At 69.3% G+C, this 57,671-nt stretch carries 46 protein-coding genes (1 of these 46 running past the window's edge); 25 read left to right on the top strand and 21 right to left on the bottom strand.

Annotation, left to right across the window (positions count from 1 at the left end; all coding sequences use genetic code 11):
• Positions 1–30, bottom strand: partial view of a 2-hydroxyacid dehydrogenase gene (locus tag SLNSH_RS16625; protein WP_106338129.1) — the 5' portion only. The gene continues 966 nt to the left of window position 1, outside the view; 30 of the gene's 996 nt are visible here — the first part of the coding sequence; its start codon is at positions 28–30; its stop codon lies off the left edge, out of view.
• Between the two features lie 191 nt (positions 31–221).
• Between SLNSH_RS16625 and SLNSH_RS16620 the strand changes: the two genes are divergently transcribed.
• Positions 222–755 carry an SH3 domain-containing protein gene (locus SLNSH_RS16620; protein WP_106338128.1) on the top strand — a complete coding sequence of 178 codons (534 nt, stop codon included), beginning with the start codon at positions 222–224 and terminating at the stop codon, positions 753–755.
• Between the two features lie 67 nt (positions 756–822).
• On the opposite strand, the gene irrA is transcribed toward SLNSH_RS16620, so the two are convergent.
• A complete protein-coding gene (irrA, locus tag SLNSH_RS16615) occupies positions 823–1,353 on the bottom strand; it encodes an iron response transcriptional regulator IrrA (RefSeq protein ID WP_106338127.1) in 531 nt (176 codons plus the stop codon).
• Between the two features lie 223 nt (positions 1,354–1,576).
• On the opposite strand from irrA, the gene fabA reads away from it, so the two are divergent.
• From fabA to SLNSH_RS16595, 4 genes are all read left to right on the top strand, one after another.
• Entirely contained in the window at positions 1,577–2,089 is a 513-nt protein-coding gene (fabA, locus tag SLNSH_RS16610; protein ID WP_106338126.1) for a 3-hydroxyacyl-[acyl-carrier-protein] dehydratase FabA, read from the top strand.
• A gap of 82 nt (positions 2,090–2,171) precedes the next feature.
• Positions 2,172–3,395, top strand: a complete 1,224-nt coding sequence (fabB, locus tag SLNSH_RS16605) for a beta-ketoacyl-ACP synthase I (protein ID WP_106338168.1) — start codon at positions 2,172–2,174, stop codon at positions 3,393–3,395.
• Between the two features lie 28 nt (positions 3,396–3,423).
• Positions 3,424–4,278 (top strand): enoyl-ACP reductase FabI, encoded by an 855-nt coding sequence (gene fabI / locus SLNSH_RS16600; RefSeq protein ID WP_106338125.1) that lies wholly within the window; start codon positions 3,424–3,426, stop codon positions 4,276–4,278.
• A 109-nt stretch (positions 4,279–4,387) separates the two neighbouring features.
• Positions 4,388–6,751, top strand: coding sequence for a xanthine dehydrogenase family protein molybdopterin-binding subunit (locus tag SLNSH_RS16595; RefSeq protein WP_106338124.1), 2,364 nt, complete (start codon positions 4,388–4,390; stop codon positions 6,749–6,751).
• Between the two features lie 213 nt (positions 6,752–6,964).
• Here the strand turns inward: SLNSH_RS16595 and cysK are convergent, their stop codons facing one another.
• From cysK to ubiE, 6 genes are all read right to left on the bottom strand, one after another.
• Complete coding sequence (gene cysK / locus SLNSH_RS16590) at positions 6,965–7,954, bottom strand: cysteine synthase A (protein WP_106338123.1); 990 nt, start codon at positions 7,952–7,954, stop codon at positions 6,965–6,967.
• A 75-nt stretch (positions 7,955–8,029) separates the two neighbouring features.
• On the bottom strand, positions 8,030–8,476 hold the full coding sequence (locus tag SLNSH_RS16585) for an RrF2 family transcriptional regulator (protein WP_106338122.1): 447 nt from the start codon (positions 8,474–8,476) through the stop codon (positions 8,030–8,032).
• Between the two features lie 24 nt (positions 8,477–8,500).
• A complete protein-coding gene (gene dut / locus SLNSH_RS16580) occupies positions 8,501–8,971 on the bottom strand; it encodes a dUTP diphosphatase (protein WP_106338121.1) in 471 nt (156 codons plus the stop codon).
• On the bottom strand, positions 8,962–10,194 hold the full coding sequence (gene coaBC, locus SLNSH_RS16575) for a bifunctional phosphopantothenoylcysteine decarboxylase/phosphopantothenate--cysteine ligase CoaBC (protein WP_106338120.1): 1,233 nt from the start codon (positions 10,192–10,194) through the stop codon (positions 8,962–8,964). Before coaBC ends, dut begins: the two co-directional genes overlap by 10 nt.
• Before the next feature lie 25 nt (positions 10,195–10,219).
• Positions 10,220–11,797, bottom strand: coding sequence for a 2-polyprenylphenol 6-hydroxylase (gene ubiB, locus SLNSH_RS16570; protein ID WP_106338119.1), 1,578 nt, complete (start codon positions 11,795–11,797; stop codon positions 10,220–10,222).
• A 7-nt stretch (positions 11,798–11,804) separates the two neighbouring features.
• Entirely contained in the window at positions 11,805–12,581 is a 777-nt protein-coding gene (gene ubiE / locus SLNSH_RS16565) for a bifunctional demethylmenaquinone methyltransferase/2-methoxy-6-polyprenyl-1,4-benzoquinol methylase UbiE (protein WP_106338118.1), read from the bottom strand.
• A gap of 88 nt (positions 12,582–12,669) precedes the next feature.
• Here ubiE and mutM point away from each other — a divergent pair, with 88 nt between their 5' ends.
• From mutM to SLNSH_RS16515, 9 genes are all read left to right on the top strand, one after another.
• Positions 12,670–13,554 (top strand): bifunctional DNA-formamidopyrimidine glycosylase/DNA-(apurinic or apyrimidinic site) lyase, encoded by an 885-nt coding sequence (mutM, locus tag SLNSH_RS16560; protein ID WP_106338117.1) that lies wholly within the window; start codon positions 12,670–12,672, stop codon positions 13,552–13,554.
• Between the two features lie 102 nt (positions 13,555–13,656).
• Entirely contained in the window at positions 13,657–14,430 is a 774-nt protein-coding gene (locus tag SLNSH_RS16555) for an enoyl-CoA hydratase (RefSeq protein WP_106338167.1), read from the top strand.
• An 85-nt stretch (positions 14,431–14,515) separates the two neighbouring features.
• On the top strand, positions 14,516–15,313 hold the full coding sequence (locus SLNSH_RS16550) for a TSUP family transporter (RefSeq protein ID WP_106338116.1): 798 nt from the start codon (positions 14,516–14,518) through the stop codon (positions 15,311–15,313).
• Between the two features lie 151 nt (positions 15,314–15,464).
• Positions 15,465–15,731 carry a 30S ribosomal protein S20 gene (rpsT, locus tag SLNSH_RS16545; protein ID WP_106338115.1) on the top strand — a complete coding sequence of 89 codons (267 nt, stop codon included), beginning with the start codon at positions 15,465–15,467 and terminating at the stop codon, positions 15,729–15,731.
• A gap of 964 nt (positions 15,732–16,695) precedes the next feature.
• A complete protein-coding gene (gene dnaA / locus SLNSH_RS16540) occupies positions 16,696–18,168 on the top strand; it encodes a chromosomal replication initiator protein DnaA (RefSeq protein ID WP_106338166.1) in 1,473 nt (490 codons plus the stop codon).
• A 158-nt stretch (positions 18,169–18,326) separates the two neighbouring features.
• Complete coding sequence (gene dnaN / locus SLNSH_RS16535) at positions 18,327–19,445, top strand: DNA polymerase III subunit beta (RefSeq protein ID WP_106338114.1); 1,119 nt, start codon at positions 18,327–18,329, stop codon at positions 19,443–19,445.
• Entirely contained in the window at positions 19,442–20,632 is a 1,191-nt protein-coding gene (recF, locus tag SLNSH_RS16530) for a DNA replication/repair protein RecF (RefSeq protein WP_245422387.1), read from the top strand. The genes dnaN and recF overlap by 4 nt, the downstream gene beginning before the upstream one ends.
• 180 nt (positions 20,633–20,812) lie before the next feature.
• On the top strand, positions 20,813–23,233 hold the full coding sequence (gyrB, locus tag SLNSH_RS16525) for a DNA topoisomerase (ATP-hydrolyzing) subunit B (RefSeq protein ID WP_106338113.1): 2,421 nt from the start codon (positions 20,813–20,815) through the stop codon (positions 23,231–23,233).
• A gap of 1,096 nt (positions 23,234–24,329) precedes the next feature.
• On the top strand, positions 24,330–25,775 hold the full coding sequence (locus SLNSH_RS16515) for an Ig-like domain-containing protein (protein ID WP_146140289.1): 1,446 nt from the start codon (positions 24,330–24,332) through the stop codon (positions 25,773–25,775).
• Between the two features lie 80 nt (positions 25,776–25,855).
• Here the strand turns inward: SLNSH_RS16515 and SLNSH_RS16510 are convergent, their stop codons facing one another.
• The 3 genes from SLNSH_RS16510 to SLNSH_RS16500 form a co-directional block, all read right to left on the bottom strand.
• Complete coding sequence (locus SLNSH_RS16510) at positions 25,856–27,154, bottom strand: HlyD family type I secretion periplasmic adaptor subunit (RefSeq protein ID WP_106338164.1); 1,299 nt, start codon at positions 27,152–27,154, stop codon at positions 25,856–25,858.
• A gap of 147 nt (positions 27,155–27,301) precedes the next feature.
• On the bottom strand, positions 27,302–29,023 hold the full coding sequence (locus SLNSH_RS16505; protein WP_245422386.1) for a type I secretion system permease/ATPase: 1,722 nt from the start codon (positions 29,021–29,023) through the stop codon (positions 27,302–27,304).
• A gap of 127 nt (positions 29,024–29,150) precedes the next feature.
• The gene (locus SLNSH_RS16500; RefSeq protein ID WP_106338109.1) at positions 29,151–29,543 is read right to left on the bottom strand and encodes a hypothetical protein; all 393 of its coding nucleotides are present in this window, start codon (positions 29,541–29,543) and stop codon (positions 29,151–29,153) included.
• Between the two features lie 354 nt (positions 29,544–29,897).
• On the opposite strand from SLNSH_RS16500, the gene SLNSH_RS16495 reads away from it, so the two are divergent.
• A complete protein-coding gene (locus SLNSH_RS16495; RefSeq protein WP_106338108.1) occupies positions 29,898–30,989 on the top strand; it encodes an acyltransferase family protein in 1,092 nt (363 codons plus the stop codon).
• A 21-nt stretch (positions 30,990–31,010) separates the two neighbouring features.
• Here SLNSH_RS16495 and SLNSH_RS16490 read toward each other — a convergent pair whose 3' ends face one another.
• The 8 genes from SLNSH_RS16490 to SLNSH_RS16455 all read right to left on the bottom strand — a co-directional run bounded on the left by SLNSH_RS16490 (position 31,011) and on the right by SLNSH_RS16455 (position 42,989).
• Positions 31,011–33,311, bottom strand: a complete 2,301-nt coding sequence (locus tag SLNSH_RS16490; RefSeq protein ID WP_210202526.1) for a WD40/YVTN/BNR-like repeat-containing protein — start codon at positions 33,309–33,311, stop codon at positions 31,011–31,013.
• 23 nt (positions 33,312–33,334) lie between these two features.
• The gene (locus SLNSH_RS16485; RefSeq protein WP_245422385.1) at positions 33,335–34,123 is read right to left on the bottom strand and encodes a WecB/TagA/CpsF family glycosyltransferase; all 789 of its coding nucleotides are present in this window, start codon (positions 34,121–34,123) and stop codon (positions 33,335–33,337) included.
• A 105-nt stretch (positions 34,124–34,228) separates the two neighbouring features.
• Positions 34,229–35,239 (bottom strand): glycosyltransferase family 2 protein, encoded by a 1,011-nt coding sequence (locus SLNSH_RS16480; RefSeq protein WP_245422384.1) that lies wholly within the window; start codon positions 35,237–35,239, stop codon positions 34,229–34,231.
• A 17-nt stretch (positions 35,240–35,256) separates the two neighbouring features.
• The gene (locus SLNSH_RS16475; RefSeq protein ID WP_106338107.1) at positions 35,257–36,615 is read right to left on the bottom strand and encodes an O-antigen ligase family protein; all 1,359 of its coding nucleotides are present in this window, start codon (positions 36,613–36,615) and stop codon (positions 35,257–35,259) included.
• Positions 36,616–36,629: 14 nt separating this feature from the next.
• Entirely contained in the window at positions 36,630–37,895 is a 1,266-nt protein-coding gene (locus tag SLNSH_RS16470; RefSeq protein ID WP_106338106.1) for a glycosyltransferase, read from the bottom strand.
• Positions 37,895–39,340: an undecaprenyl-phosphate glucose phosphotransferase gene (locus tag SLNSH_RS16465; protein ID WP_106338105.1), complete on the bottom strand. Its 1,446-nt coding sequence runs from the start codon at positions 39,338–39,340 to the stop codon at positions 37,895–37,897. The genes SLNSH_RS16470 and SLNSH_RS16465 overlap by 1 nt, the downstream gene beginning before the upstream one ends.
• Before the next feature lie 410 nt (positions 39,341–39,750).
• A complete protein-coding gene (locus SLNSH_RS16460; RefSeq protein WP_106338104.1) occupies positions 39,751–41,739 on the bottom strand; it encodes an acyltransferase family protein in 1,989 nt (662 codons plus the stop codon).
• A gap of 53 nt (positions 41,740–41,792) precedes the next feature.
• Positions 41,793–42,989, bottom strand: coding sequence for an MATE family efflux transporter (locus SLNSH_RS16455; RefSeq protein WP_106338103.1), 1,197 nt, complete (start codon positions 42,987–42,989; stop codon positions 41,793–41,795).
• 304 nt (positions 42,990–43,293) lie between these two features.
• Between SLNSH_RS16455 and SLNSH_RS16450 the strand changes: the two genes are divergently transcribed.
• From SLNSH_RS16450 to SLNSH_RS16405, 10 genes are all read left to right on the top strand, one after another.
• Positions 43,294–44,721 (top strand): GumC family protein, encoded by a 1,428-nt coding sequence (locus SLNSH_RS16450; RefSeq protein ID WP_106338102.1) that lies wholly within the window; start codon positions 43,294–43,296, stop codon positions 44,719–44,721.
• Between the two features lie 340 nt (positions 44,722–45,061).
• Complete coding sequence (locus tag SLNSH_RS16445) at positions 45,062–45,382, top strand: hypothetical protein (protein WP_106338101.1); 321 nt, start codon at positions 45,062–45,064, stop codon at positions 45,380–45,382.
• A 188-nt stretch (positions 45,383–45,570) separates the two neighbouring features.
• Positions 45,571–46,074, top strand: a complete 504-nt coding sequence (locus SLNSH_RS16440) for a chemotaxis protein CheW (protein ID WP_106338100.1) — start codon at positions 45,571–45,573, stop codon at positions 46,072–46,074.
• Entirely contained in the window at positions 46,056–47,522 is a 1,467-nt protein-coding gene (locus SLNSH_RS16435; protein WP_245422381.1) for a CheR family methyltransferase, read from the top strand. Before SLNSH_RS16440 ends, SLNSH_RS16435 begins: the two co-directional genes overlap by 19 nt.
• Positions 47,519–48,091 (top strand): chemotaxis protein CheW, encoded by a 573-nt coding sequence (locus tag SLNSH_RS16430; RefSeq protein ID WP_106338099.1) that lies wholly within the window; start codon positions 47,519–47,521, stop codon positions 48,089–48,091. Before SLNSH_RS16435 ends, SLNSH_RS16430 begins: the two co-directional genes overlap by 4 nt.
• A 6-nt stretch (positions 48,092–48,097) precedes the next feature.
• A complete protein-coding gene (locus SLNSH_RS16425; protein WP_210202525.1) occupies positions 48,098–49,771 on the top strand; it encodes a methyl-accepting chemotaxis protein in 1,674 nt (557 codons plus the stop codon).
• Positions 49,772–49,778: 7 nt separating this feature from the next.
• Complete coding sequence (locus tag SLNSH_RS16420) at positions 49,779–51,995, top strand: hybrid sensor histidine kinase/response regulator (protein WP_106338098.1); 2,217 nt, start codon at positions 49,779–49,781, stop codon at positions 51,993–51,995.
• A gap of 29 nt (positions 51,996–52,024) precedes the next feature.
• Positions 52,025–53,062, top strand: a complete 1,038-nt coding sequence (gene cheB / locus SLNSH_RS16415) for a chemotaxis-specific protein-glutamate methyltransferase CheB (RefSeq protein ID WP_106338158.1) — start codon at positions 52,025–52,027, stop codon at positions 53,060–53,062.
• The gene (locus tag SLNSH_RS16410; protein ID WP_106338097.1) at positions 53,062–54,795 is read left to right on the top strand and encodes an ATP-binding protein; all 1,734 of its coding nucleotides are present in this window, start codon (positions 53,062–53,064) and stop codon (positions 54,793–54,795) included. Before cheB ends, SLNSH_RS16410 begins: the two co-directional genes overlap by 1 nt.
• On the top strand, positions 54,792–56,687 hold the full coding sequence (locus SLNSH_RS16405) for a response regulator (protein ID WP_106338096.1): 1,896 nt from the start codon (positions 54,792–54,794) through the stop codon (positions 56,685–56,687). Before SLNSH_RS16410 ends, SLNSH_RS16405 begins: the two co-directional genes overlap by 4 nt.
• Before the next feature lie 81 nt (positions 56,688–56,768).
• Here the strand turns inward: SLNSH_RS16405 and trxA are convergent, their stop codons facing one another.
• Together trxA and SLNSH_RS16395 are read right to left on the bottom strand one after the other, a co-directional pair.
• Positions 56,769–57,086, bottom strand: coding sequence for a thioredoxin (gene trxA, locus SLNSH_RS16400; RefSeq protein ID WP_106338095.1), 318 nt, complete (start codon positions 57,084–57,086; stop codon positions 56,769–56,771).
• A gap of 87 nt (positions 57,087–57,173) precedes the next feature.
• On the bottom strand, positions 57,174–57,671 hold a 498-nt coding region (locus SLNSH_RS16395; RefSeq protein WP_196240271.1), incomplete at its 5' end, for a PD-(D/E)XK nuclease family protein.

Genomic DNA, 57,671 nt, shown 5'->3' with positions numbered 1-57,671 from the left:
CACGACGACGAGCGGCTTCTTCTTGCTCATACCGACGTTACCCCCACCCGCACGGCCCGCACCAACCAGAGCGGGCATCTTCATCATCCGTTAACGACGCCGGGGGGACAACCGAACCACCCCGATGCGCCGCCGAGGCCTCCTCTCTGTCTAGCGAGACGCTTAGGGAAAGACAATTCCCGCCAGCCGGGACAAAAGATTGAGACCGAGCGGCTTAACACATGCGCGCGTCTTCTCCCTTCGTCTCCCTCCGGGGCCTCGTCCTGGCCTTCTCCTGCCTGCTCACGCTGGGCGCGAAGGCCGCCGACGGCACCATCCTCGGAAGCGCTTCGGGCCTGCCCGTGCCACGCTTCGTCAGCCTCAAGTCCGACCGGGTGAACCTGCGCGAGGGCCCCTCCAAGGACCATCGAACCAGCTGGGTGTTCCAGCGGGCCGGGCTGCCCGTCGAGATCACGGCCGAATCGGAGACATGGCGGCGTATCCGCGATTCCGAGGGCGCCGAAGGGTGGGTGCTGCACAGCCTCCTCTCCGGGCGTCGCACGGGCCTGGTGGCGCCCTGGTGGAAGCAGGGACCCCTGCCCCTCTACGACAAGCCGGACGCCAAGTCGGCCGTGGTCGCACAGCTGCAGCCCGGCGTGCTCGCGAACCTGAAGAGCTGTGACGGGCGCTGGTGCCGGCTGATCGGCCAGGGCTTCGACGGCTGGCTGCCGCAGGACAAGCTCTGGGGAGTCTACCCCAGCGAGAAGGTGGAGTGAGCGCCTAGGCGAACAGCAAAACGGCCGGGAATGGCCCGGCCGATCAAGACAGCATCTTGGAGCCCGATCAGCGGGCCTTCTTCTTGCGCAGGCGCACGATCACGTCCACGCGGGCGATCTCCATGCCTTCCGGAGGCTCGGGCAGGGAGGCGACCTTGACCTGGTCGCCTTCGATGTCGTGGAGGGTGTTCTCGCCTTCCACGAAAAAGTGATGGTGGTTGCTGACGTTCGTGTCGAAGTAGGTCTTGGCGCCCTCGACCGCGACCTCGCGCAGCAGGCCCGCTTCCGTGAACTGGTGAAGGGTGTTGTAGATCGTCGCCAGCGAGACCGGCACGCGGGCCTTGGTGGCCTCCTCGTACAGTTGCTCGGCCGTGAGATGGCGGTCGCCCTTCGAAAACAGCAGCCACCCGAGGCCGACCCGCTGCCGGGTCGGGCGCAGCCCCGCCTGGCGCAGCTTGCCGCGCAGGTCATGGAACAGGCATCCGCTCTGGTTCGGCCAGCCCGGCGCGACGCCAGAGAGCGCCCCGGCCTGCGGGGCGCGCGGCTGCACGATGGTGGTGACGCCCGGGCGGGAGGCGGATCGGTTCAGTTCCGTCATCAGGTGAGAGCTGTCTGCTGTTGCGTATCATTATCATAGGAACGCCAGGGGAGCGCTGCAACCCGTGGGAAATGCCTAGTCGAAAGACATCGGACGGGGTGAACCGGAAAGGCGGTTCCGGCTTTCGATGTTCAGGCCTCTGTGATACCAACGCTCCCGCAAACGGGCGCGCCGCAGGGCGCCGCCCTCCTTTTTCATGACGGGAACGGAGCCCTTCGGGGACATGCAGCAGCGGTCGAGCTACGAATACGAGGACCTTCTCGCCTGCGGACGCGGCGAGATGTTCGGACCTGGCAACGCCCAGCTGCCGCTTCCCCCGATGCTGATGTTCGACCGCATCTCGGAAATCAGCGAGACGGGCGGCCCGAACGGCAAGGGCTTCGTCCGCGCGGAACTCGAGATTCGTCCCGACCTCTGGTTCTTCCCGTGCCACTTCAAGGGCGACCCGGTGATGCCGGGCTGCCTGGGCCTGGACGCGCTCTGGCAGCTGTGCGGCTTTTTCCTCGGCTGGACCGGCGCGGAAGGCCGCGGGCGGGCGCTGGGCGTGGGCGAGGTGAAGTTCGCCGACCAGGTGCTTCCGAGCGTCAAGAAGGTGGTCTACGGCGTGGACCTGAAGCGCGTGTTCCGCTCCAAGCTCGTCCTCGGCGTGGCCGACGGCTGGCTGGAGGCGGACGGCCGCCGTATCTACGAGGCCAAGGACCTGCGGGTCGGCCTCTTCAAGGCCGCGGACGCCTGATCCTGCGTTCATTGAGCTTACGAACTGCATTCGCCCGGAGGCTCGAGAGCCCCGGGCCATCCACATGGAAGGAGCCGACACCATGAAGCGCGTCGTCGTGACCGGCATGGGCATCGTCTCATCGATCGGAAACAACACCCAGGAAGTGCTCGCGTCGCTGCGCGAGGCGAAGTCGGGCGTCATCCGGGCCGAGAAGTACGCGGAGCTCGGGTTCCGCTGCCAGGTGCACGGGCAGCCGTCGCTGGACCCGGCCGAGCTGGTCGATCGCCGCGCGATGCGTTTCCACGCCACCGGCACGGCCTGGAACCACGTCGCCATGGACCAGGCGATCCGCGACGCGGGCCTCGAGGAGAGCGACATCTCCAACGAGCGCACCGGCATCATCATGGGGTCGGGCGGCCCGTCCGCGCGCACCATCGTGGAAGCGGCGGACATCGCCCGCGACAAGGGCCCTAAGCGCATCGGCCCGTTCGCGGTGCCTAAGGCCATGTCGTCGACGGCCTCGGCGACGCTCGCCACCTGGTTCAAGATCAAGGGCGTGAACTATTCCATCTCGTCCGCCTGCGCGACGTCGAACCACTGCATCGGCAACGCCTACGAGATGATCCAGTACGGCAAGCAGGACGTCATGTTCGCCGGCGGCTGCGAAGAGCTCGACTGGACGCTGTCCGTGCTGTTCGACGCCATGGGGGCGATGTCGACCAAGTACAACGACCGCCCGGCGGTCGCCTCGCGCGCCTATGACAAGAACCGCGACGGCTTCGTGATCGCGGGCGGCGCCGGCGTGCTGGTGCTGGAGGAGTACGAGCGCGCCAAGGCGCGCGGGGCCAAGATCTACGCCGAGATCGCAGGCTACGGCGCGACCTCGGACGGCTACGACATGGTGGCCCCCTCCGGCGAAGGCGCGATCCGCTGCATGAGGCAGGCGCTCGCCACCGTGAAGACGCCCATCGACTACATCAACCCGCACGCCACCTCGACGCCCGTGGGCGACCAGAAGGAGATCGAGGCGATCCGGCAGGTGTTCGGCTCGGGCGAGAAGTGCCCGCCGATCTCGGCGACCAAGTCGCTGACCGGGCACTCGCTCGGCGCCACGGGCGTGCAGGAGGCGATCTACTCCCTGCTGATGATGAACAACGGCTTCATCTGCGAGAGCGCCAACATCGAGGAGCTCGATCCCGAGTTCGCGGACATGAATATCGTCCGCAAGCGGATCGACAACGCGAAGATCGGCACGGTCCTGTCGAACTCCTTCGGGTTCGGCGGCACCAACGCCACCATCGTGATGAAGCACCCGGACGCCTGACGCGGCTCATCCAGAAAAGGATCTCGGCATGTCGTCGATCATGTCCGGCAAGCGCGGCCTCATCATGGGGGTCGCGAACAACCACTCCATCGCGTGGGGCATCGCCAAGACGCTGGCCGAGCACGGGGCGGAGCTGGCCTTCACCTACCAGGGCGACGCGCTGCGCAAGCGCGTGGAGCCGCTGGCCAACAGCCTGGGCAGCTCGCTGGTCCTTCCCTGCGACGTCGAGGACGTCGCCACGGTGGACGCGACCTTCGCGGCGCTGAAGGAGGCCTGGGGCACGCTGGACTTCGTGGTCCATGCCATCGGGTTTTCCGACAAGTACGAGCTGAAGGGCCGCTACGCGGACACCACCCGGGAGAACTTCTCCCGGACCATGGTGATCTCCTGCTTCTCGTTCACCGAGGTGGCGAAGCGCGCGGTCGAGCTGATGCCGAACGGGGGGTCCCTCGTGACCCTGACCTATGGCGGCTCCACGCGGGTCATGCCCAACTACAACGTCATGGGCGTGGCCAAGGCGGCCCTGGAGGCCAGCGTGCGCTACCTGGCGAACGACTTCGGGCCGCAGGGCATCCGGGTGAACGCCCTGTCGCCCGGGCCGGTGCGGACGCTGGCGGGGGCCGGCATCACGGACGCGCGGCTGATGTTCAACTACCAGAAGCGGCACGCGCCGCTGCGGCGGACGGTCAGCATCGAGGAGATCGGCGGTTCGGCGCTGTACCTCCTGTCGAGCCTCTCGACGGGCGTGACCGGCGAGATCCACTACGTGGATTCCGGCTACAACATCATCTCCATGCCGGCGCCTGACGCGCTCAAGACCGTGGACGCCGCCGAGACCGCCGCCGAGGAGCAGGCGGAAGCGGCCGGCCAGGCGGCCGAGTAGTCCGTCCATGCCCTGAGCGCGGCGGAGCCTTGCCCGCCGCCCTCTCGCCTTTCCGCGGCCGTGCGCTAGACTCCGGGCATCCCCGCCCTTCTCCGAGCCAGCGCACGTCATGAACAAGCCGACGGACCAAACCGACCTGTCCCTCATGAAATTCGGCATCGGCCAGCCGGTGTCGCGCAACGAGGATCCCATCCTGGTGCGCGGCGAAGGCCGCTACACGGACGACGTCAACTTCGACGGCCAGCTCTACGCCGTGTTCGTCCGCAGCCCCTACGCCCACGGCGTGATCAACGGGGTGGACGTGGCGCCCGCGCTGGAGATGCCCGGCGTGGTGGCGGCCTACACGGGCGCGGATCTCGTGGCGGCCGGCTACGACACGCTCAAATGCGTCATGCCGCAAAAGCAGCGTGACGGCTCCGCGATGATCATGCCGGCCCGGCCTGCGCTGGCGGTGGACAAGGTGCGTTTCGTGGGCGACCCCGTCGCCTTCGTGGTGGCGGAGACCGCCGCCCAGGCGCGGGACGCGGCCGAGGCCGTCGCGCTCGACATCGACCCGCTTCCGGCCGTGACGACGCCCGAGGAGGCGGACCAGCCCGGGGCGGCCGCCGTCTACGACGAGGCGCCCGACAACTGCGCGCTCGACTACCATTTCGGCGAGACGGAGAAGGTGGACGCCGCCTTTGCGGCGGCGGCCCACGTCACCCGTCTCGAGATCGCCAACAACCGCGTCGTGGTGAACCCGCTGGAGCCCCGCTCGGCCGTGGCCCGCTTCGAGGGCGGCCGCTACGTGCTCAACGTCCCCACCCAGGGCGTGTTCGGCTTCCGCAACAGCCTGGCGGGCGTGCTGAAGGCCGACACCAAGCAGGTGCACGTGATCACCGGCAATGTGGGCGGATCCTTCGGCATGAAGGCCTCCGTGTTCCCGGAGTACATCGGCCTCCTCCATGCCGCCAAGGCGCTCGGCAAGCCGGTGAAGTGGACGGACCAGCGCTCCGAGAGCTTCGTGTCCGACCACCACGGCCGCGACCAGAACGTCACGGCGGAGCTCGCGCTGGACGCCAAGGGCAAGTTCCTGGCCGTGCGCATCAGCGGCCACAGCAACATGGGCGCCTACCTGTCGCCGGTTGCGCCGCTGATGTCGACGCTCAACATCCACAAGAACGGCATCGGCACCTACACGACGCCGCTGATCCAGGTGGACACGCGGTGCATGTTCACCAACACGGTGCCGATCAGCGCCTATCGGGGCGCGGGGCGGCCCGAGGGCAATTATTTCATGGAGCGGCTGATCGACGAAGCGGCGCGGGAGATGGGCATCGACCCGGTGAGCCTGCGCAAGCGCAACCAGATCAAGCCGTCGCAGATGCCCTACAAGACGCCCACTGACACGGTGTACGACTCGGGCGACTTCACGGCCTTGCTGGAGCGGGCCGTGGAGGCTGCCGACTGGAAGGGCTTCGCCCAGCGCAAGCGCGAGAGCCGGAAAAAGGGTCTCCTGCGCGGCCGCGGCATCGGCTGCTACCTGGAGGTGACGGCGCCACCGATGAACGAGATGGGCGGCATCCGCTTCGACGCGGACGGCGGCGTCACGATCATCACCGGAACGCTCGACTACGGACAGGGACACTGGACGCCGTTCGCGCAGGTGCTCACCACCAAGCTCGGCGTGCCCTTCGACAAGATCCGGCTGATCCAGGGCGACAGCGACAAGCTGATCGCCGGCGGCGGCACGGGCGGCTCCAAGTCGATCATGGCGTCCGGCGCGGCGATCTCGGAAGCGGCCGAGAAGGTGATCGAAAAGGGCAAGGTGATCGCCTCCTACGCCCTGGAGGCCGGGGTCGAGGACATCGAGTTCGCGGCCGGCCGCTTCATCATCGCGGGCACGGACCGGGGCATCGGCGTGATGGAGCTGGCGGCCAAGCTGCGCGAGGGCGGCCTGCGGTTGCCGGAGGATGCGCCGAAGTCGCTCGACGTGGACCATGTGCACCGGCTGTCGCCCTCGGCCTATCCGAACGGCTGTCACATCGCCGAGGTCGAGATCGACCCGGACACGGGCGTCACCAAGGTGGTGAGCTACGTGATGGTCAACGACTTCGGGACGGTGGTGAACCCCTTGCTGGTCGAGGGCCAACTGCATGGCGGCGTCATGCAGGGCATCGGGCAGGCCCTCATGGAGTTCACGGAGTATGATTCCGACGGTCAGCTCGTGACGGGCTCCTTCATGGACTACGCCATGCCGCGCGCGGACGACACGCCGGCCTTCTCGTTCGAGAGCCGTCCCACGCCGGCCAAGACGAACCCGCTGGGCGCGAAGGGGTGCGGCGAGGCCGGCTGCGCCGGCGCCCTGCCCTCGGTGATGAACGCCATCAACGACGCCCTGGCGGAGGTCGGCGTGAAGCACATGAACATGCCGGCCACGCCCCGGCGCGTGTGGGAGGCCATCCAGGCGGCCAAGGCCAGCGCGGCGGCGTGACGAAGCCACCCGGTCGTCAACCTCGGCTGCGCGTCATCCCCGGCGGCGCGAAGCGCCGGGAAGGGGATCCAGGGCGTTGGGCGCCACCCCCTGGATCCCCTTCCACTCCGCCACTTCGCGGCTCCGGCCGGGGATGACGGTTTGGGCGCTTCAACCGGACGAAAAAGGGCGGCCACTGGGCCGCCCTTTGCGTGCGAGCGTCGCAGAGGCCGATCAGAGCCCTTCGAACAGCGCAGTCGAGAGATAGCGCTCGGCGAAGGAAGGGATGATGATCACGATGTTCTTGCCCTTCGCCTCCGGGCGGGCGGCGATCTCCAACGCCGCCGCGACGGCTGCGCCCGACGAGATGCCGACCGGGATGCCCTCGACGCGGGCGACCAGGCGGGCGGTGTCGAAGGCGGTCTGGTTGCCGACGGTGATCACCTCGTCGATCACCGAGCGGTCCAGCACCTCGGGGATGAAGCCGGCGCCCAGGCCCTGGATCTTGTGCGGGCCCGGCTGGCCGCCGGACAGCACGGGCGAGTCTTCCGGCTCCACCGCGACGACCTTGAGGCTGGGGCGGCGGGGCTTGAGGACCTGGCCGACGCCCGTGATGGTGCCGCCCGTGCCGACGCCGGACACGAAATAGTCGACCTCGCCGTGCGTGTCGTTCCAGATCTCCTCCGCGGTCGTCTTGCGGTGGATCTCGGGGTTGGCGGGATTGGAGAACTGCTGCGGAATCACCGAGCCCGGAATGGAGGCCTTGAGCTCCTCGGCGCGGGCGATGGCGCCCTTCATGCCCAAGGGGGCCGGCGTGAGCTCCAACTGCGCGCCAAGCAGCGCGAGCATCTTGCGGCGCTCGATCGACATGGACTCGGGCATGACGAGAATGAGCTTGTAGCCGCGGGCGGCCGCCGTGAAGGCGAGCGCGATGCCGGTGTTGCCGGAGGTGGGCTCGATCAGGGTCGAGCCGGGACGGATCGCGCCGGCGGCCTCGAGCGCGTCGATCATGTTGACGCCGATGCGGTCCTTCACGCTCGCGATGGGGTTGAAGAACTCGAGCTTGGCGAGGAGGTTCGCGCCGACGCCCTTCTCCTTGGCGATGCGGCTGAGGCGAACCAGGGGCGTGTCGCCGATGGTCTGGGTGATGGAGTCATAGATGCGGCCACGGCCGGGGGCCTGGCCGACATCGGACGTGGGTTGAAGAGCTGCGGGATTGGCCATGGTCGTCCTCCGATCCGAATGGCGGCACGCTAGTGCTTTTCACGCGTTCTGTCGATAATTTTCAAATTGCACAATTCATATCGTGAAATCGGCGGTCAGGATGTTCTCGCGGTATATGCCGTCCGCCTTGCGGCAGAGATCATCGACGGTGACCGCGTCCAGCTCACGCAGGAATGCGGTCGCTGCGCGCTGGACAGTTGGGCCGACGACTTCGTCCACGAGCTTGGATTCCGGAATGGGCGGCATGGAATCCTCGCCCGTGGACGCCATGGCGGCGCGGACGATATCGCCGGCCGTGATGCGGCGCCTTTCACGGGCGATCTCGTAGCCGCCGCGGGGGCCGCGGACGCCCTTGAGGATGCCGGCGCGCACCAGGGCCTGGAGCATCGTCTCGAGGTGACGCGGCGGAAGATTATGCCGCGCGGCCAGGTGCTTGGCCGCGACCGGAGAAGGCCGCGCGTGCAGCGCGATGTCCACCACGGCGGCGATGGCCAGCAGGCTGCGCCTCGACAGCAGGATCATTCCAGCGACCTTTGCGGACGGGCGTCACACTCCCGTCGAACCAAATCCTCCGGCGCCCCGGGCCGTGCCGGCCAGAGCGTCGCGCTGCTCCAGCCGAACCCGCGTGACGGGCGCCACCACGAGCTGCGCGATCCGCATCCCACGCGTGATCTCGAAGGGCTCGGCGCCATGGTTGATCAGAACCACGCCGACCTCGCCCCGGTAATCCGCGTCCACCGTTCCCGGCGCGTTCAGGACCGTGACCCCGTGCTTCAGAGCCAGTCCCGAACGTGGGCGAACCTGCGCTTCGTAGCTCTCAGGGACGTGGAGCATCAGTCCCGTCGGGACAAGAGCCCTTTCCCCGGATTTCAACGTGATTTTCTCATTTTCTCCGATTGCGGCGAGCAAATCCAGCCCGGCGCTGTGCGGGGTCTCGTAGCGGGGTAGCGGCAGCCCTTCTGCGTGGGGCAGGCGCTGGACGCCCACGACAATCTCCGCGGGTTGGGTCAGACCCATTGCTTGTCCTTCAGCGCCGTGGCGATGCGCTCGGCGAGCTTGCGAGCCACATCGCTCTTGTCCATGTCCGGCCAGCTCTCGACGCCCTGCGCGGAGACGATCGCGACGGTGTTGCGGTCGCCGCCCATCACGCCCGAGCCGGGCTCCCCCGTGTGGCTCACGTCGTTCGCCACGATCCAGTCGCAGCCCTTGCGGGCGAGCTTGGCCTTGGCGTGCTCGACCACCTTCTCGGTTTCGGCCGCGAAGCCGACCACGAGGATGGGGCGCCCCTCCTTCCGCCTGGCGATCGTGGCCAGGATATCCGGGTTCTCGACCAGCCCCAGCGAAGGCGGGCCGGAGCCGTCCTTCTTGAGCTTTTCTTCTCCGGCCTGGGCGACACGCCAATCGGCCACCGCGGCGCAGAACACGGCGGCGTCCACCGGCATGCGCGCCTCCACGGCGGCGAGCATCTCCCGGGCGGTCTCCACGCGCACGACCGTCACCCCCGGAGGGTCCGGGATCGAGACAGGGCCGGACACCAGCGTCACCTCGGCGCCGAGCTCAGCCGCGGCGCGCGCGATGGCGTGGCCCTGCTTGCCGGACGAGCGGTTGGCGATGTAGCGCACCGGATCGATGGGCTCGTGCGTGGGGCCTGAGGTCACCAGCACCCGCTTTCCGGACAGCGGACCGACCTTATGCTCGCCCAGCATGGCCGCAGCGGCGTCCGCGATGGCGTCGGGCTGGGCCATGCGACCCGGGCCGAACTCACCGCAGGCCATCTCGCCCTCGTCCGGGCCCACCACGGCCACGCCGTCGGCCTGCAGGGTCGCGAGATTGCGCTTGGTGGCCGGGTGCTCCCACATGCGCACGTTCATGGCCGGCGCGATCAGCACGCGCTTGTCGGTGGCCAGCAGCGCCGTGGAGGCCAGGTCGTTGGCGAGGCCGTTCGCCATCTTGGCCATGAGGTCCGCCGTGGCGGGCGCCACGACCAGCAGGTCGGCGTCGCGCGACAGCTCGATGTGGCCCATCTCGGCTTCATCGGTGAGCGAGAACAGGTCCGTATAGGCCTTGTCGCCCGAGAGGCTCGCGGCCGCGAGCGGCGTGACGAACTGCTCGGCCGCCTTCGTCAGGATGCAGCGCACGGACGCGCCGCGCTTGCGGAAGGCGCGGACAAGCTCGAGCGAGCGGTAGGCCGCGACGCCGCCGCCGATGATCAGGAGAATGCGTTTGCCGGCGAGCGTCATGACGGGCTCCGGGTTCGCGCGCTTTCTACCACGACAGGATGCGCATCGTCGCGGCGAACACGCAGATGGCGATGATCCACAGCGCCACCGTGGACCAGCGGTTGCGCTCCGCCTCGGCCCGGCCGATGCCGGCCAGGCTCTCCGGGGCGAGCCGGAAGCCGTTCACGGCCGACTCCTCCAGGTCGATCACCAGGCGTTCGGCGCGGTTCACCAGGGACGGGAGATGGCCGAAGAGGTTGGCGTAATCGAGCGCGCCGCGGCCGGCCTGCTCCAGGCGGCCGATCGGGCCCAGGTTGCGCTCGATCCACTCGCGGACGACGGGCTCGGAGGTGCGCCACATGTCGAGCCGCGGGTCGAGGTTGCGGGCGACGCCCTCGACCACGACCATGGTCTTCTGGAGCATGACGAGCTCGGTGCGGGTGGTCATGTCGAAGATGCCGGTGATCTCGAACAGCAGCGTCAGCAGCTTCGCCATGGAGATCTGGTCGGCGGTGCGGTCGTGGATGGGCTCCCCGATGGCCCGGATCGCCTGGGCGAAGTCGTCCACCGAATGGCGCGGCGGCACGTAGCCGGCCTCGAAATGCACCTCAGCGACCCGGCGGTAATTGCGGGTGATGAAGCCCAGCAGGATCTCCGCCAGGAACCGCCGCTCCTTGAGCCCGAGGCGCCCCATGATGCCGAAGTCGACCGCGCAGAGCCGGCCCGTCGTGTCGACGAACAGGTTTCCGGGGTGCATGTCGGCATGGAAGAAGCCGTCCCGGAGGGCGTGCCGGAGGAAGGACTGGATCACGCTGCGGGCGAGCGCGACCCGGTCATAGCCGGCTTCCTCGATCGCGGGCAGCGCGTTCAGGGGCAGGCCGTCGATCCACTCCATGGTGAGCACGTCGCGAGCCGTGCGCTCCCAATCGGGAACGGGCGTGCGGAAATCGACATCCTCGCGGGTGTTCTCGGCCATCTCGGAGAGGGCGGCGGCCTCCAGGCGCAGGTCCATCTCCATGGAAACGGAGCGCGCCAGCGTCTCCACGACGCCGATCGGCTTTAGCCGCTTGGTTTCCGGAAGCCAGTTCTCGATCATGCGGGCCGCGAAGGCCATCGCCTTCAGGTCCTTGCGGAACCGGGCGCGGACGCCGGGCCGCAGCACCTTCACGGCCATCTCGCGATCGCCATCCGGGCCGCGCACCGTCGCGCGGTGCACCTGGGCGATGGACGCGGCGGCGACCGGCTCGCTGAAGCTCGTGAACACGCGGTCGAGCGGCAGCCCGAAGGAGGCCTCGACGACTGCGGCGGCCTCGGCGCGACCGAAGGCGGGCATGCGGTCCTGCAGGGCCTCGAGGTCGCGGGCGACGCGGACGCCCACGACGTCCGGCCGGGTGGCCAGGAACTGGCCGAACTTGACGTAGGACGGCCCCAGCCGGGTCAGCGCGGCGGCCAGGCGCTGTGCGCCATCGCCGGCGCCGCGACGCTCGATGAGGCGCACGACCCAGAGCAGGGGCTTGGCGCCCGCCGGGAGTTCGGAGGGGTCGACGAGCGCGAACGCACCCTCGCGCGCCAGCACGAAGCCGACCCGCGCAAGCCGGGCCAGTTGGACGATGGAGGTCAGCACGCGGGGCTCACAGCTTCCAGGCGGAATGCAGGCGCACGATGCCGCCGCTCATCGGCCGGTCCGTCACCCGCCCGAAGCCGGCCTCCCGGATCATGGCCGAGAACGCGCCAGGCCGCGGGAACTTGCGGATGGACTCGACGAGGTACCGGTAGGGCTCGCCGTCGCCCGTGACCACCTTGCCGAGCGCCGGGACGGCCGTGAACGAATAGGCGTCATAGATCGCGTCCAGCACGGGGACGTCCACGTGCGAGAACTCCAGGCACAGGAAGCGGCCGCCGCGCTTGAGGACCCGGTACGCCTCCGCGAGCGCGAGCTCGATCCGGGGCACGTTGCGGATGCCGAACGCGATCGTATAGGCGTCGAAGCTCTTGTCCGGGTAGGGCAGGCTCTCGGCGTTGCCCTCCACGAAGTCGATGCGGCCCTCGAAGCGGGCCGGGGCGCGGTCGCGGCCGACCGCCAGCATGTCGGCGTTGATGTCCAGCACGGTCACGTGCGCCTGCGACCCGGAGGCGTCGAGCACCCGGAAGGCGATGTCGCCGGTGCCGCCGGCCACGTCGAGGTGCCGGTAGGGCTTGGTGGGCGGGGGCCGCAGGGTGGAGATCAGGGCGTCCTTCCAGGCCCGGTGCAGGCCGGCGGACATGAGGTCGTTCATCAGGTCGTACCGGTTGGCGACCTTGTGGAACACCTCGTCCACCATCGACTGCTTCTCGCCGAGGCGAACGGTCGAGTAGCCGAAATGGGTTTCGGCCGCCTCGTCGCCCCTGCTGGTCCTGCCCGCTTGCATGATCGGATCCTGTGTTGGCGGCGCGGACCATAGCGCCTGCGCGCGCGCCGCGCTATGTGGCGTCGCATCCGTCCCTCGTAGGTCCCGCATGCCTGAATTGCCCGAAGTCGAAACGGTCCGCCGCGGCCTGGAGCCGGCCATGGTGGGGCAGACCATCGTGGGGGTGGAGCAGCGGCGACCGGACCTGCGGTTTCCCTTCCCCGAGCGCTTCGCCGAACGGCTCACCGGCCGCAAGGTCGAGGCGCTTGGCCGGCGGGCGAAGTACCTGCTGGCCGACCTCTCCGGCGGGGATGTCCTCGTCATGCATCTCGGCATGACGGGACGCTTCACGGTGGCCATGCCGGAGGCGGGCGCCTCCCCGCTGGGCGAGTTTCACCACGAGGCCGGCGGGGTGGCCGCACACGACCACGTGGTGCTGCGGCTCGCGAATGGGGCGGTCATCACCTATAACGACGCGCGCCGCTTCGGCTTCATGACTCTGATCGCCCGGGCGGAGCTGAACGAGCACCCGCTCTTCCGGGCCATGGGCATCGAGCCGCTCGGCAACGAGCTGAACGGGGCCTCCCTCGCGGCCCTGTTCGCGGGCAAGAGCGCTCCGCTAAAGGCCGCCCTGCTGGACCAGCGTCTCGTGGCGGGGCTGGGCAACATCTATGTCTGCGAGGCCCTGCACCGGGCGCGGCTGTCGCCGCGGCGCGAGGCCGGGACCATCGCCAGCAAGGCGGGCGGGCCGACGCAAAAGTCCGAGCGGCTCGCGGGCGTGATCCGCGATGTTCTGGAGGAGGCGGTCGCGGCGGGCGGTTCGACCCTTCGCGACTACGCCCATACGGACGGCTCGCTCGGCTATTTCCAGCACACCTTCAGAGTCTATGACCGGGAGGGCGCCCCTTGCCCGACCCCCGGCTGCCGCGGGGTCGTTCAGCGCATCGTGCAGTCCGGGCGCTCGACGTTCTTCTGCGCCTCCTGCCAGCGCTGATGCGGTGCGGGCTCGCGCATTCCGGCCGCGCAACGCTGTGTGTTGCGGTCGCGCCCCGCCTCGTTTAGCGACTGGAGCGCATCCAGCATGCGGGAGGCGTCCATGTCCTACGAGACCATCATCGTCGAAACCCATGGCCGGGTCGGCCTCGTGCGGCTCAACCGGCCCCAGGCCCTGAACGCGCTCAACTCCACGCTCATCGGCGAGCTTGACCGGGCCCTGGACGGCTTCGACAAGGACGCCGGCATCGGCTGCGTGGTGCTCACCGGCTCCGAGAAGGCCTTTGCGGCGGGCGCGGACATCAAGGAGATGCAGTCGCTCTCCTTCCCGGACACCTACCTCGACGACTTCATCACCTCGTGGGACCGCATCGGGCACAAGCGCAAGCCGATCGTCGCGGCGGTGGCGGGCTTCGCGCTCGGCGGCGGTTGCGAACTCGCCATGATGTGCGACTTCATCCTGGCCGCCGACACGGCCAAGTTCGGCCAGCCCGAGATCAAGCTCGGCGTCATGCCCGGCGCGGGCGGCACCCAGCGCCTGACCCGCTTCGTCGGTAAGGCCAAAGCCATGGAAATGTGCCTGACCGGCCGCATGATGGACGCCTCAGAGGCGGAGCGCGCCGGCCTCGTCTCGCGCGTCGTGCCTGCGGCCGAACTCGTGGACGAGGCCATGAAGGTCGCCGCCCAGATCGCCGGCATGTCGCTGCCCATCGCGATGATGACCAAGGAAAGCGTCAACCGGGCCTATGAAACCACCCTGGCGGAAGGCATCCGTTTCGAGCGGCGCGTGTTCCACGCGATGTTCGCCACCAGGGACCAGAAGGAAGGCATGACGGCCTTCGTGGAGAAGCGGAAGCCCGACTTTTCCCACGGCTGACGCCGCCCGATTCCCCGCTCCTCCCCGACGGGCGGCCTCGCCGCCGGTCGGCGCAATGCGCAGCAGCGCTGCGCCAAGGTCCCCCATGGAACTCGACCTCGTCACGCTCGGCCTGCTCGGGCTGGTCGCCCTCACGGCCGGCTTCGTCGATTCCATCGCGGGCGGCGGGGGCTTGCTGACAGTGCCCGCCCTGCTGCTCGCCGGGTTCGACCCGGTCAGCGCCGTGGCGACCAACAAGATCCAAGGCCTGTCGGGCGGCATTTCGGCCACCCTGGCTTTCGCGAGGGCCGGCCAGATCACATGGCGGGAGAGCCTGCCGCTGGCCGGCATGGCCGCGATCGGGGGCCTGGTCGGGGCCCTGACCGTCCGCCACCTGCCCGGGGACGTCCTGGCGGGCGCGATTCCGATTCTGCTGCTGGGCATCGCCGTCTATTTCGGCGCATCCCCGAAGATCCGGAACGAAGATGCGCGACGGCGTGTCTCGCCGATGGTGTTCGGGCTGACGGTCGCGCCGCTGGTGGGCTTCTATGACGGCTTCTTCGGGCCGGGCGCCGGCTCCTTCTATATGGTCGGCATGGTGACGCTGCTCGGGCTCGGGCTCGTCCGCGCGACCGGCAACACCAAGCTGCTGAACTTGAGCAGCAACGCCGCGTCGCTGGCGCTCTTCATCGCCTCCGGCCTTGTTGTGTGGCCCGTCGGCCTCGTCATGGCCGCAGGCTCCTTCACGGGGGCGCAGGTCGGGTCGCGGCTCGCCCTTCGGCACGGCGCGCGCGTGATCCGCCCGCTGCTCATCCTGGTCTGCCTGGCGGTGGCGGCGCGCCTCCTGGCCGACCCCGCCAATCCCTTGCGCCATGCTGTGGCCAGGCTGGCGTCAACGCACTGAAGAGCGTTGACGATCATCCGGTCTGCGTGTAGAAGCCCGGTCACACGAAAGCCGGCCGGCGCGTCCGACGGGCCTTCTCCCAATTTTTCAAGGAACACGGCGCGGCCTGCGACCCGACACTGATCGGTCGGCGCGCGATGAGGACGAACTGATGGCCAATACTCCCTCGGCTAAGAAGGCCGCCCGCAAGATCGAGCGTCGCACTGCGGTCAACCGTAGCCGCCGTTCGCGGATGCGCACCTTCGTGAAGAAGGTCGAGGAGGCCATCAAGGCCGGCGACAAGACGGCCGCCGCCGAGGCCTTCAAGGCCGCCGAGCCGGTGCTCGTCCGCGCCGCGCAGAAGGGCATCATCCACCGCAACACCGCCTCCCGGAAGGTGTCGCGTCTGGCTCACGCGATCGCCTCGATCAGCGCCTGATCCGGCGCCTTCCACGCTTTAAAAAGCCCGGCCTTTGGCCGGGCTTTTTTGTTGCCAAGAGGTACATACAACCAGCGTTGCAGCAGCGCATCACTGGTTGCATGAGCGCATTCAAGGCCAAGCCTTCGCCACTTTTCATCTTGACAGGCATGCCAGTTCAATGGCCGCGGCCAAGCTGTGGAAGGGTCTTGGACTGCGCAGAAAAATTCCTGCTTTTTCCGTTACTTATCCCCCAAAGGGGGCAAGGGCCGCGGAATCTGGGGAGTCAGCAGGCGAGCGTCACGAGGGTTTAAAAAAAAGCTGCGCCGGGCGCCGTTTCGCCACGTTGTCCCGGCCCCTTAAGGAAAGGTGAACTGAGTCAAGGTTTTGCCCCAGGCTCAACCGAGGTTGCAGTCGGCTGTGGGGGCAGCGGGACGTCCGGGCGCGGAGGAGTCAGAGGCTGGCGTGTTGCACCCCCAAAATCGCCTGTGTAAGGTCTTTTCACGTCGGGACGAGCTCCCGGCCATCTCCGAGGACGACAGTAAAGGCTACAGGCCTGCTTCCGGGCCAAGGGGATCTTTTTGTCTTAGCGTTAGTTGTAACGGCGTAGGGAGTTGCGTTCAGAGTTCGTCACTTAACAGCGAAAACGGGGCAGCAGGCTGATTTAGCCTGGACGAGTCCTTCGAACGAAATGCGGGCGGGCATCAATGTTCGGAAATTTGCTTAGCCGAACGAGGGGGCATCATGGACATGCAGGCAAGGCTGACCGAATTCATATTCGGCGCGACCATCGGCGTGACGAGTTCACCGGGAACTGCATGATCGGCGCCTGAACCGGCCCGACGAGAGGCGAACGCCTCACTCATTCAAAACCACAGACGATGACCGCAACGCTGCGCGCACCGCGCGCCGGCGAGCGGTGATTTGCGAGATCAAGATGTTCCATTCAGTCGAGCGCGAAACGACTTTCGAGACCGTGACCAGCATGGAGACCCTGAAGGTGGATCGCGAAGAGGCCTGGGATCGCGTGCGCCGCCGCCTCCGGGCGGAGCTGGGCGAGGACGTTTTCTCGAGCTGGTTCGGACGCCTCGACCTGGTCGAGATCGTGGATGGGGTCGCGCAGCTTTCCGTGCCCACCCGGTTCCTGAAGAGCTGGATCCAGGCACACTACCTCGATCGGGTGCGCACGCTGGTGACGACGGAGTGCGAGGGCGTCGCGCAGATCAACCTGTTCGTGCGCAGCGCCCAGCGGCCGGCGGCGCGCCCGGCGCCCTTGAACGAGAACGCCGCAGGCGTTTCCGCCGTCAAGGCGCAGCAGCCCACGACCGCGCGGGCCTCTTATGATCGCCCCGCCGGCGCGTCCACCCAGACCCCGGCCGAGCGGCTGCAGCCGGCGGTGGCGGACGCGGACGGCCTGCAAGGCTCGCCCCTGGACCGCCGCCTGACCTTCTCGAGCTTCCTGGTTGGCCGCTCAAACGCCCTGGCGCACGCCGCCGGCGAGCGCGTGTCCCGCATCGAGCCGGGCGCGGCTCCGCTGTACAACCCGCTCTACGTTCACTCGGCGGTCGGCCTGGGCAAGACGCACCTGCTTCAAGCGATCGCCCATGAGGTCATCGCGGCCGGAAAGCGGGTCATCTATCTCACCGCGGACCGGTTCATGTACGGCTTCGTGGCGGCCCTGAAGGCCCAGACCGCGATCGCCTTCAAGGAGCGCCTGCGCGGCATCGACCTGCTCGTCATCGACGACGTGCAGTTCCTCCAGGGCAAGTCCATCCAGCAGGAGTTCTGCCACACCATCAACGCCCTGATCGACGCCGGCCGGCAGGTCGTGATCGCGGCGGACCGCCCCCCGGCGGAGCTGGAGAGCCTGGACGAGCGCGTGCGCTCGCGCCTGGCCGGCGGACTCGTGGTCGAGATGGGCGCGCTTGACGAGCAGTTGCGCGTCAAGATCCTCGAGACCCGCATCGCGGCGGCCAAGGTCCACCACCCCAGCTTCGAGGTGAGCCCGGCGGTGATCGGCTACGTGGCCCGCGTGATCACCACAAATGGTCGCGACCTCGACGGCGCCGTGAACCGCCTGCTGGCCCACACGACCCTGTCCGGCTCCGAGCCGACCGTGGAGTCGGCCGAAGCCGCGATCCGCGACCTGGTCCGCTCCCGCGAGCCCAAGAAGGTTCGCATCGAGGACATCCAGAAGCTTGTGGCGACCCATTACAACGTGAGCCGGGCCGACATCCTGTCGTCCCGCCGCTCCGCCGGCGTGGTGAAGCCGCGGCAGATCGCGATGTATCTCTCCAAGCAGCTGACGCTGCGGTCCCTGCCTGAGATCGGCCGCCGGTTCGGCGGGCGCGACCACACCACGGTGCTGCACGCCGTGCGCAAGATCGAAGGCTGCGTCCAGGCGGATCCCGGCCTGCGGGAAGACGTCGAGCTGCTGAAGCGCATGCTGCAGGAGTGACGCCGGTCGAGCGCCCGCCCAACGGCCAATTGGCCGGGGACAGGGCGTCCAGACGCCACGGGCGGGCTTGCGAAGAGCATAGGGGCGCGCCATTGTGCTCGCCCCTCGGCGGGGTACCGGCCGGGGCTTGATCTCGAACAGCAAGCGCAGGTTGGACCATGAAGGTCACAGTCGAACGGGCAGCCCTCTTCAGATCCCTCGGTCACGTCCACCGGGTGGTGGAGCGGCGCACCACGATCCCGATCCTGTCCAACGTGCTGATCCGCGCGAATGGCGGCGAGCTCAGCCTCAAGGCGACCGACCTGGACCTCGAGGTCACCGAGACGCTCGGCGCCGACGTCGGCCAGCCGGGCGCCATCACGGCGCCGGCCTATGTGTTGTTCGACATCATCCGCAAGCTGCCGGACGGCGCCCAGGTGTCGCTGGAGACCTCGGGCGACACCGGCCAGGTCACCATCCGGTCGGGCCGCTCGCGCTTCACCCTCCAGGCGTTGCCCGAGACGGATTTCCCGGACCTCGCGGCCGGCGAGATGGCCTACCGCTTCCGCGTACCCTCGGGCGAACTGAAGCGGCTGATCGAGAAGACGCAGTTCGCGATCTCCACGGAGGAGACGCGCTACTACCTCAACGGCATCTACCTCCACACGCTCGAGTCCGCCGGCAAGCCGGTGCTGCGCGCGGTGGCGACGGACGGCCACCGCCTGGCGCGGGTCGAGACCACCTGCCCCGAGGGCGCGGCCGGCATGCCGGGCGTGATCGTGCCTCGAAAGGCCGTGGCCGAGATCATCAAGCTCGTCGACGAGGCGGGCGAGGCGGTCGAGGTGGAGTTGTCGCCCACCAAGATACGCCTCACCATGGGGCCGGTGGTGCTCACGTCGAAGCTGATCGACGGCACTTTCCCGGACTACCAGCGCGTGATCCCGGCCGGGAACGACAAGGACCTCATCGTCGACAAGGCGGAGTTCGCCGCGGCGGTCGACCGCGTTTCGACGATCTCGTCCGAGCGTGGCCGGGCCGTGAAGCTCTCCATCGCCGACCGTCGCCTGACGCTCTCCGTCACCAACCCGGATTCGGGCTCGGCGACAGAGGAGATCGAGGTGGACTACGACGCGACTGCGCTCGACATTGGCTTCAACGCCAAGTACCTGCTCGACATCACGGCCCAGCTGGACAGCGACACCGCGTTGTTCAAGCTGGCTGATCCGGGCTCGCCCACCCTGGTGCAGGACCGCGAGGGCGCGTCCGCCCTCTACGTCCTCATGCCGATGCGCGTGTGATCGGCGACGCGGTCACATCCGGGACCACGCCTCCTGAGCCGCTTGCCGGCCCGCACGTCACCCGCCTCGTCCTGTCGGATTTCCGATCCTACCCGGCGCTCGATCTTCCGGTGCGTGGGCAGCTGGTCGCGCTCACGGGCGAAAACGGCGCCGGCAAGACCAACGTGCTCGAGGCTCTGTCCCTGTTCACGCCAGGACGCGGGCTGCGCCGGGCCGATCTCGGCGAGATGGTGCGCGCCGGCGCGCCGGGCGGCTTCGCGGTGTCCATCCATCTCGAAGGCCCTGGCGGGAGCTCCCAGCTCGGCACGGGCCTGGAACGCGCTGACGACGGCTCCTTCGCCCGCCGCTGCCGGATCGACCGCGCGCCGGCCTCGTCGCCGGCCGCGTTCGCGGATCACCTGCGGCTCGTCTGGCTGACTCCCGCCTTCGACGGCCTGTTCTCGGGCGCAGCCGGGGACCGGCGCCGCTTTCTGGACCGGCTCGTGCTGGCGGTCGACAGCGAGCACGGCTCGCGCGTCAACGCGCTCGAGCGGGCCACCCGCTCGCGCAACCGCCTCCTGGCCGAGGAACGGCTCGACCACGCGTGGCTCGACGCGGTCGAGCGCGAGGTGGCGGAAACGGCGGTGGCCGTGTCGGCCGCCCGGCGGGAAACCGTGGAGCGGCTCGCCGCCCTGATCGCGGCCACACGCGACGAGGCCTCCCCGTTTCCATGGGCCGACGTGGCCCTGGAGGGGCCAATCGAGGTTGAGCTCGGACGCTTGCCGGCCCTCGACGTCGAAGATCTGTACCGCGAGTGGCTCCGGCAGGGGCGCATGCGCGACCGCGCGGCCGGCCGCACGCTGGTGGGCCCACAGGCGGCGGACCTCGTGGTCCGGCACGGTCCCAAGGACGTCGCGGCGGCCAGCGCCTCCACGGGCGAGCAGAAGGCGCTCCTGATCGGGCTCGTGATCGCGCATGCGCGACTGGTCTCGGCCATGACGGGCATCACGCCTCTCGTGCTGCTGGACGAGATCGCGGCCCACCTCGATCCCAGGCGTCGGGTGGCGCTCTACGAGACCCTGGCGGGCCTGGGCGCCCAGGTTTGGATGACGGGGGCGGACGCGGCTGCATTTTCAGGGCTTCCACCCGGAAGCGAGACTTTCGAAGTCACGCCCGGAATGGTGCGCAGCCTGGGGTACGGGCCATGAAAAAGTCCCCACGAAGGCCCATATAGGCTAAAGACAAGCGAACATCCGGCCGCCCCCAGGCCGGCGCGGCGCATTGCGCCGTGGAGCGAGGATCTGAACGCCTGCCCGGGCCGTGCGGCGGAAGCCCTGACGGTCTATATTTCGGCAGGCGAATCATAGCGTTCGAGGACATTCAGCGACATGGCGGAAGCAGCTCGCCGGGAAGAGCCGGAAAATGCGTATGGCGCGGAATCCATCAAGGTCCTGAAGGGACTGGACGCCGTCCGCAAGCGCCCCGGCATGTATATCGGCGATACGGACGACGGCTCGGGCCTGCACCACATGGTGTACGAGGTGGTCGACAACGCCATCGACGAGGCGCTGGCCGGCCACGCCGACATCGTCACGGTGACGCTGAACCCCGACGGGTCCTGCACGGTCACGGACAACGGCCGCGGCATCCCGACCGACATCCATCCCGAGGAGGGGGTTTCGGCGGCCGAGGTCATCATGACCCAGCTGCATGCGGGCGGTAAGTTCGACCAGAACTCCTACAAGGTTTCGGGCGGCCTCCATGGCGTGGGCGTGTCCGTGGTGAACGCGCTCTCGACCTATCTGAAGCTGCGCATCTTCCGCAGCGGCCACGAGCACGAGATGAGCTTCACGCACGGCGACGCGGACGCGCCGCTGCGCGTGGTCGGCCCGTCGGACAAGCGCGGGACGGAAGTGACCTTCCTGCCCTCGCCCCAGACCTTCACGATGACGGAGTTCGACTACGCCACCCTCGAGCACCGGTTGCGCGAACTGGCCTTCCTCAATTCCGGCGTGCGCATCCTCCTCACCGACGCCCGGCATGCCGAGGTGAAGCAGGAGGAAATGCTGTACGAGGGCGGCCTCGAGGCCTTCGTGCGCTACCTCGACCGGGCCAAGACGCCGCTCATCGGCGCGCCCCTGATGGTCAAGGCCGAGCGCGACGGCATCACGGTCGAGGCCGCGCTGTGGTGGAACGACAGCTACCACGAAAACGTGCTGTGCTTCACCAACAACATCCCGCAGCGTGACGGCGGCACCCATCTGGCCGGCTTCCGGGCGGCGCTCACCCGCCAGGTGACGAGCTACGGCGACAGCTCCGGCCTGACCAAGAAGGAGAAGGTCGGCCTCACGGGGGACGATTGCCGCGAGGGCCTGACGGCTGTCCTGTCCGTGAAGGTGCCGGACCCGAAGTTCTCGTCGCAGACCAAGGACAAGCTGGTCTCGTCGGAGGTTCGCCCTGTCGTCGAGAACTGCCTGAACGAGGCGCTGGCGATCTGGTTCGAGGAGCATCCCAACGAGGCGAAGTCCATCGTCGGCAAGGTGGTGGAGGCGGCGGCCGCTCGCGAGGCGGCCCGGCGCGCGCGCGAGTTGACGCGCCGCAAGGGCGCCCTGGACATCGCGTCCCTGCCCGGCAAGCTGGCCGACTGCCAGGAGCGCGACCCCGCCAACGCGGAACTGTTCATCGTCGAGGGCGACTCGGCCGGCGGCTCCGCCAAGCAGGGCCGCAACCGCGAGTTCCAGGCCGTGCTGCCCCTCCGCGGCAAGATCCTGAACGTGGAGCGGGCGCGCTTCGACAAGATGTTGTCCAGCCAGGAGATCGGCACGCTGATCACGGCGCTGGGCACGGGCATCGGCAAGGAAGAGTTCAACGCCGATAAGCTGCGCTATCACAAGATCATCATCATGACGGACGCGGACGTGGACGGCAGCCACATCCGAACCCTCCTGCTGACCTTCTTCTTCCGGCAGATGCCGGAACTGATCGAGCGCGGGCATATCTACATCGCCCAGCCGCCGCTCTACAAAGTCACGCGCGGCAAGTCGCAGCAATACCTGAAGGACGAGCGCGCGCTGGAGGACTACCTGATCGAGCAGGGCGTCGACGGCGCGCTGCTGCGGGTCGGCAACGGCGAAGAGCGCATCGGCCGCGACCTGAAGACCCTGGTCGAGGAGGCCCGAATCGTCCGCAACCTCCTGAACGGGCTGCACACCCGCTACGACCGCGCCGTCGTGGAGCAGGCGGCGCTCGCCGGCGCGCTGCACCCGATCGACGACGAGGCCGCGGCCGCGGCCCAGGCCGTCGAGATCGCGCAGCGGCTGGACGTGGTCGCCGACGAGATCGAGCGGGGCTGGAGCGGCCGCGTGGAGGCTGGCGGTTACGTGCTGGAGCGGACCATCCGCGGCGTGAAGCAGACCGCGGTGCTGGACGCGCAACTCCTGGCCTCTGCGGACGCCCGCAAGCTCGAGGAGCACGCCGCCCCCCTGCGGGAGGTGTTCCGGGAGCCGGCCGTCCTCGTTCGCCGCGGCGACGAGAACCAGGTCGCCGGAGCCGTGGCGCTGTTCGACGCCATGATCGCGGTTGGCCGCAAGGGTCTCACGCTGCAGCGCTACAAGGGCCTGGGCGAGATGAACCCTGAGCAGCTGTGGGAAACCACGCTCGACCGCTCCATCCGCTCGCTGCTGCAGGTGCGCGTGAAGGAGGTCGCCGACGCGGACGACATCTTCACGAAGCTCATGGGCGATGTGGTGGAGCCGCGCCGCGACTTCATCCAGACCAATGCGCTGAGCGTGGCGAACCTCGACGTCTAAGTGACGTGTCGTTCGGGGTCGCTCGCTGCCGCAGCACACCGATAGCTGAGCGTTTCCGCACACAAAGGCTAGAGCTAGTCCACACGGCTCAATCGAGCGGCTCCCCGACATGGTAAGCTAGGAGCTCTGGTCAACCCTCTATGGGAGGGTAAGATGAGACCATCTCCACTCGCCCTACTTGCTTGCTGTGCGGTGTCCAGCTCCTGCTGGGCCGGCGAGCGTGTGCTCACGTTTCGCATGATCGACCTTTATCCCTCTAGCGACCAACGAGGCGCAGAGCACTTGGTCGGCATCGCCCTCGGCGACGGCGGGCGACTTGTCCAGAAGGATCACGCCATTCGGAAGCTCCCAAATGGCCAGTATGCGGGGACGTGTACGTATACATTCGAGGACGGATCGACCGTCAGCTCCGAGTTCACGTTGGTGCAGGACGGCTTGGATTACAGCGCAGACTACAAGGTCGTTTCCGGCACTGGAGCGCTGGCCGGAGCCCACGGCGTGGGGCATCTCACGACAATGAAGGGCTATGAGGGCGCTTCTAGCTCCACGGGGGTCTATCAGGTTCAATTCAGGGTAGACGTCCCGAACTCATGAGACGCTCGTAGGCCAGGCGCTCTGCTGCCGCAAGACCTGCCCATCCTCCTTGCGGTCACCCACGCGTGATGGCGGGGCAGGCGCCATGGTGCCTTTGAAATGAAGCGTCCGCTGGCGGTTCATCGCCGGGCGTGAGCCGGCGACTCCGCCCGGGCCTCTGCATGGGTCGACGGGGCGCTTCGGTTCAGGACCGGAGCGCCCTTTCTTGTTGCAGGCCTCCGCGGTGAGGCGCGGCGGCGGCTGCTTCGCCTTATCGGCCGCTGAATCGACGATCATTATCGACCGTATAAAGCTTTCGGAAAGGGCCCTTCCCTACGGTGATATCACATCGCCGGAGGTCATCGTGGCAACCACGCCTATAACTATCCATGAAAATACGAACTGGACGCTTGGCTCTTACCTCGCATATCTGTCTCCCTGGGGAGCCGGGTCGCTTGTCCAGGGCGTCGACTACACAGATTCCCTAACACTGTATCCAGATCTGTTCCCGAATTCTGTACAAATGTCCTGGAGCTGGCCAGCTACGCCGGCCCCCAGCGGCGTGTACTGCTTCAACGCCGTCGACTTCGGGAACTACGACTGGACCGTCCCGCAGACGCCGATCGCGTCGAGCCAGGTCAACGCCATCGCCTCGCTGTCGCAGACTTTCGACCTGACGCTCGGGGGCGACGGGTCGAAGTATGACGTCATCACGGACATGTTCCTGACCGGGAAGGCGGGCGACAACACCACCAACCTCTACGAGGTCGAGATCTTCCTCCACACGCCCCAGTATTCGTCCGACTGGGTCAACTATGGGGGCATGACGACGATCGGGACATACACGGGATCCGGCCACACCTGGAAGGTCGCCTCCACGACGGGCGGGGCAGGCACGCCCGATCTGATCTTCATGCCGACCGACACGCCCGACGTGCTGTCCGGGACCCTGGATATCAAAGGCATGCTCGACTATCTGGTCGCCCAGCATGTGCTGACCGGCTCGGAGTACTTCAACGGGCTTGGGATCGGGGCCGAGGTCCAGCAGGGCTCGGGCTCGCTCTCCATCAACACATTCGCGGTCGACTACACGCCGGGCGTGCCCGCGCCCGCCCCCACGGTTCCGCAGGTGACCATCACCTCGTCCGGCGGGATCGTGAACTCCCTCGCCACCACGGTGGCCGGCGACGTCGACCTCGCCAATGTGGGCTCGACTGTCCGCATCCTCGACGGCACAACCCAGATCGGGACCGCCGTAGTCGGCAGCGACGGCCACTGGAGCGCCAGCGTGAACCTCCTTAACGCGCAGGGCCTTCACCAGGTCACCGCCACGGACGCCAACGCGGCGGGGACGGGGCAGAGCGCGGCCGTGCAGTACACGCTGGACACCGTGGCGCCCAAGATCGTGTCGGTGGCCGAGTCCGTCTCCGGCCTCACCACCGGTCACTCCACGACCATCACGGTCGGGGCCAGCGACGCCACCTCGGGCGTGTGCGGGGTGAAGGTGTTCGACAACGGCGCCTATCTGGGCGACGCCACGCTCGGATCATCCGGCAAGTGGATCTTCGCGGCGCAGGACCTGGCCGACGGCAAGCACAGCTTCACGGTGTCCGCCCTGGACGCGGCGGGCAACGCCAGCAGCGCCGTTTCGGCAGGCGCCGCCCTGACGGTGGACAGCATCGCCCCGACGGTGAAGATCCTCAGCGAGACCCTCTGGCACGGGACCTTCCAGATCAGCTTCAGCGGGTCGGACAACACGGGCGGCTCAGGACTGAGCAAGTACGTGTACTGGGTGGACCACAACGCCTCGAGCGAGAGCGCCCCGCCCAGCGGCGCGCTGAAGTCGGGCTCGCTTTCGTCGTCATCCAAGTCCCTGGCGCTCAGCGGGTCCCTGCAGGGCGACTACCTGCATATCCAGGCCATCGACGTCGCCGGGAATCATTCAGCCGACGCCATCTGGCACCTCTGAACGCAAAGAGGGCGAGGCTTCCCGCCTCGCCCTCAAACCTCGACTTCGCAACGCCGGCGCTCAGCGCCGCGCACCGCGTCCTAGCGGAACGCGCGGCGCATCTGGTCGGCGATGGGCTTGACCAGGTACGACAACAGGGTGCGATCGCCGGTCGCCAGGAAGGTCTCCACCGGCATTCCGGCCCCAATCTTCACGTCCTCGGCCAAACGCGCGCGCTCCGAATCCGGGAAGCCAATGCGCGCCACGAAATAGCTGGCGCCCTGCCTGGGGTCGACCACCGCGTCCGAACCGACGAACCGCACGGTCCCGTTCAGCCGCGGGGTCACGTTGCGATCGAGGCCCGTCAGCAGGACCGACGCGGGCTGGCCCTCGTAGACGTGGCTCGCCTCGTTGGGCCGGACCTTCACCTCGGCGACGAGGGTCTCGCGCTCCGGGACGATCATCATCACGGTTTCGTTCGGCTGGACGACCCCGCCGACCGTGTGGACCGTCATCTGGTTCACGACGCCGCTCTGGGGCGCGCGCATCTCGATCCGGTTCAGGGTGTCCTTGGCGGCGACCTGACGCTCGCCTTCTTCGGCGATCTTCGCCTGCGTCTCGCGCAATTGCGCCGCCACCTCGCCTTTGAGTTTCTGGTCGATCTGGAGGATCTGGATCTCCGTCTCGGCGATCTGGCCCTTGGTGCGCGCCATGGCGGAACGGAGCTGCCCGCGGTCGCCCTCCAGGCGGGCCGCGTCGCGCTCGAGCTGGTTCACGCGACCGATGGAGACAAGCTTCTTGGCGTAGAGCTCGCGGACACCGTCGAGCTCCTTGCTGATCAGGGCGCTTTCACGCGCCTTGGCCGCCTCCTGTGACTCGTAGCCGGCGATTTCCTGCCCGGCCTGGGCGATCCGCTCACGCAGCTGCTTGCGTTCGCCCTCACGGGCGACAGCCCTCGCCGCGTAGAGCTTGGCCTCGCCCGCCAAGAGTTCCGCGATGTCCGGCTCCGCCTTGGCGCGATGGAGCAGATCGGCCGGGAAACTCAGGGGCATGCCGGCGAGTTCGGCCGCCATCCGGGCCGCCTTGGCGCGATCCTGGTCGAGGCTGTTGGACACCACCGCCAGGCTCGCCCGGGCCACGGTTTCGTCAAGCCGGAGCAGGACATCGCCTGCCTGGACGTGGTCGCCTTCCTTGACGCGGATTTCCTGCACGACTCCGCCCTGGGGGTGCTGGACCTTCTTCGGACTGGATTCCACGACGAGAGCGCCCTGGGCGATCACGGCCCCCGTGATGGGCGTGAACGCCGTGAGCCCGCCCGCGCCGAGCACCAGCATGGCGCTCGCGAGCAGGCCAGCGCGCATGTTGCGGCCGAGCGCCTTGTAGGCCGGAAGAGCCTGCATGCGCTCCGCCACAGGCGGCTGCGCCTTCGGGGGCGAGCGCCTCCTGGAGGGCGATGACATCCTGAGCCGCACACGGCCGCGAGCGTTCAGAGTGGCGGCGACCGCCGCCCAGCGAGGATCGGGCGGGAGGGGTTTGAGGCTCACGGATCAGGCTCCTTGACCGGCCAGGGCGGCCCGACGCTCCCGGGCGGTGGCCACCCCGGTTTGCCGGAGCACGTCGGATTTGTCGCCGAAGGCGCAGGCGACGCCGTTGTTCAGCACGAGCAGCTTGTCGACAGCCGCCAGCGCCTCGGCGCGATGGGCGATCACCACGACCAGGCCGCCGCGAGCGCGCACGTCCTCGATGGCGCGCGTGAGCGCGGCCTCGCCCTCCGCGTCGAGGTTGGCGTTGGGCTCGTCCAGCACGACCAGGAAGGGATCGCCGTAGAGCGCCCGCGCCAGGGCGACCCGCTGGCGCTGGCCAGCGGACAGCCCTTCGCCGAACTCGCCGATCCGGGTGCGATAGCCGTCCGGCAGGCGCAGGATCATCTCGTGCGCGCCGGCCTTGCGAGCGGCGTCGATGACGTCTTCAGGCCTCGCCTTGGGATCAAGACGGGCGATGTTGTCGTAGACGGATCCTTCCAGCAGCTCCACGCCCTGGGGCAGGTATCCGACGTGGCGACCCAGGGCGTCTGGCGCCCACTGGTCCAGGCTGACGCCGTCGAGGCGTACGGAGCCCCGGGCCGGCCTCCACAGGCCGACCAGGCCACGCGCCAGGGAGGACTTGCCCGAGCCGCTGGGCCCGATCACCCCAACGGCGGAGCCTGCCGACAGGACGAAGGAAACGCCCTGCACCACGGGGCGCCCCCCAGCCGGCGGCGCGAGGACCAGATCCTGGGCCTGCAGCGAGGACGAGGGAGTCGCGAAGGCAATGGCCCCGCTGTCCTCCGGCTCCGCCTTCAGAAGCTCGGACAGCCGTCGCCAGCTTTGCCGGCCCTGCACGAAGGATTTCCAGTTCGCGATGGCGGCGTCGACAGGCGCGAGCGCGCGCGCGGACAGGATGGAGCTCGCGATCATGACGCCGCCGGACGCCTCCTGGCGAATCACGAGCGCTGCCCCGATGGCCAGGACGGCCGATTGCAGGGCCATGCGGGCGACCTTGGCCAAGGCGCCCAAACCGCCGGCGACGTCCGACAAGCGCACGGAGCGCGCCAGGTGCGCGTCGTCCACCGTGCGCCAGCGGCTCGCCGCGGCGGACGTCATTCCCATGGAGGCGAGCGCCTCCGCGTTGCGGACCCCGCCCTCGAGCGCGCGCTGTCGGGCTGACGACAAGCCGACGAGATCGCGCTGGGGCGCCCGCGTCAGGACCTCGCTGCAAAACGTAAGGCCCATCATCAGGACGGCGCCGCCCAGCGCGGCGAAGCCGATCAGCGGGTGGAACAGGAAACAGACGACCAGGTACAAGGGCGCCCAGGGCAGATCGAGCAGCGCCGCCGGAGCCGCGCCTGTCAGGAAGGCCCGGATGGACTCGAGTTCCCGCACAGGCTGGACCGCGTCGCGGCGGGCGTTCTTCAGCGGCGAAGCGACGGCCAGCCGAAACACGCGTCCGGACAGTGTCTGGGCCACGGAGGCTCCGATGCGGCTGACCACCCGGGTCCGGATCGCCTCGAGCGCTCCATGGAAGGCGTACATCGTGGCGGCGAACACCAGCAGGCCGGCCAGGGTCGGGCCGCTCTGGCTGGGAATGGCGTAGTCGTACACGGCCAGCATGAACAGCGAGCCGGTCAACGACAGCACGTTGATCAGCGCCGTGAAGAGGCCGACAGCGCAAAACGCCCTTCGGCACGCCTTGATGCAGGCGCCCAGTTCCGACGCCCCGGTCCCGTCCATCCACGCCCCCCAGCGCATTCATCGGCCGGCCGCCAACGAGGCGGCGTCCCAGCCGTGAATCACGGTATGAGCGAGTCGCAAATCGGGAATTAACAACCTACGGTTTTGGCGCGACACGAAGCCGCGGTCAGGCCGAGGCGGCGGCGGCGGCGCCTTTCGTCGGCTCCGGCTCGGCGTCCTCCGACGGCAGCGGTTCAGCCTTGCGGCTCGCCTCCTCGCTGGCGGTCAGCCGAAGCAGCAGGGTCGGATCGCGCAAATCGGTGTTGGCGAGGTATTCGAGCTCCTCCCTGAAACGCTCGGCCACCTTGGGATCCATGCCGTAGTCGAACTTGGCGTCGATGATCTGGCGGATCGTCATGTTCATCAGGTGCTTCGGATGCGGGTTCAGATGGTCGTACAAAAACCAGATCAGCCGCCGCTGCGCCTCGGTCAGGATGTGCAGGTTGTTGACCCGCTTGGCCAGGTCCAGGATGATTTTCGTGTGCTGTTCGAGAGCTTCCCGAACGTTGATCTCATCCATGCAGCAACAGTCTCCAACGGCCTTCGCGCGCGCAGCACCATAAAGGGGTCAATGCGGGCGACAACGCGGCGCGGCGCGCGATGGTTCTGAATCAAACGCCTGCAGCGCGGACTTCAGCGTGAGTTCGTCTCATTTCGGCCACGCCCAGCGGCTGTTTTGGGGCAGGCGTGCAAGCAGCGAGCGCGGGATCTCCTCCCGCGACGCGCAGGCGCGCGCCGGGAACATTCCAGGTCAGGCGGAGTTTCAGCGAAGCTGCGGCTGAGCGCTTCGTTGGCCGTCCGGCCGAGCCCCGAGCAGGCGAAGACTTGCTCTGCGACCAGGGGGGCTCGGCTATCTGGAGGGGACACGTTGCGGTTGGCGTCCAGCAGTCAGACCATCCTCGCCCTTCAATGCCTGCGTGGCATCGCGGCCGGGATGGTGGTGGCGGATCACCTGATCGAGCGGCTCGTGCGCCGCGGCGTTTACCCGGAACAGGATTTTTCCTACGCGGTGTCCCTCGGCCACCGGGGCGTGGCGGTGTTCTTCGTCATCAGCGGCCTGATCATGGTCTACACGACCATCGGCGAATTCGGGAAACCGGGCGCGCCGGGACGCTTCTTCAAGCGCCGGTTCCTGCGCATCGCCCCGCTTTACTACCTGACGACGGCGGCCATGATCGCGTTCCATTACGCGACCAGCGGCACGCATGACCTGCCTTCCACCCGGGACCTGGCGCGCAGCATCCTGTTCGTGCCCTATTCCAACGGCGAGGGCCTGCTGCAGCCGGTCTACGCCCTGGGCTGGACCCTGGAATACGAGCTCTTCTTCTACGCGCTCTTCGCCATCGGGCTGCGCTTCCCCCAGAAGGTCGGGCTGGCGCTCATCACCGCCGCGCTGCTGCTGCTTGTCGGCCTGGGGGCCACGGTCGTCGATGCGAACGCTCCGTCCGGCCCCTTCCACGACATCGCCGTCTTCTTCACGCGGCCCATCATGCTCTATTTCGTCATGGGCGTGGCGCTCGGGCTGGCGCGGGCCTCGATCGGCGAAACGCTGAGCACGCGGATCCCGGACTGGCTGACGGCGGCTTGCATCGCGCTCGCGCTGGTCCTGACCGCGTACTGGAACGAGCGGGCCGGGTTCCTGGTGGTGCTCGCCTGCACGGCGGCGGCGGGACTGGTGACCCAGGCGCCGCCACGGACCGGCTGGTTCGCCCGCTTCTCGCGGCTGCTGGGCGACACCTCCTACAGCCTGTACCTCACGCACAGCTTCATCCTGGGGGCCGTGGCCTTGCTCATGGCGCGGGCGCCCGCGCAGGGCCCGCTGGGCCTTGCGCTCCAGTGCGGAGTGGCCTTCGGGGTCAGCCTGCTCGTGGCGATGGCGAGCTGGCGCTGGCTCGAGCAACCGATCGCTGCCTGGGTGAGGAAGCTGCGCATGGCGCGGGTCTCCCCGGCTGCCCTAGCCCCCTGAGGCGGCGCCCGGGAGCGCCTCCTACTCGGCCGCCACGCACTGGGACCGGGCGCCGAGCCGGAGGGGCTCCTCGTTGCAGGACGAGGGCTGTCCGTAGAGCCAGCCCGAACCCTTGTAGCCGACGTAAACCCTGCCGAAGACGTCCTTGTCGCCCTCGATCACCGTGACCTGGTCGAGCGTGCCCAGCGGGAACCCGGCGACGCTGCGCCAGCTGGCGGCGTTGTCCGTGGAGCGCCAGATTCCGTAACGCCCGCGCACCCGGCCGGAGATGTAGATCGCGGGCTCGTCCGAGCCCGGCGCGGGCTTGCCGAAGCCGATGTCGTCGACCTGCTCCACCCCATCCAGGGCGGTCCAGGACGCGCCCCCGTCGTCACTGCGGCGCAGCCGCAGGTCCGCGCCTTCCGACGTGCCCGAGGTGAAGAAGAGGCGCCCCGCCTTGCCCGGAGCGGCGCGGAGCTTGGCGCTGTACTGGCTGTCGGGCGCGATCTCGCGGTCGAAGACGCGGGACCAGGAGGCCCCGCCATCCTGCGTCCGCCACAGGCCGCGCAGCGCGGCGTTCTCGCCCATGCCGGAATGGTAATAATAGAACACGCCCGGCAGGACCCGGTCCGCCGTGACGGTCTTGCGGGGGAAGTAGTACTGCGAGTGTGAGCCGGTAAACGGCGGCTTGCCGCCCGGCAGAACCACCTGCGCCCAGGTCGCGCCCCGGTCCTTGGTGTAGAACGGCGCCCGGTTGAACGAGGGCTCCCAGACCAGGTTGGACGTGTCGTTGGCCGACACGGCGATGGACCCGAAGGACATGCGCCAGGGGTCGTCCGGCTTCGTGCCGGGGGGCGTGGGCAGGGTCGGAAACTTGCGCCAGGTCTTGCCGAAGTCGAGGCTGTATCCGGCCAGGACGGCGTCGCCGTCCTGCCAGCAGCAATTCATCCGGGTGTCGGACGCGTTGGTGGCCAGGAAAGCCGGGTTCGACGTGCTCCAGGCGAGCTGCTGGGCCGCGATCAGGACCCGCTCCTTGGGGCCATAGCGGGTGGAGAAGGCGTCCAGGTTCTCCTTGACGTGGGCGCCGAAGTCCCACGCTGCGAAGACCGGAGCCTGCCCCGGAGCCTGGACGACATCGTTGGCGACGAGCTCCTCGATCCCGCGGGTCTGGCTCACCCAGGTCAGCCGCGACGCGTTCGGCTCCGCGTCGGCCACATAGACGCCGGTCCCGGCGGCGTTGATCAGGCGGTTGGGCTGGGCGGGGTCGAAGAGGACGCGCCCGGTCGCGAAATAGGACTGGTTGGTGACGCGCAGCCAGGGCGGGTCTTTCGGTCCCGCCTGGGAGGCGTGCGCCACGGCCCGCCAGCTTGCGCCGCCATCAGCCGAGCGCAGGGCCTTTCCGCCCTCGTCGAAGACGTAGACCTCCCCGCCGCGCGGGTTCACCGCCACCGTGGCGAAACGGCCCCGGCTCATGCCAGGACGTTGGGACAGATCCGTCCAGGCGCCGGCGGCGAAACGCCAGACGCTTTGCGTCTCCTGGTCGACGGCCCAGAAGGCGCCGTCCGGGCCGAACTGGCCGTTCTTCAGGGTCTTCGGCTGCGGCTTGTCGGCCCCGACAAGGGGGGCGAAGCTGCGGCCGCCATCCTTTGAAACCACCATCCCCTGGCCGGGGAGCATGGCCCAGGCCAGGGCGGCGGCGCCGGCCCGGGCGGGCTCGAACCAAGTCAGGATGGGCATGCCGGCCGGGCCGGGCGCCGTTGCGAGCCCCTTGACCTGCGTCCAGGTCACCCCGCCGTCGTCAGAGCGCAAGAGGCCGTTCTTCGGCGTCCCCAGCAGGACGAGATCCGGGCTGGACGGGCTGACCGCGAGGGAGGGGCCATAGAGGCGAAAGGCGCTGTTCGGATCAACCGCCAGGGGGAACCCCTCCCCGCTCGTCTCGCGAACAAAGCTCTTGCCGCGGTCGTTCGAGCGGTACACGTGCCCCTTGGCGACCATCAGGATGCGGTTCGGATCCGAAGGCGCGACCGCGACTTCGTAGACGCCTTCGGCGACGCCGTTCTGGCGCCGATTCTCCTCCGGCATGGTCGCGGCCGTGACGAGCTGGACCCAACGATCCTGGTCTGCGTCCCATAGGTAGGCGCCGTAGACGTCCGTGCGCACCACGCGGGTGCGGCCGGCGGGATCGGAGGCGTAGCCGGTGATGAAGCCTCCGCCGCCGATGGCGACGGGCTTCCACTGGTAGAGTTCGCGCGCGGATTGCGCCGACGCGGCCGTCGACGCGGCCAGGAAGCCGAGCAGCGCCAGCCTCCAGGGGGGCGTTCGTTTCGTCCGCTTCAAATGCATGCGCTCTCCAGTTGGCCGACGTGTCAGTCGTGCGTCTTCGTGACGAGGTGGAAGGCCGCGGCCGGGTTGGTGGTGAGATACCGCCAGGCCAGGCGCCGGGGCTCCATGCGAACCCGGTGCAGCCATTCGAGGCCATGGTCCTGCATCCACTGCGGCGCGCGGGGCACGGCGCCCGCCGTGTGGTCGAACAGCCCGCCGCAGGTGCGGATCCAGCCCACCCCGCGCAGGTCATCGCGGTGCTCGACCGCGAAACGTTCCTGGCGCGGGCTGCCGAGTCCCACCCACAGGACGTCCGCGCCGCTGTCCTGCACCTCCTCGCAGATCCCCTTCTCCTCGGACGCCCGGAAGTATCCGTCGCGAATCCCGACGATCTTGAGGCCGCAGTGCTTGTGGCGCAGCCTTCGGGCGGCCTCCTCGGCCACGCCGGGCTTGGCGCCGAGGAAATAGAACTTCAGGCCATTGGCGACCGCGGCCTCGGACGCCGTGTGGATGAAGTCCGTCGTCGCCACGCGCTCCTGGAGGGGGCGCGAGCAGAACAGCCGGGAGGCGATGACCAGCGGCATGCCGTCCGCATCGATCACGTCGGCCTGAAGCAGGGACTTCCGAAAGGCCGGCTGGCTGTGAAACTGCGCGATGGTCGCGCCGTTTGAGGACACCACGATCTTGGGCGGCGTGCCCGGGCTGCGCCTCGCGCGGTGGCAGTCCTCGACCATCAGGTCAGCCAGTTGCTGGCCGGTGAGTCGGACAGTCGGAACGCCGCCAACGGAAATCGTGTCGAGGATCGGGGAGACCTCTTCGGCAAAGTCAGTCACTAGGCGATACCTCTCGGATCCGCACCCGGGGGGGGGGTGGGGCGGTTCTTGGGGTGGTCGGGCGAAAGGGCGGCTCCGGAGAACGAAGGCGTTCCCCGGCGGCGCTCAGTCGCTCGGGGTGATGGTGATCAGCGAGAGCGGTTGTTCGGGTGGGGCGCGACGGCGGAAGAGTCCTTGAAAGAAGGCGAAGGCGCCGATGTTCCAGCTGGCCAGGGAATAGAGGCCAAGGCGAAGCGAGCGCCGGCGCCAGGCGAGGAACGCCATCGGCGCCGCGAGCAGGGCGAGCAGCGCGAGCAGGCGCGAGCCGGGCGTCATCCAGGGATTGAGGGCGAGGGCCGCGAGGACGATCCACCAGGCGGCGACCGCGACGGCGTTGCGCACGTGCGACAGGCGCCTCAGCACGATGCCGAGATGCTCGCGCCCGAGGGCCGCGCGGAGCACCTCGCCCGCCGCCCCGGCATAACCGGAGCGCAGCCGCGCCCAGAGCAGGCGGTAGCCGCTCTGCTGGTGGCCGTAGTGATCGACCCCCGGCGCATCGAGGCGCGCCAGCTTCCAGCCCCGGGCCTGGAGCCGGGCCCCGAGGTCGAACTCCTCGAAGGCGTGGAGATTGCGGTCGGCGAAGTAGCCCACTTCGCGAATGGCCGAGACCCGATAAAGGCCGCCGCAATCGAGCCGGTCGACGAGGCCGGCCCGCCAGCCCTCGCCGCCCGCGACAGCCTGGGCCCGGATCTGGAACTCGGCGTTGTCCGTGTGCACTTCCCGGACCGCGCCGGCGACGCCGGCGAATTCGGGATTCCGCTCCAGGAAATCCACGGCCGCCGGCAGAAAGGCCGGGTTCAGGACCATGTCGCCGTCGAGCAGGTAGAAATAGTCGCCCCTCGCCTGTTGGAAGGCGAGTTGCGCGCCTGCGCCGCAGCAGCGCTGGCTCTGGTCCGCTAGCTGCACGATGCGAACCGGCATGGCGCGGGCGATCTCGACCGTGCGGTCCCTCGACCCGCTGTCAGCCAGGATCACTTCGCCGTCGAACGGCTCCAGCGCTCGCAACGCACTCGATATGGCGTCGGCGATGCGGCGCTCTTCGTTCAGCGCCTTGATCCCGATCGTCACCCGCACCATCGGCTGATTTCTCCTTCTCAAGACCTGGGGGAATGGGCGATGGCGCGCGGCTGCCTGCGGCGGGGCAGCAGCATCGGCTCCAAGCGGGCGTAGTCCTCCGCCTCGAGCTCCTCGGGCGCCCTGGTGTCGGCCGCCTCGATCAGGGCGATCGCGAAAATCAGGAAGACCTGAACGATGGCGTCGCGCTCCAGGAGGCTCGTCTCGGTGCCGTTGTGGCCGGCGCAGAACACGAGCAGGGCGACGAGCAGCGCGCCACGGCGGCCGCCGACGCGGGGGCTCGCGATGACGCTGAGCAGCGGAATGACGAGCAGGGCGGCGACCGTCAGCGCGAGCCCGATCACGCCGAGCTGCACCAGCACGTCCATGTAGCCGCTATGGGCGTTGCCGAGCTCGGTGACCCAGCCCTTGCCATAGCGGAAGATGGGCGAGTCATCCCCGACGTTCCAGAAAGAGCCGTAGCCGGCGCCGAAGAGCCAGTGGTCCTGCGCGTAGGCGAACAGGGCCGGCCAGATCTGCACGCGCCCGGTGAGCGCGTCCTGGTTGTCGAAAGGCGCGGTGATCTCGGCCCAGTAGATCTGGACGAGCACGGCGATCGTCGTGGCGATCGCCGCGAGGGCGAGGATGGCGAAGCCCCGGTAGCGCGGATCGTGCCGGAGAAAGATCCACCCCGCCACGAGCGAGACGCCGAGGATGGCCATGGATGTCTTGGAGCTCGTACCCCACAGGAACACGAGGTTGCCGACCACCATCAGCCATCGCCAAAGCGGATTGACGCCCTGGCCGCCGAGCACGAACAGCAGCACAGCGATGGCGCATACAGCGCCGGCGAAGTTCTTCTGGACGAGCACGCCGCGCCAGTCGCCGACCAGGCCGGGGTCGAACGGATCGGCCATCTGGTGGATGCCGACATCGGGCGCGAGAAGCACCGCGGCGAAGTTGGCGAGCAGGAAGGCCGAGGTGACCCACTGCAGGACCGCCACGGTGCGGTCGAACCGCAGGCGGTCCACGATGAGGAACACGGTCCAGATCACCACGCAGGTGAGCACGAGGCGGCGCACCGCGATGGAAGGCTCGATGGACCAGATCAGGCTCAGCCAGCACCACAGAAGGAGGTACTTGAGGGAGAGCGGGACCGCGAGCGGCGCCTTGTCGGCGGGCCGGTTGCGGGCGGCCAGGAACGAGCCGGCGAGCAGGGCCAGGTACACGACCTGGCGCAGGGCGTTGCCTTCGCCCTCCGTAGGCGCGTCCCGGTAGGAGAAGTAGGGTCCGAGCAGCACGAAGCCGACGAAGACGGCCGCGATCAGCGCCGGAACCAGCAGGGTCATCCGGCCCTCGTCGTGACGCGGGGCGGCCATCGCCGAAGAATGCAGGGGCATGGCGGTTCGCGTCCTCAGGTCTTGGAGTGCTGGGGCGACCGCGCGCCGAGCGCGGCCCGGACGAGGGTCTCGTAGCCCTCCACCATGGTTTCGAAGCGCGCCGCCGCGCCGAGCAACGACGCCCTGGACGCCCAGGCCTCATAGGCCTTCGGGTCATCCAGGAGGGCGCGCACTTCCCGCGCGAGCCCCTCGTCGTCGTGCGCGCCCACCACGATTCCGCAGCGCTCGCCCTCCGGGCCTGTCACGCCCTCGACCTGTACCGGCACATCGGAGACGACCAGCGGCAGCCCCAGCTTGGCCGCCTCGATCAGCCCCAGGCTGTGCCCCTCGAAGAGGCTGGGCTGCACGAACACATCACCGGCGGCGAGGATGTCCAGGGCCTCGCGGCGTCCCCGCTGGCCCATGAAGGCGACCTGCGAAGCGACCCCGCGCTCGGCCGCCAGGGCCTCCAGTTGCTCCCGGTCGGGTCCCGAGCCCACGATGGCCAGCTCGACGTCCGGCATATGGGCCAAGGCCCGGATCAGGACGCCGTAGTTCTTCTGGGCCGCGAGCCGGCCCGTGGCGACCAGGCGGCGGGCGCGGGGCCTGCCCTGGCGAGCGGCGCGGAGCATCTCGAGCCGCTCCTCCACCTCGGGGGGAAGGGCGTTCAGGATCGTGGCCCGCTTGGCGCGATAGCGCCACGGCTTACCGGCAAGCGAATCGCAAACGGCCCGCGAGACTCCCACGACGGCGGCCACGTTCGGCTGCGTTCCGACCACGCCATCGAGGGCGTCGAGGGCCCGGTTGTGGGTCTGGACCGGCGTGTGATGGGACGTGATGAAACGAGTGGCCGGCGACGCGAATCGTCCGACCAGCGGGCCGAGCACGTTGGCGAGCGGCAACGCGCTCACGACGGCGTCGGGCCGAGCGTGGCGCAGGTAGCGCCCCAGGGACCGGGCCATGGCGAGCTTGTCTCCGAATGACGCCGGGCGATCGGGCGCGAAACAGACCCAGTCGCGGCCGTCGCCGGGGTCGGTCTGCTCTGGCGTCCTGTAGAGGGCGCAAAGGTCCACCGCCCAGCCCCGCTTGGCGAAGGCCGCGGCGAGGTCGCGCCACAGCTCCTGTGCGCCGCCCGGCGCGGTGTGGGTGAGCAGAAAGGCCAGGCGAGGCTGGCGGTAGCCGGCCCGCTCCCCCGCCCCGATGGCAGAGGTCGTCCGTCCGGCCGCCGGGGTGGCTTCCGCTGCGGCGCCGAACAGCGCCCGCCCGTCGCGGGCGGCGGTCATTTCCGTCGGCCCGGCCATCAGTAGGCGTTCGCCCCGCGAAGCGCCCGAAGGGTCAAGAACAGGATCTTGACGTCCATCCAGAAGCTCCAATGGTCGATGTACCAGAGGTCGAGGCGCACCCGGGCCGCCATGCGGTCCACCGTGGGAGTCTCGCCGCGGCAGCCGTTCACCTGGGCCCAGCCTGTCAGGCCTGGCTTGACGTGCCGGCGCAGCGCGTAGTCGGCGATGAGATCGTCGTAGTAATTGTCGTGGGCGACGGCGTGGGGCCGGGGCCCGACGAGCGACATGTCGCCCCTGACGACGTTCAGCAACTGCGGGAGCTCGTCGAGGCTGGTCCGGCGGAGGAACCCGCCGATGCGGGTGACGCGCTGGTCGTTCTTCTGCGCCTGCCGGACGGCGGCGCCGTCCTCCTGGACCGTCATGCTGCGGAACTTCAGGATCTTGAAGACCTTGCCGTTGAAGCCCTGGCGGTGCTGGCGGAACAGGATCGGCCCGGGGCTGTCCAGGCGCACGGCGATGGCGATAAGGGCCATCAAGGGTCCGAGCGTCGCCAGAGCCACGCCCGCGACCACGATGTCCAGCGCGCGCTTCGTGAACCGCTCGGCCCCGCTCAGCGGAGCGCGCTGCAGTTCGACCGCAGTGAGAAAGCCCAGTTGCTCGCTCGGGCGCGCCAGGAACTGGGAGAGGTCGCCCGTCGCCACGAGGCGGATCGGGACCGGCAAGGAGCGGCCGGTCTGGGCGAGGCGCATCGCCAGTTGGGCGTGCTCCCAGCCGGCGGCGATCAGGATTTCCTGAACGTCGGCCGCGCGCGCGTCCATGCAGAAGCGGAGCATGGCCGCCTGGGTCTCGTCCCAGCCGGCCTCCTCCGGCAGCACGAGGTGATGCGCCGGGCTCAGCCCGAGGCGCTTCAGCCTCCTGGCGATGCTGGCGAAGCTTCCGGAGCCGTCCCCGCCGAAGGTCACCAGACCGACCGGCATGGCCTTGAAGCGCCCCGAGGCGAGCGACTCGCGCATGAGGTGACGCCAATAGGCGCGATGGGCGAAGAGAGCGCCGCCGCCCGCCAGGGCGAAGGTGATCACGGACCCGCGCGAGAATCTGTCTCCGATGTGGAGGAAGAAGCCCACGAGGGTGACGAACATCCACACCACCGCCCAGATGGCGGCCACGCTGGCCATCTGGCGCCGCCCTTTCAGGATGGCGGTCGGTTCGTTCAGGCCCCGCAGTTCGGTGGCGCCTCCGTAAAGCGCGCAGACGGCGAGCGCGATCCCGATGTGCCGCGACCAGTCATTCACGGCGCCATAGACGACCTGTTCGTAAGCAGCGCCCGAACCAATCCCCACCATGGAGATCAAGGCGATCTCCAGACCCAGGACGTATTCGGGGACGCGTCTGAAACTGATTGCGGTCCGCGACAGCCGGTCCACGCCGGCGTGCCCAGCCTCAGCAAACAGGTTCGAGTTCATTCGAGCTCTCCTGGTCGAGTTCGGCGCATGTACCCCGCAGCGCAAATATCACCTGGGGCTCATAAAGCAACTCCCGGGCCATTAAGGCATATGGCCTCGTTCTGGTTCCGTATATGGCCGAAATATGGCAGTATGTATTAGGTCCAAGCTGAAGCTTGGCGGGCCAATGCTAGGGCTCTATTGGCGTATCAACCATTCATGACGATATCGTAATTATCGTCATTTGATGGAATACGAGAGCGTTCCATCAATGTACATTTGCGTACGGCGGAAATTTTCGGCCTGCTGGGGCACAATAAGGCGGCGCCTGACGCGGTTTGAGGCGCCGACGGAAAGCCGTTCACGGGACGTGATTCGAATCCTGCGGGGTCGGAATGCGCCGCGCGGCTGCCGAGCGGGATGACTGAGGGCTAGCGCGCCCGCATCCGGATCTGGCTGTCCAGCCCCACAGCTCGGGCGAGCAGCACGGAACCCTGGGAACTCAGGTGACCGGAGTCCTGGTAGAGCGCCACGCCGTCCTCCACCGCCCGGCAGCGGCCGTCGCCGCACAGCGCCTGGTCGAAGTCGATGACGTCGACGGTCCCGCTGGCGCGGACATCCGCCAGAAAAGACAGGATGGGGGCGCGATTGGCCTCATAGACCGTCCGCGGAAAAGAGCAGCCCTCGCCTGGAGCCACGGTCGGCTTCCCTGAGCGCAGGCGATCCGCGCATCGCCCCAGGTCCGCGCCGGAGGATGGCGGCGGCGCGACGAGGACCACCTTCTTCCCGGCCGCCCGGATGCCGGCCACCGTCCGCGCCAGGGCGTCCCGCAGAAGCGCCGCGTCCGGCGGGGCCGTCCTGTCGTCGCCAGCGTCGCCCTGGACCAGCATGCGCCAGGGCGTCTTGTCGGCGCCCGGCAGGTAGGGGCGCAGGATGCTGGACAGCACCACCGTGTCGATCTCCGGGCGTGACTTCAGGTAATCCAGCACGGAGGCGTTGAAGGCGATGCAACTCAGGGCCCAATCACGCTTGTACTGCACCCCGTCCACCGGAGCGATGCCGAGGAAGGGCCCGCAAACCGGGCGCGAAGCCTGAACCACGCCACCCTCCACGGTCGCGTCAAGGCCCGGCACCAGGTGCATGGCGAAGGAGTCCCCCCACACCAGCACGTGCGCCTTCGGCCCGCTGCGGCACTCGGGCATGTCGGTGAAGCTCGAGCCATAGGCGCAGTCCTCGCCGAATCCCTCGTTGGCGGCGCGGACGTTCTGGAAGCCATCGGCGAACCGGGTGAGGGCGACCTGCGGAACCAGCGCCAGAACCGGAATCGCGGCCAGGCCCGCAAGCGCCGCGCGCGAGACCTTCATGGTCCGGAACCGCTGCTCGACGAAGCGATACTGGAGCTCCATGCAGGCCAGGCAGGCCACGAGGACAAGCGCGTTCACCCACCCCGGCGGGGGCTCCACGAACACATTGGCGACCAGCGACAGCAGCGGCCAGTGCACGAGGTAAAGGCTGTAGGACCGGTCGCCCAGCCAGCCGAGCGGCCGGGCCGGAGCCGGGAGCGGCTGCGCGCCGCCAACAACCAGCATGGCCGCGGTTGCGAGGCAGACGGCCAGAGCCGGCATGCCCGGGTGTCCGTGGTCGTTGAACACCCAGGGCGCCGCGAACAGGAACGCCGCGCAGACAGCCTGGGTGACCTGGCGCAGCCGCGACGCGAGCCCGGGCTTCGCCCATGCGTAGGCCAGCATGCCGACGCCGAGCTCCCAGGCCCGCGTTGGCAGGAAGTAGAAGGCCGCCGCGGGGCTGCGCTGCACGAAGACCACGCACAAGGCGAAGCTGGCGAGGACCAGGGCCGCCACGAGCCAGATCCGGAAACGCCGCGGACAAAGCCACAGAACGACCGGCGCGACGATGTAGAACTGCTCCTCCAGGGACAACGACCACATGTGCAGGAGCGGCTTCAACACGGCGTCGCTGTTGAAGTAGTCGACCTGGCGCCAGAGCACATAGTTGATCGTAAACGTGAAGGCCCCGAGTTCCTGGGCCAGGAAGTTCTGGAACTCGAACGGGTCGAGCAGGAGCACCGCCAATACGGCCGTCACCAGCACGGTGGCGTAGGCCGCCGGCAGGAGCCGGCGCACGCGCCGCGCATAGAAGTTGGCGAAGCTGAACCTGCCTTCCTCCAGCTCCCGAAGGATGATGCCGCCCATCAGGAAGCCGGAGATCACGAAGAAGATGTCGACGCCCAGGAAGCCGCCCGGCAGCCAGCGGGCGCCGGCGTGCTGGATCACCACGATCAGCACCGCCCAGCCGCGCAGCGCCTGGATGTCCGGCCGCCAGACATGGCGCTTCGCGCCCGCCGGAGCGGGCGAAGCGGGGCGTGCGCGAAGGGTGGAGGAATCGGCTGCGATGGCGTCCATGGGGCGCAAATGATCCTGGAATGCGGACGGTTCAGGGCCGAAGGGCGACGGTCTCAAGGGCAGCGCAGCCGCGCCTGGCGCAGGGTCCAGGCCATGAAGACGGCTTCCCCGAGCAGGACGCCGGCCAGCGACCAGACCGGCGCGGCCAGCTTGAGGGCCAGGACGACCCCCACGACGGAGACGCCGCACGAGATCACGCTCGCATAGGCGAGCGGCCTGAAGTGGCCCGCGGCCTGCAGCAGCGTGCTTTCAGGCGCGCGCCAGGCCCGCACGGCCACGACGGCCATCCAGAGGGCGGCCCCCAGGCTCAGTTCAGCGACCGAGTACTGGGCCGAAAACAGGAGCGTGGGCGCATAGCGAAGCACCGCAAGGGCCAGCGCCGCCGAGAGCAGCCAGGCCACGACCAGGCTCAGGCGAAAGCTGGCGAGGGTGGTCCGGGCGGCTTCCCGCTCCCCCGCGTGGAGGTCGCGCGCCAGGCGCGGGCGCTCGAATTCCGTGAGGGCGTTGATGATCACGCTGAGGGGGCGGATCAGCAGTGAGCTCGCCGCCAGGGTGGCGTAGGCGGCGGGCCCGGCGAGCAGGGTGACGAGGTACACGTGGGCGTTGGCGGTCGCTTCCGTGGTGACCACGCCCAGCAGTGTCCACCGGGCGTGCTGGCGCCAGACCGTGACGTAGTTCGCCAGGTTGGGGCCGCGCAGGGCGCTCCACTGGCGGGCGACGAACGCTCCTCCGAAGGGGGCCATGGCGACCACGGTCGCCACCAGCAAGGCTGCGTAGGCCTGCTCCTCCCGCGCGATCCCGCCGAAGCCCGAGGAGAGCACGGCGACTCCCAGGGTCACGCTGTAGAGCACGTCCGAAGCCACCGTGCGCAGCGGGGCGCCCTCAACATAGGCGTTGGCGCGGGCGAACCAGCGCAGCAGCCCAACGGCCCCGAAGCCTGCGAACAGCGCCGAGGACAAGGCGGAGCCCCCGAGAAGCGCTCCCAACGCCCAGAACGCCACGAACGCGAATCCGCTGAACACCAGGTTGGCGGCGAAGAGCGCCGGGATCTCCGGACCTGCGCGGCTTCCGCCTTCCCGCCCGGCCGCGGCCACGGCCAACGGCGCGCAAACGAGGGCGTTGGACACCCCGGTGCTGAACTGGGCCATCGTCAGGAGGAACGAAAACGTACCGAAGCTGGAGGGCGCAAGCCGGTGCAGCAGCAGCAGCGACAGGGCGAATTGCGCGACGGCGGTCGAGGTCGGGCCCACTGTCGCCGTCGCATGGCGCAGCAAAAATCCCAACGAGCGGTTCGCCCGCAGCCGGCCAGAGGAGGTTGCAGAGGATGAAAATCGGGTCACTGGGGATCGAAACGCTTGAAGCGCCCTCGACGTTCGATGCTCCGGGAACGCCGAGCTTGGCTCGCTGGCGGGCCTCGCCCGACCGGCGACGACCTAACAAAACTGCATGTTGCGGTGCGGTAGCGCAAGTCGTTATATGCGGCCGAGGGGTTCACGGAGCTATCCGCTTCAAGCTCAAGCTGCAGCTTGGCGATATATATGGGATTAATCTCGCATGATCGAGAGACGAACCTTCGACCCGTCACTGACGTCTATATTCGCTGCCGTCTGGCGGCATTGGGTCACCGTGTCTTTTGCTATCATATTAGGCGCTCTACTTTCCCTCGCCGCCTATCTCTTGGTCACGCCCTCCTATGAGGCGACCACGTCCCTGCTGATCGGCCAGAGCGCCTCGAACACGGAGACGCCCGATCCCGCCAAGCGCAGCGCCGACTTCGTGAACTCGCAGGCGCGCATCGCCGAGAGCGACGAGGTGGTCCGCGCCGCGATCGAGCGCGTCGGCATGGCCAACCTGGACCTTCGCGAGCAGACCCAACTCGACGGATTCGGCGGCAAGCTGCGCGCCATGGTGCGGCAGGTGCGCGGCCTCTCGCCCGAAGACCACAAGCCGATCGACCCGATGGACATCGCGGTGGCTCAGCTGAACAAATCCATCAAGGTGAACACCGAGCCGAACACCGACGTGCTCAAGATCTCCTTCCGGCATCCGGACCGGGAGATCGCCGCCCGCTTCACCAACGCCCTCGCGGAGGCGTTCATGGAGCGGCAGATGAAGCTGCTGGACAAGCCGGGCGCGATCAGCTTCTTCCGGGTGCAGACGGCCCGGTTCGACGCGGAGGTCGAGAAGCAGTCGGCGCAGTTCGAGAACTTCGTGAAGACCGGCCACATCTACTCGATCGAAGACCAGCGCTCGCTGCTGCTGAAGCGCGCGAGCGAGCTGCAGGCGGCCCTGAGCACGACCCGGGGACAGCTGGCCGACAAGATGGGCCAGAAGGCGGCCCTGCAAAACCAGCTGAAGCTGCTCAAGCCCGTGACCGGGTCGCCCTTCGTGCTCAGCTTCGTGGAAAGCCTGAGCACGGTCGACCACAACGGGAACACCGTCACGCCCCGCGGCGAGGGCGGCCGCACGCAGGGCGGCGGGGACGCTCCTCCCCTGCTGATGGTGAAGGTGTTCCAGGACGCGATGGCCGCGTTCCGGATGGCCGACGCCGAGATCCTGGGACTGCAGGAGGTCGCCAAGCAGCAGACCGAGGAACTCAACAAGATCAACCAGGAGCTCTCGGGACTGCTGGCGAACCAGGCGGAATTCGAGCGACTGAAGCGCGGCGTGGCGCTGGCGACCTACAACGCGGAGCAGTACGCCAAGCGCGCCATGGAAGAGCAGATCAACGAGGACTTCCGGGCCGCGAAGCTGTCCAACGTCCGGGTGATCCAGCGCGCCTCGGCGCCCCTGAAGGCCGCCTTCCCCAACGGGATCATCTTCATCGGTCTCGGCATCCTGTTCGGCGCCTTCGCGGGGATCGGCCTGGCGCTGCTGCGCGAAACGCTGGCGGAGCGCGCCGCCATGCGCGACGGCACCTTCGCGTATGCGCATGTCGGGCTCGGGCCGGCGACCTCCTGGTGGCGCCAGGATCGCGGCTGACCCGCAGCCCTGACCTGCACGCCCGGGCGAGGCCACTGCCGCGCCCGGGCGCTTCCGTCCATTGTCGCGACCAACGTCAGGACATGCCGGCGAAAATCCGCCTCGGCCCTCCGACCGTGCGCCTGTGGGCGATCAGCCCCGGCGGCTCGCCCGCCTTCTCCGACCGTGAAGCCTGGGCCGTCGAGCCCGTCGGCGAGCTGATTTTCTTAAACCGTTAATGCACGGCGTAATAAATCCAAGAAATACTGAGAACTTATTCTGTTCACTTCCACCCTTATCTGGCTTGCTTTCCTACATAGACCTCACTAGATGGTGAGGAAACCATGTTGGAAGCAACGCCATGGCCGGATCAGCGCTGGCATTCCTCGGCTTTCTGGGGGCCGTGACCGGGGCCGCGGGCGGAGCCTTCTTTTTCGGAGGCGCAGGAGCGCTTTGGGGCGCTCTCCTGGGAGCGCACGTCCTCGTGATCCTCGGAGTCCTGACCCTGTTCATCTCGGATGAACCCCGCTCCGAAGAAGCGGCGGCCAAGGATCCAGGTTTCGACCCGAGCGTCGGGGCGAAGTCGCTCCGCCGGATCGCCCAGGGGCATTCGCCGGTCCATGCGCCCCTGACGACGGCCTGCGACATCCCCCACGAGAGCCGACGCCGCGATCAGGCCTAGCCGGCAGCCCGACCCCTGCGATTGGCTCCCGCGCCCGATGCGAACCGCCCGGGGCACTTTGCGCAATCGCCGCCAAGGCGAATGGGGAACCTCCTCCCGTTGGAGCGCAGGGAACCATCCTGCAGCTTGAGCGTTAGCGGCCGACCTTCGTCGCCCTTCGGTTCCGGCGACCGAAAGGGGGGCACGCCATTCCGGGACGATTCACGATCCTGACGCTCGACATCCGTGGCCGCCGATGCGCGCTGCGGGCCGATGTCGTGCGCGAGATCCTGCCCGTGCCGAGGCTCCACCGCCCGCCCGAGGCGGCCCCTGCCCTCGCGGGCTTCATGGACCTGGGCGGAAGCGTGCTGCCCGTGCTGAGGCTCGCCTCCCTGCTCGGCCTTGATGAGGGGGCCGAAGCGGAGCCGTTCTATGGTCATGTCGTCCGGCTCCGCCGCGACGTGGCGGCGCGCCGGGTCGGATTCCTCGCGGACCGGGCGCTGGGCCTCAGGCAAGTGGCTGCAGACGACCTGCGGCCGGTTCAGCCCGGGGAGACCCTGAACGGGCTCGTCGAGGCCGCCATCAGCGACGACGGCGCGCTGACCCACCTCCTGGCCGCCGATCGGCTTCTGCTGGCCGAGGAGCGCGCCGCCCTCGACGCCTGGACCCTGCGGGCCGCGGCCCGGATCCAGGCGTGGAGCGCGGCTCCATGATCGCCATGGCGCGCGTCGGTCCGCCCCCTCTCGAGGAGCACGCCTTCCGCCTGTTCAAGCAGGCGGTGATCGCGCGCACGGGCCACCACTACTACGACGACAAGGATCCGCTGCTGTGGGAGCGGGTCGCCAAACGCCTGCGCGCGACAGGGGCGGGCACAGTCGGCGCATACGTCGAGCTCCTGGCCGACCCGAAGCGGGGCGAAGCCGAGTGGAACGCGCTCGAGGCCGAGATCACGATCGGGGAGACCTTTTTCTTCCGCTTCGCCGAGCAGTTCGAGGCGCTCCGGCGCACCATCCTGCCGGCCGTCATCAGGGCCAATGAGGACACTCGCCAGATCCGGGTCTGGAGCGCTGGGTGCTCGACAGGGGCGGAGGCCTATTCCGTGGCCATCGTGCTGCGCGAGCTGCTCGGCGAGGCAGTGGCCGACTGGCGCGTCGGCGTGGTCGGCACGGACATCAACGATGCTTTCCTGAAGACCGCCCGCGCCGCGACCTACGGCAAGTGGGCGCTGCGCTCCATGCCCCCGCAGGACCGGGAGCGCTGGTTCACCGCCGACGGCCCGAACGGGCCCTGGACCGTGCGGCCTGTCTACAAGGGCCTGGTCCATTTCGAGCGGCACAACCTCATGAGCCTGCTGGACGGGACCTCCCCCCTGCAGTTCACGGGTTTCGACCTGATCCTGTGCCGCAACGTTCTGATCTATTTCCACACGGAGGCGGTGAACCGCATCGTGCGGGCGCTCGGCGAGTGCCTTGCGCCGAACGGCTGGCTGCTTGTGGGACACGCCGAGGCGAGCCCGGAGTTCACCCGCTCGCTGAAATCGGTCGAACTGCCAGGAGCGATGGCCTACCGCCCACTTGGCTCCGCTGCGGATTCGGAAGCTCGGTCCACGCAAGGGCAGGTCCCGGCGGAGCCTGCGCCGGCGGCCGTGGTTCGAACCGCCCATGGAAAGCACAGCAGCAAGGCTCCAGAGCGGCGGCCCCGGCCTGCGCCCTCGCGGCCCACGCCCAGTCCTCCGGCCGCCCCGGCCGTGGCTTCCTCCCCGGCGGACCTGCTCTCGCGGTTGCGGAGCCTGGCGGATGCGGGAGACCTGCAAGGGGCGCTGAGCCTCGCCCAGGACGCCCTCGCCAGTCTCCCGACCGACCCGACCCTGCACTACTATCGGGGGCTTCTGGACCAGTCCGCCGGACGCCTCGGCGAGGCGGAGACCGCCTTCCGCAGCGCGCTTTACCTCGACCGCTCGTTCGTGATGGCCCACTACCAGCTCGGCCTGCTGCTGGCCCGCCGCGGTGACCGGGTCGCCGCCCGGCGATCGCTGAGCACAGCGGCGCGCCTGGCGGCCGGCCTCCCGGGCGGCGCCGAACTGCCCGAAGGCGACGGGCTCACCGCCGGCACGCTGACGCTGCTGGCCCGGGCGGCCCTGCAGCCGGGCGCGGCGCGATGACCGACGAAGCGCCCCTGCCCCAGTCAGACCGTCGCGCCCGCATCCTCGACGAGCGGACGCGCGAACTGGCGCGCCGCCGCATCGGCCCGCGCGCGGCCGCGGCCCACGGCGAAGCCCATCTCGTTTGCAGCCTTGGCCGCAACCACGTGGGCCTGCCGGTCGCGTCTGTGGCCGGCGTGCTGCCCGCAAAACCCTGCACCCCGGTTCCCGGGGCGCCTCCGGCCGTTCTGGGCGTCTTCGGCCATGAAGGGCGGACCGCGACCGCCGCGGACCTCGCGACGGCGCTCGGCGTCGCCAGAGCCGCAAACGGCGATCCGGGCGGAGCCGGCGTGTTCGTCATGCTCAAGGGCGCAGATCCGCGCCTCGCGCTGCGCGTGGATTCCGTCCAGACCGTCGAACCACTCGCCGCCTCCGAGCCCGCCGAAGCCATGGGACGGGACGGCGGGAGCGCCTTCGCGGTCGGCTACGCGCCCCTGGCCACGCCCAGCGGCCCGGCCATCGTCACCCTTCTCGACGCAGAGCGCCTGGTGCGCTCGCTGCTCTCCCCCTCCCCGGCCCCCGGAGCCTGATCCCCCGTGTCCATCTCGATCGCAAACCGCGTCCTCCTCGGCTTCGCGGCCGTCCTCGCCCTGATGGTCGTGCTCGCCGTATATGCGCTGAGCCAGGTGGCGGAGGTGAAGGACACCAACGAAGTCATCGTGAACCGGAACGTCACGATGCTGCGCCAGCTCAGCGCCATCCAGGACCTGCAGAACAGGGCCCGCGCCACGCGGCAGACCATCGCCGCCCAGGCGCTGCTGCGCTCCCTGAACCGGCCTGCGCCCGGCGAGGACCCGGTTCCGGCCTGGCGCAAGGACGCTCTCGCGGCCGAGGCGGCCATGACGCAGGCGATCTCCACGGCCGAGAACCTGCGCGACGTGGCGATGACGGCGGACCGCGCGGAGGCCTGGCGCCAGATCGCCACCATCCTGAAGGACGCGGACGCGGAGCTGCGGCAGCTGCACGCCGGCAGCGAGCGCCAGATCTCCGCCGCGCAGGCCAACGACGTGAATGGCGTGACTGGCGCGATGCAGGCCATCGACGCCAGCCACAACGCGTTCGGCAAGCTGATCTCGTCCGCCGTGGACGTGATGAACGCGGCCATCATGGCCGGGCAAAAGCGAGTGAACAACGTCTACGAGGAGAGCCGCACGTCCGTGCTGGTGGCGCTCGCGATCGCGGGGCTGCTGGGCATCCTGATCGCGTTCGGCATCCGGCGCTCGATCACCCAGCCGCTGCACGCCTTCATGGCCTTCGTGGAGCGGGTTGGCGAAGGGGACCTCGGCGGCCGCACGGCGACCACCGGCCCGGAGGAGATCGCGAGGCTGGGCGTCACGCTGAACCAGATGGTCGAGGGCTTGCGCCAGCTCGCCAGGCAAAGCCGCGAGGCCACCGAGAACCTCAACGCATCCGCCGCCGAGATCCGGGCCTCCACCCAGGAGCAGGCCGCGAGCGTGGAGGAGCAGCTCGCCGCCGTGCAGGAGACGGCCGCGACCGTGGACGAGATCACCCATGCGGGGGCCCAGATCGGCAAGCGCGCCCAGGAGGTGATCGCCTCGGCCCAGGCCACCGCCCAGACCAGCAACGCCGGGCTCGTAGCCGTGGACGAGACCGCGCGGGCCATGGACGCCATCCGGGAGCAGGCCGAGGCCGTGGCCGAGAACATCGTCGCGCTCAGCGAAAAGACCCAGGCGATCGAGGAGATCACCACCACGGTGAACGACATCTCCGAGCGTTCGCACCTGCTCGCCCTGAACGCCGCCATCGAGGCGGCCGGCGCGGGCGAAAGCGGCCAGCGCTTCGCGGTGGTGGCGGCGGAGATGAAGACCCTGGCCGACCAGGCCAAGGAGGCCACCGCCCAGGTGCGCTCGATCCTGGGCGACATCCAGCGGGGCATCAACGCCTCGGTGATGCTCACCGAAGAGGCGGTGAAGCGCGTGGCCGCCGGCAAGGAGCGCACGGACACCACCCAGCGCACCATCGAGGAGATCACCGGCCGGGTGCAGGAGAGCGTGCAGACCTTCCAGCAGATCGTGGCGTCCACCAACCAGCAGCAACTCGGCATCGAGCAGGTGATGGGCGCGCTGCAGAACATCCGGCAGGCGAGCCAGCAGACTGCGGCGGGCACGCGCCAGCTCGATTCGGCGGCGGCCAACCTGTCCCAGCTGTCGCAGCAGTTGCTGACGCTCGCCGAACGCTACCGGTTCTGAGGCGGGCGTGTCCGACATCCGCGCCCAGCTCCTGGCGGCCTTCGACGCCGAATACCGCGACCATCTCGCAGCCATCCGGCGCGAGCTGGCAAAGGCGGAGCATGGCGAGGGCGGGGACATCAGGGACGCCTTCCGGCGGGCGCACAGCCTGAAGGGCGCGGCGCGGGCCGTCGACCTGCCCGCCATCGAGGAGCTGGCGCACCGGTTGGAGGCCGTGTTCAACGGCGTGCTGGACGGGGCGAAGCTCGACCGCGCGAGCATGCGGGTCATCGAGCTCGGCCTCGACGCCGTGGAGGCCTTTGCGGCCGAGGTCGCGGCCGGCGGCTCTCCCCGCCATCCCGCGGCGGCCCTGGCGGCGCTCGAAGACCTCCTGGCCGGGCGCACGCCGCAGGCTGGAGCGGAAGCCGAACCGGCCTCCGCCGCGCATGACGCAGAAGCTGCCGCGCCTGGGGCGGCGCAGGAGCCGGCCGCGCCATCCGGGCCAGCGCCCGCCTCCGCCGAGACGCTCAGGGTCTCGGCCGCGCTGGCGGACAGCCTCTCGGAGGACATGCATCGCCTGTTCGACCGGCTGCGCGCGAACGAGGGCGTCACCGAGGGCTTGCAAGCGCTCGAGGCGGAGTTGCGTGCGCTGAGCCGCAGCCTCACGGCGCGGCCGGCAGGCGCGCAGGGCCGCTCCGCTGACGCCGACCTGCGCCGGCGGGTCGAGGCGGCCTCGCGGCAGGCCGCGGCGCTCTCGCGACGGCAGCGGGCCGCCGCGACAGGCGCCGACGACCAGGCCCGGCGACTCCGCGACCGGGTGGACCAGCTCTCCCTCACCCCGGCGGACAGCGTGTTCGGCGGGTTCGGGCGCATGGTCCGCGACCTGGCGCGCAGCGAGGGCCAGGACGTGGAGGCGCTGGTGTCCGGCCTGGATGTCCAGGCGGACCGCCGGGTTCTGCAGGCGCTCAAGGACCCGGTGATGCATCTCCTGCGCAACGCCCTCAGCCATGGCGCGGAATCGCCGGACGCGCGCGTGGCGGCCGGCAAGCCGGCGCACATGACGATCGCGCTGTCGTTCCGCTCGCAGGGCGGACGGCTTGTCGTCAGCGTGCGCGACGACGGGCGGGGGCCCGACCTGGCGCGCATCGAGGCGGCGGCGGTGGAGCGCGGGCTGCTGCCTGCCCGCGCGCCGCACGAGCCGCCGCCCCCGCCGGACCAGCTGCTGGCGCTGGTGTTCGAGCCGCAATTCTCCACCGCGCCCGCCGTGGACCGCATGTCCGGGCGCGGCATGGGACTTTCGGTGGCGGCCGAGGCCGCCCGCCGGCTTCAGGGCGGCGTCCTCCTGCGCCCGGCCCGGCCGTGGGGCGCAGAGGTGATCATCTCCGCCCCGCTGCTGGCCACCCGGCAAACTCTGCTGATGGCGCGGGTGGGCGCCCGCGACTTCGGAATCCCCACCTATGCGGTCGAGCGCCTGCTCCGGCTCCCGGTCGGGGCGCTCGAAAGCGTCGAGGGCCGGCCCGCGACACGGATCCGGATGGGGGGGCAAGACATTACCGTGCCGGTGGTGGCGCTCTCGGCGCTGGTGGAAGGCGCGGGCGCGGAGCTTCCGGCGGAGGCCGGCTTCGTCAAGGCCATGCTCCTGCGCCGGGGCGACAGGCGGTGCGCGGTGGCGGTGGACGAGTTCATGGACGTACGCACGGCGCTGGTCGGCGCCGCGCCCGCCCTTTCGGGTGACGGCGCGCTGGTGACCGGCGCGCTGCTGCTGGACGCCGACAGGCCGGCCTTCGCGCTGTCGCCCGAGGCCCTGGTCGAGCGCTGGCTGCGCGACCAGGGCGCGGGCGCCTTCGGCGTGGTCGAGCACGCCGCCGAGCGTCGCGACCACACCATACTGGTCGTCGACGACTCCATCACGACCCGCACCCTGGAGAAGAGCATCCTGGAGGCCCAGGGCTACCGCGTTCTGCTCAGCGTCGACGGGCTCGATGCGCTGGGCCGCCTGCGTTCCGGGGAGGCCCTGGTCGACCTCGTGATCGCGGATGTGGAGATGCCGCGCATGGACGGCTTCGGCCTGCTCCAGGCCATCCGCACCGACCCCGGCCTCGCCGCGATCCCGGTCATCCTGATGACCTCCCGGGCGGCCCCGGAGGACGTGCGCAAGGGCCTTGAGCTGGGCGCCCGCGCCTACATCTCCAAGCAGAACTTCGACCAGCGGCAGCTGCTGGCGACCATCGGGCAACTGCTGTGACCGGGACAGCCAAGCCCCGCGTCCGCGTGATGATCGTGGAGGACTCCGCCGTGGTGCGGCAGCTCCTGGCCCACATCATCGCGCGGGATCCGCGCCTCGAGCTCGCCGCGGCCGTGTCCTCGGCCGAGGAGGCGCTGCAGGAGATCGGCCGCATCGAGCCGGACGTGATCTCCATGGACATCCGCCTCCCCGGCATGGACGGGCTCGAGGCCACCCGGCGCATCATGAGCGAGCGGCCGACGCCAATCGTGGTGATCGCCGCAAGCGTGGAGGACGCGAACCTGCGGATCTCCATGAACGCCCTGCGGGCGGGCGCCCTCACGGTGGTGGAGAAGCCGGTCGGGCTCACCAGCGCAGGATACGAGTCGATCGCGCAGGACATCTGCACCCAGCTCTACATCATGAGCCAGGTCCCGGTGATCCGGCGCCGCCTGAGCCTGGAACGCCCTGCGCCGGCGCGCCCCGCCGCGAACGCCGAAGACCTTCCGTCAGCCGCGCGGCCCGGCATCGTCGGCCTCGCCGCCTCCACGGGCGGGCCGCCGGCCTTCGCCAAGCTGCTGGGCGGGCTGCCGCGGACCTTTCCCCTCCCCATCCTGCTGGTTCAGCACATGGGCGCGCCCTTCATGCCCGGCTTCGCGGCGTGGCTGGACGGCGTGACGCCCCTGGCGGTCGCGATCGGGCGAGCCGGGGAAGCCCCCGCGGCCGGGCGGGTCTATGTGGCACCTGGCGACCGGCACCTGACGCTCGGCCCCGACGGCCTGCTGCGGCTCGGGGACGACCCGCCGGTCGGTGGGCAGCGCCCCTCCGCCACCGCCCTGTTCCACTCGCTGGCGGAGAACGCCGGGTCCCGCGCCGTGGGCGTCCTCCTGACCGGCATGGGCGAGGACGGCGCGCGCGGCCTCGCGGAGTTGCGCCAGGCGGGCGGGTTCACCATTACGGAGGACGAGAGCACGGCCGTCGTCTACGGCATGCCGGCCGCGGCGGTCCGGCTGGGCGGGTCGCGGATCAGCCTTCCCCTGGACCTGATCGCGCCGCGGCTGCTGCGCCTCGCCGGGAGGGACGCCTGATGCCCGGCGACCCCACCATCCGCGTGCTGCTGGTCGAGGATTCGCGCACCCAGGCCCTGCAGTTCAGCCACGCGCTCGAAAGCCAGGGTTACGGCGTGGACTGGGCGCCCACGGCCGAGGAAGCGCTCGAGCGCCTGAACGGCCCCTTGCCCGACCTGGTGATCGCGGATTTCCACCTGCCCGGCATGAACGGCGACGGGCTGGCTCGGCAGATCCGCCTGAACGTCCGCACACGCACCGTGCCGGTGATGATGCTCACCGAGGCCAGCGAGCACGGAATCGAGCGCAAGGGACTCGAGAGCGGCGCGGACGCCTATGTCTCGAAGTCGACGCCCCCCGACATCATGGCGCTGCGGATCAAGGCCCTGCTGCGGCGGTCGGAGGGCGGGTCGCCCGACGCGACCGCTGCGACGGGCCACGGCGAGCGGGTCGCCTACCGGCAACCCTGCCTCGCGGTCGTCGACCCGAGCCGTGCGCGGCTCGGCTTCCTGCGGACGCTGCTCGCGGACGAGGGCTACGCGGTCGAGATGGTCACCGACATGGCCCAGGTTCCGGCCCTGTTCGACCGCGCCGCCGATTGGGACGGCGTCATCGTGGGGCTGTTCCAGGGCGGCCGCCTCGACCTCGACCTTTGCCGAGCCTTCGACGCGCTGCGGACCGGGGACGGCTCGGCGGACGGACCGAGCTTCCCCATCGTGGCCATCGAGCCGGCGGCGGATGGCGCGGGCGGGCGGCTCGCCGACGCCTTCGCCAGCGGCGCCGACGAAGTCGTGGGGGAAGACGTGGATCCCGAGGTCCTCGTCGTCAGGCTGCGGGCGCTGGTGCGCCGCAAGCTTGTCAGGGACGAGAACCGACGCGTCGAACGGGAATGGCGGGAGCAGCAACTCGACCTGCAGCGCGCGCGGGCGGAGGCTCTGGCCGCCGAGGCCCGCGCCTCGCTGGCCGAGGCCCTCGCCAGGGCCAACTCCGAGCTCGAAGCCGCGAACGTGCAGCTGAGGGACGCCCAGGCCAAGCTCGTTCAGTCGGCCAAGATGGCGTCGCTGGGCGAGTTGGTGGCCGGGATCGCGCACGAGATCAACAACCCGCTGGCCTTCAGCCTTGCGCACCAGGCCACGGTGGAGCGGCTGCTCGGCGCCGCCCTGGCGGAAACCGGAGAGAACGGGCCCGGCGCCCAGGCCCTCGCGAAGGCCAAGCAGCGCGTCGCCTCCATGCGGGTCGGCCTGAAGCGGATCGAGGAGATCGTCCTTAATTTGCGCAAGTTCTCGCGCCTGGATGAGGGCGAATTCCAGACCGTGGACGTGCCGGCGTCCATCGAGACGGTGCTGTCGCTGCTGTCCCACAAGCTCTCAACGGGAGTGGAGGTCGTCCGCCAGTATGAGGGCGCACGGGAGTTGTATTGCAGCTCCGCGCTGCTCAACCAGGTGGTGATGAACATCGTCGGCAACGCCGCGGACGCCATGGAGGGACGCGGGCGTGTGACCATTCGGACCGCCAGCGACGACGAGACCTACACGATCGAGATCACCGACACGGGTCCCGGCGTCCCGGAGGCGCTGCGGGAACGCATTTTCGAACCGTTCTTCACCACCAAGCCCGTTGGATCGGGCACGGGCCTCGGCCTGGCGATCGCGTTCAGCGTGGTCGAGGCCCATAAGGGCGCGCTCGCCGTCGGCTCGGGACCGAACGGCGGGGCGCGGTTCACCATCACGATCCCCCGGCGGACCCGCCCATGAGCCTGCATGAGACTTTCCAGAAGGCGCCCGGCGCCATCCTGGTCGTGGACGATGAGCCCGACATCCTGATCGCGCTCGAGGACCTGCTGGGCGACGACTACGAGGTGATCACGAGCGCATCGCCCTCCGAAGCGCTGGAGCTTCTGCGGGCCCGGCCCGACATCATGGTGATCGTGTCGGACGAGCGGATGCCCGGCATGATGGGTCACGACTTCCTGGCCGAAGCGCGCCGCCTGTCCGAGGCCGAGGCGATCCTGCTGACGGGCTACGCGGACCTGCCGGCCGTGGTGGGCGCCCTGAACCGGGGCGGCATCACGGGCTATGCGCCCAAGCCCTGGGACCCGGCGGCGCTGCGGGGCATGGTGGCCGGCGCGATGGAGCGGCGGCGGCTCAAGCTGGAGCTGCAGACCGAGCGGGCCCTCCTGCGCGGCCTGCTCGACAACGTCGCCGACGCGATCGCGTTCAAGGACGCGTCCGGGCGGTTCGTGCGCATGAACGCCCGCAAGGCGGAGCAGCTCGGCGCCGACATGCACGCCTGCCTGGGCCGCCTGGAAGCCGATTTCGTCGACCCGGATCGGGCGGCGGCCGTGCAGGACGCGGAGCGCGAGGCCATCGCCCGCAAGGCGACCACGGACGTCGTCGAAGAGCATGCGTCGGAGGACGGGCCTCGCTGGCGGCAGGTGATCCGGACGCCGATCTTCGGGCCTTCCGGCGCCCTGGAATCGCTCGCCGTCATCGAGCGCGACATCACAGAGCAGCGCCGCCTCGACGCCCGGCTGCGGCAGGCCGAGAAGATGCAGGCCCTTGGCACGCTGGCGGGCGGCGTCGCCCATGACTTCAACAACCTGCTCACCGCCGTGCTCGGCAGCATCGACCTCGCGGCTCGCCGGATCGACGACAATCCGCGCGTGTCCAAGCTCCTGGCCAACGCCGCCTACGCGGCAAGGCGTGGGGCGAGCCTGACCCATCGGCTGCTGAGCTTCAGCCGACAGCGCGAGCTGGAGCCTCGCGTCGTCAACCCCAACACCGTGCTGGCGGAAATGAGCGAGCTGCTGGCGCGTACGCTGGGCGGCATGGTGCAGATCGAGAAGCGCTGCGCCGACGATCTCTGGCCGGTCCTGATCGACCCGGCGCAGCTGGAGCTCGCCATCCTGAACCTCTGCGTCAACGCGCGCGATGCCATGCCGGACGGCGGCACGCTGACGCTGTCCACCCGCAACGCCCGGATCGCGGACGGCGATGCGCTGACCTTGCCGGCCGGCGACTATGTCGCCCTCACGGTCCGGGACACGGGATCGGGCATGGCGCCCGACGTGGCGGCGCGGATCTTCGAGCCGTTCTTCACCACCAAGGAGATCGGCAAGGGCACGGGCCTGGGCCTTTCGATGGTGTACGGCCTCGTGCAGCAGTCGGGCGGGGCCGTGGACGTCCAGACGGCGCCCGGGCGCGGGACGGCCATCACGCTGTACTTCCCGCGCAGCGAACAGGCCGGGGAGGCTGCGGACGAGCCGGGCGCGACGCCAGGCCAACGGAAACGCCGCAGCGGCCGCATCCTCGTGGTCGACGACGATCGCGCCGTCCGGTCCGTGACGGCGCAGTTCCTCCAGGAACTCGGCCACCAGGTGATCGAGGCCGAGTCCGCCGCCGAGGCGCTGGCCGCCATCGACGCGGACGCCCGGCCGGATCTCGTCATCGCCGACATCGCCATGCCGGAGATGAACGGGCTCGAACTCGCCGCTCACCTGCGGTCGCGGGAGCGAACCGCGCCGGTGCTGCTGGTGACGGGCTACGCCGACATCTCGGGACGCGAGATCGACGCGGCGGTCATCCACAAGCCGTTCCAGATCCAGGACCTGGACCAGGCGGTCACGGAGCTTCTCGGGAAAGACTGACCCGGGGCCGACGAAGGATGACGCCAAACGCAAAAGCCCCGGACGTCTGTCCGGGGCTTTCCACCTTGCGGCACGCGCCGTTCAGATCGCGGACTGGATCCACTTGGCCAGGCCGCCCTTGGAGTCGGCGCCGACCTTCTGGTTGATCTTCTGGCCGCCCTTGAACATCAGCAGGGTCGGGATGGAGCGGATGCCGAACTGGCCCGCGACCTGCGGGTTCTCGTCCACGTTCAGCTTCACGATCTTCACCTGGCCCGCCATCTCCTTGGAGATCTCGTCCAGCGCAGGCGCGATCATGCGGCAGGGGCCGCACCACTCGGCCCAGAAGTCGACAACCACAGGCACGGGGGACTGCAGCACGTCGGCGGCGAAGGTGGCGTCCGTGGTCTTCTCGGTCATGGGAGCCTCGTCGGCGAAGATGGGAGCGGCTTATCCGCTACGTCGACCCGGAAGCTATGGACGCCTCCCGGGAGCGTCAAGGGATCGTCACGCAGGCTTGATGCGGGCCAGCGCCGCGTCGAGCGCAGGCCCCTCGATCTCCACGGCTTTCGGGCCGGCGGTCCACACCAGGAGGCAGCGGACGGGGCGGTCCGGATAGAGCTGGGCCAGCAGGGCGCGGTAGACGGCGAGCTGGGCGACGTAGGGCTCGGGGACCGAATCGCCGGGGCCCGGGGCGCCGGTCTTGAAGTCGGCCACCAGCACGGCGTCGGCGGTGACGGCGAGGCGGTCGATCTGGCCGGAGACGGGATAGGGCGCGCCATCCGCGAGGCGCAGCGCGCCGGCGATGGGCGCCTCGGCGCGGCTGCCGGGGCCGAAGAGCGGGGCCAGTTCGGGCGCGTCCAGGATGGCGAGCACGTCGTCCACGAGGCGGCTGCGCAGGCCTGCGTCGAGGCCGGCGGCGCGGGCGTCGACCAGGCGCTCGGCGGCGGCCCGGCGGTGCGCGGGCGGGCAGGCGGGCAGGGCTTCGAGCAGGGCGTGGACGAG

The sequence above is a fragment of the Alsobacter soli genome (assembly GCF_003004785.1).
In the GTDB taxonomy this organism is placed as follows: Bacteria; Pseudomonadota; Alphaproteobacteria; order Rhizobiales; family Beijerinckiaceae; genus Alsobacter; species Alsobacter soli.
Note: the sequence above shows the minus strand (reverse complement) of the source record. Positions and strands in the feature narration are given on the sequence as shown.

Bases quoted from the DNA above. Each gene is read 5' to 3' on its own strand.
- SLNSH_RS16620 (WP_106338128.1), top strand. From the start codon at position 222: ATGCGCGCGTCTTCTCCCTTCGTCTCCCTCCGGGGCCTCGTCCTGGCC.
- irrA (WP_106338127.1), bottom strand. From the start codon at position 1,353: ATGACGGAACTGAACCGATCCGCCTCCCGCCCGGGCGTCACCACCATC.
- fabA (WP_106338126.1), top strand. From the start codon at position 1,577: ATGCAGCAGCGGTCGAGCTACGAATACGAGGACCTTCTCGCCTGCGGA.
- fabB (WP_106338168.1), top strand. From the start codon at position 2,172: ATGAAGCGCGTCGTCGTGACCGGCATGGGCATCGTCTCATCGATCGGA.
- fabI (WP_106338125.1), top strand. From the start codon at position 3,424: ATGTCGTCGATCATGTCCGGCAAGCGCGGCCTCATCATGGGGGTCGCG.
- SLNSH_RS16595 (WP_106338124.1), top strand. From the start codon at position 4,388: ATGAACAAGCCGACGGACCAAACCGACCTGTCCCTCATGAAATTCGGC.
- cysK (WP_106338123.1), bottom strand. From the start codon at position 7,954: ATGGCCAATCCCGCAGCTCTTCAACCCACGTCCGATGTCGGCCAGGCC.
- SLNSH_RS16585 (WP_106338122.1), bottom strand. From the start codon at position 8,476: ATGATCCTGCTGTCGAGGCGCAGCCTGCTGGCCATCGCCGCCGTGGTG.
- dut (WP_106338121.1), bottom strand. From the start codon at position 8,971: ATGGGTCTGACCCAACCCGCGGAGATTGTCGTGGGCGTCCAGCGCCTG.
- coaBC (WP_106338120.1), bottom strand. From the start codon at position 10,194: ATGACGCTCGCCGGCAAACGCATTCTCCTGATCATCGGCGGCGGCGTC.
- ubiE (WP_106338118.1), bottom strand. From the start codon at position 12,581: ATGCAAGCGGGCAGGACCAGCAGGGGCGACGAGGCGGCCGAAACCCAT.
- mutM (WP_106338117.1), top strand. From the start codon at position 12,670: ATGCCTGAATTGCCCGAAGTCGAAACGGTCCGCCGCGGCCTGGAGCCG.
- SLNSH_RS16555 (WP_106338167.1), top strand. From the start codon at position 13,657: ATGTCCTACGAGACCATCATCGTCGAAACCCATGGCCGGGTCGGCCTC.
- SLNSH_RS16550 (WP_106338116.1), top strand. From the start codon at position 14,516: ATGGAACTCGACCTCGTCACGCTCGGCCTGCTCGGGCTGGTCGCCCTC.
- rpsT (WP_106338115.1), top strand. From the start codon at position 15,465: ATGGCCAATACTCCCTCGGCTAAGAAGGCCGCCCGCAAGATCGAGCGT.
- dnaA (WP_106338166.1), top strand. From the start codon at position 16,696: ATGGAGACCCTGAAGGTGGATCGCGAAGAGGCCTGGGATCGCGTGCGC.
- dnaN (WP_106338114.1), top strand. From the start codon at position 18,327: ATGAAGGTCACAGTCGAACGGGCAGCCCTCTTCAGATCCCTCGGTCAC.
- gyrB (WP_106338113.1), top strand. From the start codon at position 20,813: ATGGCGGAAGCAGCTCGCCGGGAAGAGCCGGAAAATGCGTATGGCGCG.
- SLNSH_RS16515 (WP_146140289.1), top strand. From the start codon at position 24,330: ATGTCCTGGAGCTGGCCAGCTACGCCGGCCCCCAGCGGCGTGTACTGC.
- SLNSH_RS16510 (WP_106338164.1), bottom strand. From the start codon at position 27,154: ATGCAGGCTCTTCCGGCCTACAAGGCGCTCGGCCGCAACATGCGCGCT.
- SLNSH_RS16505 (WP_245422386.1), bottom strand. From the start codon at position 29,023: ATGGACGGGACCGGGGCGTCGGAACTGGGCGCCTGCATCAAGGCGTGC.
- SLNSH_RS16500 (WP_106338109.1), bottom strand. From the start codon at position 29,543: ATGGATGAGATCAACGTTCGGGAAGCTCTCGAACAGCACACGAAAATC.
- SLNSH_RS16490 (WP_210202526.1), bottom strand. From the start codon at position 33,311: ATGCATTTGAAGCGGACGAAACGAACGCCCCCCTGGAGGCTGGCGCTG.
- SLNSH_RS16480 (WP_245422384.1), bottom strand. From the start codon at position 35,239: ATGGTGCGGGTGACGATCGGGATCAAGGCGCTGAACGAAGAGCGCCGC.
- SLNSH_RS16475 (WP_106338107.1), bottom strand. From the start codon at position 36,615: ATGCCCCTGCATTCTTCGGCGATGGCCGCCCCGCGTCACGACGAGGGC.
- SLNSH_RS16470 (WP_106338106.1), bottom strand. From the start codon at position 37,895: ATGGCCGGGCCGACGGAAATGACCGCCGCCCGCGACGGGCGGGCGCTG.
- SLNSH_RS16465 (WP_106338105.1), bottom strand. From the start codon at position 39,340: ATGAACTCGAACCTGTTTGCTGAGGCTGGGCACGCCGGCGTGGACCGG.
- SLNSH_RS16460 (WP_106338104.1), bottom strand. From the start codon at position 41,739: ATGGACGCCATCGCAGCCGATTCCTCCACCCTTCGCGCACGCCCCGCT.
- SLNSH_RS16450 (WP_106338102.1), top strand. From the start codon at position 43,294: ATGATCGAGAGACGAACCTTCGACCCGTCACTGACGTCTATATTCGCT.
- SLNSH_RS16445 (WP_106338101.1), top strand. From the start codon at position 45,062: ATGGCCGGATCAGCGCTGGCATTCCTCGGCTTTCTGGGGGCCGTGACC.
- SLNSH_RS16430 (WP_106338099.1), top strand. From the start codon at position 47,519: ATGACCGACGAAGCGCCCCTGCCCCAGTCAGACCGTCGCGCCCGCATC.
- cheB (WP_106338158.1), top strand. From the start codon at position 52,025: ATGATCGTGGAGGACTCCGCCGTGGTGCGGCAGCTCCTGGCCCACATC.
- SLNSH_RS16410 (WP_106338097.1), top strand. From the start codon at position 53,062: ATGCCCGGCGACCCCACCATCCGCGTGCTGCTGGTCGAGGATTCGCGC.
- SLNSH_RS16405 (WP_106338096.1), top strand. From the start codon at position 54,792: ATGAGCCTGCATGAGACTTTCCAGAAGGCGCCCGGCGCCATCCTGGTC.
- trxA (WP_106338095.1), bottom strand. From the start codon at position 57,086: ATGACCGAGAAGACCACGGACGCCACCTTCGCCGCCGACGTGCTGCAG.